Source organism: Bradyrhizobium embrapense (assembly GCF_001189235.2).
Classification (GTDB): domain Bacteria; phylum Pseudomonadota; class Alphaproteobacteria; order Rhizobiales; family Xanthobacteraceae; genus Bradyrhizobium; species Bradyrhizobium embrapense.
The window spans coordinates 343,798-400,412 of record NZ_LFIP02000006.1; the positions used below are offsets into that span (position 1 = coordinate 343,798).

53 protein-coding genes (2 of these 53 only partly in view) are annotated in these 56,615 nt (G+C 65.3%); 18 read left to right on the forward strand and 35 right to left on the reverse strand.

Features of this window, described 5'->3' with window-relative positions; all coding sequences use genetic code 11:
* On the reverse strand, positions 1-488 hold the 5' end (the start) of the coding sequence (locus AKN83_RS27085; protein ID WP_244522117.1) for an ABC transporter ATP-binding protein. 613 nt of this gene lie to the left of the window's left edge; 488 of the gene's 1,101 nt are visible here — the first part of the coding sequence; it begins with the start codon at positions 486-488; its stop codon lies beyond the left edge, outside the window.
* Between the two features lie 296 nt (positions 489-784).
* Between AKN83_RS27085 and AKN83_RS27090 the strand changes: the two genes are divergently transcribed.
* Entirely contained in the window at positions 785-2,014 is a 1,230-nt protein-coding gene (locus AKN83_RS27090) for a tetratricopeptide repeat protein (RefSeq protein ID WP_083992256.1), read from the forward strand.
* Positions 2,015-2,238: 224 nt separating this feature from the next.
* Here the strand turns inward: AKN83_RS27090 and AKN83_RS27095 are convergent, their stop codons facing one another.
* The 3 genes from AKN83_RS27095 to AKN83_RS27105 all read right to left on the reverse strand — a co-directional run bounded on the left by AKN83_RS27095 (position 2,239) and on the right by AKN83_RS27105 (position 8,541).
* Positions 2,239-3,705 (reverse strand): glycerol-3-phosphate dehydrogenase, encoded by a 1,467-nt coding sequence (locus AKN83_RS27095; protein WP_063695535.1) that lies wholly within the window; start codon positions 3,703-3,705, stop codon positions 2,239-2,241.
* 267 nt (positions 3,706-3,972) lie between these two features.
* Positions 3,973-5,496: an ABC-F family ATP-binding cassette domain-containing protein gene (locus AKN83_RS27100; protein WP_050406425.1), complete on the reverse strand. Its 1,524-nt coding sequence runs from the start codon at positions 5,494-5,496 to the stop codon at positions 3,973-3,975.
* 357 nt (positions 5,497-5,853) lie between these two features.
* Complete coding sequence (locus AKN83_RS27105) at positions 5,854-8,541, reverse strand: sensor domain-containing protein (protein WP_063695536.1); 2,688 nt, start codon at positions 8,539-8,541, stop codon at positions 5,854-5,856.
* A gap of 258 nt (positions 8,542-8,799) precedes the next feature.
* On the opposite strand from AKN83_RS27105, the gene AKN83_RS27110 reads away from it, so the two are divergent.
* Complete coding sequence (locus AKN83_RS27110; RefSeq protein ID WP_050401741.1) at positions 8,800-9,903, forward strand: NAD(P)/FAD-dependent oxidoreductase; 1,104 nt, start codon at positions 8,800-8,802, stop codon at positions 9,901-9,903.
* A 93-nt stretch (positions 9,904-9,996) separates the two neighbouring features.
* Here AKN83_RS27110 and AKN83_RS38645 read toward each other — a convergent pair whose 3' ends face one another.
* Positions 9,997-10,182: a YdcH family protein gene (locus tag AKN83_RS38645; RefSeq protein ID WP_050422666.1), complete on the reverse strand. Its 186-nt coding sequence runs from the start codon at positions 10,180-10,182 to the stop codon at positions 9,997-9,999.
* Between the two features lie 240 nt (positions 10,183-10,422).
* Between AKN83_RS38645 and AKN83_RS27120 the strand changes: the two genes are divergently transcribed.
* From AKN83_RS27120 to AKN83_RS27130, 3 genes are all read left to right on the forward strand, one after another.
* On the forward strand, positions 10,423-10,629 hold the full coding sequence (locus tag AKN83_RS27120) for a YdcH family protein (protein ID WP_024583705.1): 207 nt from the start codon (positions 10,423-10,425) through the stop codon (positions 10,627-10,629).
* 187 nt (positions 10,630-10,816) lie between these two features.
* Positions 10,817-11,026, forward strand: coding sequence for a hypothetical protein (locus tag AKN83_RS27125; protein WP_050401735.1), 210 nt, complete (start codon positions 10,817-10,819; stop codon positions 11,024-11,026).
* A 30-nt stretch (positions 11,027-11,056) separates the two neighbouring features.
* On the forward strand, positions 11,057-11,308 hold the full coding sequence (locus AKN83_RS27130; protein WP_050401736.1) for a hypothetical protein: 252 nt from the start codon (positions 11,057-11,059) through the stop codon (positions 11,306-11,308).
* A 6-nt stretch (positions 11,309-11,314) separates the two neighbouring features.
* On the opposite strand, the gene AKN83_RS27135 is transcribed toward AKN83_RS27130, so the two are convergent.
* Positions 11,315-12,037 carry a GGDEF domain-containing protein gene (locus tag AKN83_RS27135; RefSeq protein ID WP_050401737.1) on the reverse strand — a complete coding sequence of 241 codons (723 nt, stop codon included), beginning with the start codon at positions 12,035-12,037 and terminating at the stop codon, positions 11,315-11,317.
* Positions 12,038-12,183: 146 nt separating this feature from the next.
* Here AKN83_RS27135 and purE point away from each other — a divergent pair, with 146 nt between their 5' ends.
* Together purE and AKN83_RS27145 are read left to right on the forward strand one after the other, a co-directional pair.
* Entirely contained in the window at positions 12,184-12,672 is a 489-nt protein-coding gene (gene purE, locus AKN83_RS27140; protein ID WP_050401738.1) for a 5-(carboxyamino)imidazole ribonucleotide mutase, read from the forward strand.
* Positions 12,669-13,772, forward strand: coding sequence for a 5-(carboxyamino)imidazole ribonucleotide synthase (locus AKN83_RS27145; protein WP_050401739.1), 1,104 nt, complete (start codon positions 12,669-12,671; stop codon positions 13,770-13,772). The genes purE and AKN83_RS27145 overlap by 4 nt, the downstream gene beginning before the upstream one ends.
* A gap of 90 nt (positions 13,773-13,862) precedes the next feature.
* Here AKN83_RS27145 and aqpZ read toward each other — a convergent pair whose 3' ends face one another.
* Positions 13,863-14,585, reverse strand: coding sequence for an aquaporin Z (gene aqpZ, locus AKN83_RS27150; RefSeq protein WP_050401740.1), 723 nt, complete (start codon positions 14,583-14,585; stop codon positions 13,863-13,865).
* Between the two features lie 265 nt (positions 14,586-14,850).
* On the opposite strand from aqpZ, the gene rpsU reads away from it, so the two are divergent.
* Both rpsU and AKN83_RS27160 read left to right on the forward strand, forming a co-directional pair.
* Positions 14,851-15,147: a 30S ribosomal protein S21 gene (gene rpsU, locus AKN83_RS27155; RefSeq protein ID WP_021078544.1), complete on the forward strand. Its 297-nt coding sequence runs from the start codon at positions 14,851-14,853 to the stop codon at positions 15,145-15,147.
* 113 nt (positions 15,148-15,260) lie between these two features.
* Positions 15,261-15,920, forward strand: a complete 660-nt coding sequence (locus tag AKN83_RS27160) for a tetratricopeptide repeat protein (protein WP_063695537.1) — start codon at positions 15,261-15,263, stop codon at positions 15,918-15,920.
* A gap of 231 nt (positions 15,921-16,151) precedes the next feature.
* Here the strand turns inward: AKN83_RS27160 and AKN83_RS27165 are convergent, their stop codons facing one another.
* From AKN83_RS27165 to AKN83_RS27205, 9 genes are all read right to left on the reverse strand, one after another.
* Positions 16,152-17,018, reverse strand: coding sequence for a hypothetical protein (locus AKN83_RS27165; RefSeq protein ID WP_050403067.1), 867 nt, complete (start codon positions 17,016-17,018; stop codon positions 16,152-16,154).
* A 275-nt stretch (positions 17,019-17,293) separates the two neighbouring features.
* The gene (locus AKN83_RS27170) at positions 17,294-17,578 is read right to left on the reverse strand and encodes a cupin domain-containing protein (protein WP_050403068.1); all 285 of its coding nucleotides are present in this window, start codon (positions 17,576-17,578) and stop codon (positions 17,294-17,296) included.
* A gap of 40 nt (positions 17,579-17,618) precedes the next feature.
* Positions 17,619-18,716 (reverse strand): calcium:cation antiporter, encoded by a 1,098-nt coding sequence (locus AKN83_RS27175; RefSeq protein WP_050403069.1) that lies wholly within the window; start codon positions 18,714-18,716, stop codon positions 17,619-17,621.
* Between the two features lie 55 nt (positions 18,717-18,771).
* Positions 18,772-19,590, reverse strand: coding sequence for an alpha/beta hydrolase (locus AKN83_RS27180; protein ID WP_050403070.1), 819 nt, complete (start codon positions 19,588-19,590; stop codon positions 18,772-18,774).
* Positions 19,591-19,780: 190 nt separating this feature from the next.
* The gene (locus AKN83_RS27185; RefSeq protein WP_050403071.1) at positions 19,781-21,181 is read right to left on the reverse strand and encodes an NAD(P)(+) transhydrogenase (Re/Si-specific) subunit beta; all 1,401 of its coding nucleotides are present in this window, start codon (positions 21,179-21,181) and stop codon (positions 19,781-19,783) included.
* 45 nt (positions 21,182-21,226) lie between these two features.
* Positions 21,227-21,544, reverse strand: a complete 318-nt coding sequence (locus AKN83_RS27190) for a proton-translocating transhydrogenase family protein (RefSeq protein ID WP_050403072.1) — start codon at positions 21,542-21,544, stop codon at positions 21,227-21,229.
* A gap of 11 nt (positions 21,545-21,555) precedes the next feature.
* A complete protein-coding gene (locus AKN83_RS27195; RefSeq protein WP_050403073.1) occupies positions 21,556-22,680 on the reverse strand; it encodes a Re/Si-specific NAD(P)(+) transhydrogenase subunit alpha in 1,125 nt (374 codons plus the stop codon).
* A 143-nt stretch (positions 22,681-22,823) separates the two neighbouring features.
* Positions 22,824-22,976, reverse strand: coding sequence for an aa3-type cytochrome c oxidase subunit IV (locus AKN83_RS27200; protein ID WP_021078552.1), 153 nt, complete (start codon positions 22,974-22,976; stop codon positions 22,824-22,826).
* A gap of 219 nt (positions 22,977-23,195) precedes the next feature.
* Complete coding sequence (locus tag AKN83_RS27205) at positions 23,196-25,142, reverse strand: M3 family oligoendopeptidase (RefSeq protein ID WP_050403075.1); 1,947 nt, start codon at positions 25,140-25,142, stop codon at positions 23,196-23,198.
* Here AKN83_RS27205 and AKN83_RS42095 point away from each other — a divergent pair.
* The 4 genes from AKN83_RS42095 to AKN83_RS27220 all read left to right on the forward strand — a co-directional run bounded on the left by AKN83_RS42095 (position 25,081) and on the right by AKN83_RS27220 (position 31,167).
* Positions 25,081-25,263: a hypothetical protein gene (locus AKN83_RS42095; protein ID WP_430641578.1), complete on the forward strand. Its 183-nt coding sequence runs from the start codon at positions 25,081-25,083 to the stop codon at positions 25,261-25,263. The genes AKN83_RS27205 and AKN83_RS42095 overlap by 62 nt on opposite strands.
* 21 nt (positions 25,264-25,284) lie before the next feature.
* Complete coding sequence (locus AKN83_RS27210) at positions 25,285-26,775, forward strand: sigma-54-dependent transcriptional regulator (protein WP_050403076.1); 1,491 nt, start codon at positions 25,285-25,287, stop codon at positions 26,773-26,775.
* Between the two features lie 306 nt (positions 26,776-27,081).
* On the forward strand, positions 27,082-29,304 hold the full coding sequence (locus tag AKN83_RS27215) for a L,D-transpeptidase scaffold domain-containing protein (protein ID WP_050403077.1): 2,223 nt from the start codon (positions 27,082-27,084) through the stop codon (positions 29,302-29,304).
* A 264-nt stretch (positions 29,305-29,568) separates the two neighbouring features.
* Complete coding sequence (locus AKN83_RS27220; RefSeq protein ID WP_063695538.1) at positions 29,569-31,167, forward strand: peptidoglycan L,D-endopeptidase MepK; 1,599 nt, start codon at positions 29,569-29,571, stop codon at positions 31,165-31,167.
* A gap of 31 nt (positions 31,168-31,198) precedes the next feature.
* Here the strand turns inward: AKN83_RS27220 and AKN83_RS27225 are convergent, their stop codons facing one another.
* From AKN83_RS27225 to AKN83_RS27235, 3 genes are all read right to left on the reverse strand, one after another.
* Positions 31,199-32,962, reverse strand: coding sequence for an adenylate/guanylate cyclase domain-containing protein (locus AKN83_RS27225; protein WP_050404480.1), 1,764 nt, complete (start codon positions 32,960-32,962; stop codon positions 31,199-31,201).
* 130 nt (positions 32,963-33,092) lie between these two features.
* Complete coding sequence (locus tag AKN83_RS27230) at positions 33,093-33,365, reverse strand: DUF2312 domain-containing protein (protein WP_029085502.1); 273 nt, start codon at positions 33,363-33,365, stop codon at positions 33,093-33,095.
* Between the two features lie 175 nt (positions 33,366-33,540).
* Positions 33,541-33,843, reverse strand: a complete 303-nt coding sequence (locus AKN83_RS27235; protein WP_050404479.1) for a DUF1244 domain-containing protein — start codon at positions 33,841-33,843, stop codon at positions 33,541-33,543.
* Between the two features lie 199 nt (positions 33,844-34,042).
* On the opposite strand from AKN83_RS27235, the gene AKN83_RS27240 reads away from it, so the two are divergent.
* Positions 34,043-34,651, forward strand: coding sequence for a DUF1036 domain-containing protein (locus AKN83_RS27240; protein ID WP_050404478.1), 609 nt, complete (start codon positions 34,043-34,045; stop codon positions 34,649-34,651).
* Complete coding sequence (pyk, locus tag AKN83_RS27245; protein WP_050404477.1) at positions 34,648-36,084, forward strand: pyruvate kinase; 1,437 nt, start codon at positions 34,648-34,650, stop codon at positions 36,082-36,084. Before AKN83_RS27240 ends, pyk begins: the two co-directional genes overlap by 4 nt.
* Positions 36,085-36,118: 34 nt before the next feature.
* Here the strand turns inward: pyk and AKN83_RS27250 are convergent, their stop codons facing one another.
* Positions 36,119-36,547: an OsmC family protein gene (locus AKN83_RS27250; protein ID WP_050404485.1), complete on the reverse strand. Its 429-nt coding sequence runs from the start codon at positions 36,545-36,547 to the stop codon at positions 36,119-36,121.
* A gap of 71 nt (positions 36,548-36,618) precedes the next feature.
* A complete protein-coding gene (locus AKN83_RS27255) occupies positions 36,619-37,293 on the reverse strand; it encodes a TetR/AcrR family transcriptional regulator (RefSeq protein WP_021078615.1) in 675 nt (224 codons plus the stop codon).
* 438 nt (positions 37,294-37,731) lie between these two features.
* Here AKN83_RS27255 and AKN83_RS27260 point away from each other — a divergent pair, with 438 nt between their 5' ends.
* The gene (locus tag AKN83_RS27260) at positions 37,732-39,231 is read left to right on the forward strand and encodes a hypothetical protein (RefSeq protein ID WP_050404476.1); all 1,500 of its coding nucleotides are present in this window, start codon (positions 37,732-37,734) and stop codon (positions 39,229-39,231) included.
* Between the two features lie 165 nt (positions 39,232-39,396).
* Here the strand turns inward: AKN83_RS27260 and AKN83_RS27265 are convergent, their stop codons facing one another.
* The 14 genes from AKN83_RS27265 to AKN83_RS27330 all read right to left on the reverse strand — a co-directional run bounded on the left by AKN83_RS27265 (position 39,397) and on the right by AKN83_RS27330 (position 55,255).
* Positions 39,397-40,596 (reverse strand): ABC transporter substrate-binding protein, encoded by a 1,200-nt coding sequence (locus AKN83_RS27265; RefSeq protein ID WP_050404475.1) that lies wholly within the window; start codon positions 40,594-40,596, stop codon positions 39,397-39,399.
* Positions 40,597-40,715: 119 nt separating this feature from the next.
* Positions 40,716-40,970, reverse strand: coding sequence for a hypothetical protein (locus AKN83_RS42100; RefSeq protein ID WP_430641579.1), 255 nt, complete (start codon positions 40,968-40,970; stop codon positions 40,716-40,718).
* A gap of 163 nt (positions 40,971-41,133) precedes the next feature.
* Positions 41,134-43,056, reverse strand: coding sequence for an ATP-dependent zinc metalloprotease FtsH (gene ftsH / locus AKN83_RS27275; RefSeq protein ID WP_050404474.1), 1,923 nt, complete (start codon positions 43,054-43,056; stop codon positions 41,134-41,136).
* Positions 43,057-43,315: 259 nt separating this feature from the next.
* Positions 43,316-44,350, reverse strand: coding sequence for a tRNA lysidine(34) synthetase TilS (gene tilS, locus AKN83_RS27280; RefSeq protein WP_050404473.1), 1,035 nt, complete (start codon positions 44,348-44,350; stop codon positions 43,316-43,318).
* Positions 44,351-44,401: 51 nt separating this feature from the next.
* Positions 44,402-45,424: a tol-pal system protein YbgF gene (gene ybgF / locus AKN83_RS27285; RefSeq protein ID WP_050404472.1), complete on the reverse strand. Its 1,023-nt coding sequence runs from the start codon at positions 45,422-45,424 to the stop codon at positions 44,402-44,404.
* Positions 45,425-45,672: 248 nt separating this feature from the next.
* Positions 45,673-46,155: a peptidoglycan-associated lipoprotein Pal gene (gene pal, locus AKN83_RS27290; RefSeq protein WP_050404471.1), complete on the reverse strand. Its 483-nt coding sequence runs from the start codon at positions 46,153-46,155 to the stop codon at positions 45,673-45,675.
* A 305-nt stretch (positions 46,156-46,460) separates the two neighbouring features.
* On the reverse strand, positions 46,461-47,192 hold the full coding sequence (locus AKN83_RS27295) for an N-acyl amino acid synthase FeeM domain-containing protein (RefSeq protein WP_050404470.1): 732 nt from the start codon (positions 47,190-47,192) through the stop codon (positions 46,461-46,463).
* 171 nt (positions 47,193-47,363) lie between these two features.
* A complete protein-coding gene (locus AKN83_RS27300; protein WP_050404469.1) occupies positions 47,364-49,694 on the reverse strand; it encodes a putative bifunctional diguanylate cyclase/phosphodiesterase in 2,331 nt (776 codons plus the stop codon).
* A 188-nt stretch (positions 49,695-49,882) separates the two neighbouring features.
* Positions 49,883-51,208 carry a Tol-Pal system beta propeller repeat protein TolB gene (gene tolB, locus AKN83_RS27305; protein ID WP_050404484.1) on the reverse strand — a complete coding sequence of 442 codons (1,326 nt, stop codon included), beginning with the start codon at positions 51,206-51,208 and terminating at the stop codon, positions 49,883-49,885.
* Positions 51,209-51,280: 72 nt separating this feature from the next.
* Positions 51,281-52,213 carry a cell envelope integrity TolA family protein gene (locus AKN83_RS27310; RefSeq protein WP_050404468.1) on the reverse strand — a complete coding sequence of 311 codons (933 nt, stop codon included), beginning with the start codon at positions 52,211-52,213 and terminating at the stop codon, positions 51,281-51,283.
* Positions 52,214-52,243: 30 nt separating this feature from the next.
* Positions 52,244-52,711 (reverse strand): biopolymer transporter ExbD, encoded by a 468-nt coding sequence (locus AKN83_RS27315; RefSeq protein WP_016846953.1) that lies wholly within the window; start codon positions 52,709-52,711, stop codon positions 52,244-52,246.
* 34 nt (positions 52,712-52,745) lie between these two features.
* The gene (gene tolQ, locus AKN83_RS27320; protein ID WP_016846954.1) at positions 52,746-53,459 is read right to left on the reverse strand and encodes a protein TolQ; all 714 of its coding nucleotides are present in this window, start codon (positions 53,457-53,459) and stop codon (positions 52,746-52,748) included.
* A 605-nt stretch (positions 53,460-54,064) separates the two neighbouring features.
* Complete coding sequence (gene crcB / locus AKN83_RS27325) at positions 54,065-54,451, reverse strand: fluoride efflux transporter CrcB (RefSeq protein WP_050404467.1); 387 nt, start codon at positions 54,449-54,451, stop codon at positions 54,065-54,067.
* A 204-nt stretch (positions 54,452-54,655) separates the two neighbouring features.
* Entirely contained in the window at positions 54,656-55,255 is a 600-nt protein-coding gene (locus tag AKN83_RS27330; RefSeq protein WP_050404466.1) for a superoxide dismutase, read from the reverse strand.
* A 139-nt stretch (positions 55,256-55,394) separates the two neighbouring features.
* On the opposite strand from AKN83_RS27330, the gene AKN83_RS27335 reads away from it, so the two are divergent.
* Entirely contained in the window at positions 55,395-55,925 is a 531-nt protein-coding gene (locus AKN83_RS27335; RefSeq protein WP_050404465.1) for a GNAT family N-acetyltransferase, read from the forward strand.
* 316 nt (positions 55,926-56,241) lie between these two features.
* A protein-coding gene (locus tag AKN83_RS27340) for an MATE family efflux transporter (RefSeq protein ID WP_050404464.1) crosses the window boundary here: on the forward strand, positions 56,242-56,615 show its beginning. The gene runs 1,009 nt beyond the window's last position; 374 of the gene's 1,383 nt are visible here — the first part of the coding sequence; the start codon lies at positions 56,242-56,244; its stop codon lies off the right edge, out of view.

Sequence of the window (56,615 nt, forward strand, 5' to 3'; positions counted from 1 at the left end):
GCGGCCAGCGGCTCGTCGAGCAGCAGCACCTGCGGCCGGCGCGCCAGCGAGCGCGCCAGCGCGACGCGCTGCCGCTGGCCGCCGGAGAGCTGGTCCGGCTTGCGCTTCTCCAGCCCCTCGAGCTTGACCAGGGCCAGCATCTCCGCAACCCGGGTCGCGATATCCTTGCGCGCCATGCCGGCGCGCCTGAGGCCGAAGGCGATGTTGTCGCGCACCGACAGATGCGGGAACAGCGCGTAGTTCTGGAACATCATGTTGACGGGCCGCTCATGCGGCAGCACCTGGGCGATGTCGCTGCCGCCGAGCAGGATTCGGCCCTCGTCCGGGGTCTCGAAGCCGGCGAGCATACGCAGCAGCGTGGTCTTGCCGCAGCCGCTCGGGCCGAGCAGCGCGAAGAACTCGCCGGCGCGGATGTCGAGCGAGAGCTGGTCGACCGCGCGGAAATTGCCGAACGACTTGGCGACGCCCTCGATCCGCAGCAGCGGCATGTCCGAGACGGCCGGTTCAGGCAACGGCTTTGCCGCCTCCGCACTCGCTTCGCCCGATGTCACGTCAAGAAGCCCCGATTCCCCGCAAGGTCCGATGATGGCGGCAAACTAGCCGCGGATCGCCACCGGCTCAACCGCCTCACGAACATCTCCCGCAATATTGTCGGCCTCCGCGCCTCTGCTAGACTTCGCAGCCGAATTCGGGAGGACAACCGATGATTCAGGACCGCTATGGACTGCCGCTGACAACCGATTCGGACCGCGCCGCCGCGTATTATGTCGACGGCGTCGATCGGATGCTGGCGGCGTTGCACGGTGCGGATGCGGCGTTCGAGGCGGCGAGCGCCGCGGACCCCGATTTCGCGTTGGCTCATCTCGGCCGCGCCCGCGTGCACCAGCTCAACATGGAAGGCGCCGCAGCTCGCGCCAAGGCGGTCGATGCCCGGCGGCTGGCCGCGACGGCAAGCCCGCGCGAGCGCCAGCACATCGAGATCATCGCATCCGTGATCGAGGGCCAGGGCAAGAAGGCGATGACAGCAGCCGAACAGCATCTTGCCGAATATCCGCGCGATGCGCAGATCCTCTCGCTGCTGCTCGGCGCCTTCGGCCTCTATGCGTTCTCCGGACGCTCCGACCACGATGCGGCACGGCTTGCGATCTGCGAACGCCACATCAACGACTATGGCAACGACTGGTGGTTCCTCACCTATCTCGGCTGGTCCAAGACCGAGGCCGGCGAAGTCGTCGCGGGCCGCGCCGTCACCGAGCGCGGCTATGCGCTGAAGCCGGAGAACGCCGGCGCCGCGCACGCCGTGGCGCATGCGCTGTTCGAGCAGGGCGATGGGGCCGAAGGCCGCAGCTTCCTTTCAGCGTGGCTGCCCGCGAATGACCGGACGAGCTTCCTGCAGGGCCATCTCGCCTGGCACCTCGCCCTGATCGCGATCGAGGAAGGCGACGCCGACGCCGCGCTCGACATCTATGAGCAGCACATCAAGCCGGCGGGCCGGCCCTATCCGCCGCTCAACATCTATACCGACACGGCCTCGCTGCTGTGGCGGCTCACGGTTGCCGGCAAGACCGGTTTGGAGTCGCATTGGAAGGACGTTGCCGCCTATGGCGACGGCTTTTTCCCGAGGGCCGGTGCGCATTTCGCCGACGTGCACCACGCACTGGTCGCGGCCACGACGAACAACGATGCGCTGGAGACGCGGCTCGCCGAAATGACGGCGCGCGATGCCGACGGCAAACTGGCGCCCGGCCCTGCCGCGATCGGGCTCGGCCGGGGAATCGCGGCCTTCGCGGCCGGCGACCATGAGGGCGCCGTGCGCATCCTGGCGCCGCTGATGCCCGAGCTGGTACGGATCGGCGGCAGCCACGCGCAACGCGAATTGTGGGAGGACACTTTCATCGTCGCGTGCCTGCGCGCCGGCCAGGGCCGGCAGGCAACGAGCCTGATCTCGGAGCGGCTGCATCGCCGGCCGTCGAAGCGCGACCTCGCCTGGTCGCAGGAGGCGGCGCGGCAATAAAAGCTGTTGCGGCTGCTGACTGTCTCCCGGATTTCGCTGCGCTGCATCCGGGCTACGTTGTTGTGCCGCCCCGAGGGCTCTTCTCCTTCCCCCTGAAAGGGGGAAGGTCGGGATGGGGGTCTGCCGCAGACGACGGTGTTTGCGGAGAGATCAGATCCCCACCCGCTTTGCCCTTGTGAGCAAAGCGACCTCCCCTTTTCAAGGGGAGGTTTGAAAGCCGAAGCTCAATCCGGCTTCGCCATGAATGCGGCGAGCGCATCGCGATCGGCTTGCGGCATGGTCAGCCCGAGCTTGGAGCGGCGCCACAGCACGTCGTCGGGAAAGCGCGCCCATTCCTTGCGCATGAGGTAGCGCACCTCGGCGCCGGTCAGTTCCGGGCCGAAGGCCGGCCCGAGATCGGCCTTCGCCTTTGCCTCGCCCAGGATGTCCTTCACGTTCAACCCATAGGCGGCGACCAGCCGCCGCGCCGCGGCCTCGCCGAGGAAGCGCCAGCGGTCGCGGGCGATGTCGACCTCGGTCTCGAAGCGCTGCCAGGCGAATGCGCCGCCCGGCAGCGGCACGGTCGCGGTCCAGCGCGGCGTCATCGGATAGAACCGCGTGAATTCCGACACCGCCCGCTCGGCGCGGTGGCGGGACGTGGTGACATCGCCGCCGAAGATCGTGAGCAGCGGCGCCTTGCCGCGCCGATAATCGAGCAGTGCTGCGCCATCGCGCATGTGCCGGCGTGCGGGCGCAATGACGGAATTGGCGCCGGAGATCGTTCGCAGCACATCGGCGGGCGTGATCTGCTCGCGAAAATAGCGATTGGCTGCGTCGCAGAGATAGGCCACCTCGCGCACACTCATCGCGACAATCGCGGGATCGCCCTTGAAAGCATGACCGACGCTGCCGATCAGGGTGCAGTCTTGCGCGTAGGGACTGGCAAAGATCAGTTGTCCGTCGGCGTGCTGGAACGCATAGACATAGTCGCAGTCGAACAGGCGGCGCACCACGATCTGGCTGATCTGAACGGTCGCAAGCCGCGGCGCCGGCACGCGCAGCACGGTCTCGGCGACAGAGCCGGTCCATGCACCCGTCGCGTTGACCAGCGACCGCGCCGTGATCACCCGGCGATAGCCGCGGTCGATCGCAACCAGCCGCCAGGTCTCGCCGCGCTCGGCCCGGGTCACGCGCGCGCCGGTGCGGATGTCGGCGCCGCGCGCCGCGGCATCGACGGCGTTGAGCACGACGAGCCGGGAATCGTCGACGACGCAGTCGGCATATTCGAACGCGGTTCCGAACGGCCGCTTCAGCGCGTTGCCGACCGGATGGTGGGTGACATCCAGCGTCGCCGAGCGCGGCAGGCCGCTGCGCGAGGCGAGATGCTCGTAGAGCAGCAGCAACGACCGCAATTGCCAGGGCGGCCGCTCCTCGGCATGAACAGGTATCGCAAACCGCGCCGGCCGCACCAGATGCGGCGCGATGCGCAGCAACACATCGCGTTCCCTGAGCGCCCTGCGGACGCGGAAGAACTCGCGCCGTTCCAGCCCGGCCAGATCGCCGTGGACCAGCCGCGGCGAGGCCTGTGACGCGCCGCAGCCGAGATCGGCCTGTTCCAGCAGGATCACGCGCAGGCCGCGGCCGGCCGCATCACGCGCAATGCTCGTGCCGTTCAGGCCGCCGCCGATGATCGCGAGATCGTAATCCGCCATGCGCAACGCCTATCGCACTTCAATGCGAACGAAATACGTGTTCGCACGAAAAATGCGTCAAGGCGTGTCGCTTGACGACACGATGCCCGGGTGAAGCGGTCTCACGGCATCCCCCGCCTCTCTCGCTTGCGGCGACGAGCGTACGCTTGCACGATTTCGGAATATTAGAATAATGCGCCTGAGTTGCCCGACGTGTCAAGTCGCTTGCTGCAACGCCGACCGCCACCGGCTACTGTGCATGGGGTTGTTTTCGATATTTTGCCGGCGCTAGCCCGCACCGGCCGCGGCGAAGAAGCCTTCGGGGCCATCGACCTCGATCAGCTTCTTGCCCTCGATCACCCAGAACCGGTTGGCGACCGCGCGCACGAACTGGCGGTCGTGCGATACCAGGAGGCAGCTGGCCTGCTGCTCCATCAGTTCCTCCTCCAGCGTTTCCTGGCCCTCGATGTCGAGATGGTTGGTCGGCTCGTCGAGCAGATAGAAGTTCGGCTGGGTGAGCCGCAGCACCAGCATGCCGAGGCGGGCCCTCTGCCCGCCCGACAGCCGCCTGATCGGACGGCCCTGCATCTCGATCGAGAGGCCCGTGCCGGCGAGCAGGCCGCGCGCACGCTGGTCGCCGACCGCAAAGCGCCGCGTCAGCATCCGCATCGGCGTGTCGCTGTCGGCGAGATCGACCAGCGCCTGGTCGCAATAGCCAAGCACCAATGACTCGGTGGCCCGGATCTCGGCTGCTGCGGCTTCGGTGCTTTCGATCGCCAGCCGCAGCGCCGTGACGAACCGGGTCTTGCCGGCGCCGTTCGGCCCGAGCAGCGCGATCCGGTCGCCCTTGCAGACGAACTGCTGGCCGGTCCTGAACAACGGCCTGCCGTCCGGCGTGGCGATCGCGGCGTTGTTCAGCCTGATCAGGACCTTCGCATGGGTGTCGCGGTTGGCGAGCCGGATCGTGCCGGCCGAGCGCTCGACATGCGCCGGCTTCGCGGTCGCCTCGAGCTTCTCGGCGCGCTGCTTGAGCTGCCTGGTCTTCGACAGCAGAAGGTCGCTGCCGGAATTGATGCCGAGATTGTTGAGCTTGGCGGCCTGCTGCCGCAGCTGGCGAACCGCCTTCATGTCGCGCTGATAGCGCCGCTCGTCCGAGGCATCGAACTCGTCGAGCGCCGCGCGCGCCGCGGTGTAGGGCAACGCGAACAGCTGCGCGCGTTCCGGGCGCAGGAACAGCGTCCGGTTGGTGGTCGCATCGAGGAAGGCGCGGTCGTGGCTTGCGATCACCACCGGCATCTCGCGCGGCAGCGCGTTCAGCCAGCCCTCGAGCCGGCCGATCTTGGCGAGGTCGAGATGGTTGGTCGGCTCGTCCAGCAGCAGCACGTCGGGCTCGGTCACCAGCACACGGGCGAGCAGCGCAAGCCGCAGCCAGCCGCCGCTCAATTGCTTGAGCGGTCGCGCCCACAGCTCGTCGGGCACGTCGAGCGATTGCAGGGCGACGTCGACCCGCCAGCTCTCGCCGGCGCGTTGCTCGGCCGGAAGCGCGGCGAGCACGGCGGCATGGAACGGCGTATCCATGAGGCCCTGCGGCGCATCCTGCTCGACATGGCCGACGGTCAGGCCGCGCGCGCGGGTGATGTCGCCTTCGTTGGGCTCCATGCTGCCTGCGATACAGCGCAGCAGCGTGGACTTGCCGCGGCCGTTAGCGGCGACGAGGCCGATCCGGTCGCCGGCATTGACGACAAAGTTCAGGTCGGAAAACAGCGGCGCGTTCAGCGTCACGCCGAGATTGCGGACATTGATGAGGGTCACGATCGATTCTCTGGTCTTGCCGGCGATCACGACGACATCGAGAGGCGTCCAGCCATCATCGGATGTGCGTGTCGAAGCGCGGCGAGGGATTTGAGTGCAGGCGCGAACGTTCAAGCGCTCGGCGCGGCACGGCCACGAAGGGCAGACCAGGAAGAGATTTTATCCGAGTTTCCGGTCAGCCCTGCAAACGCATCTGCAGGGCGTTGACGGGGCCACGCTTGAGGTGGGGATCGTTGAATCTCGCCACGACGCAGCCCTCCTTTCTCGGCACGAAATGATGTGGTGGCTCGACGGTAACCGGACATACCGCGGATGGCAAGCAGCGCCGGCCGGACCAGTCCGGCGGTTCAGGCCGATTTAACCGGCCCTGCGCACGGTTTCGGCAAGCAGGTCGCCGTCGACCAGCGCGGCAAATTGACCGATCGGGGCTGGGCGGCCGATCAGATAGCCCTGCACCGCGTCGCAGCCCTCTTCCGAGAGGAAACCGAGCTGCGCCTCGGTCTCGACGCCTTCGGCGACGATCGACATCTCGAGGCCGTGGCCGAGATCGATAACCGCGCGGACGATCGCGGCCGATTGCGGATTGCGGCCGAGATTGATGACGAAGGCGCGGTCGATCTTGATCTTGTCGAACGGAAACGCCTGCAGGTAGCTCAGCGAGGAATAGCCGCTGCCGAAATCGTCCATCGAGATGCGGACCCCGAGCGCCTTCAGCCGCCGCAGCAGCGACAGGCCGCGGTCGAAATCCTCGATCAGCACGCCTTCGGTGATTTCGAGCTCGAGCCGGTCGGGCGTCAGCCCGGTCTCGAGCAGGATCGAATGCACGAGCCCGACGAGGTCACCATGGGTGAACTGCGCCGGCGACAGGTTCACCGCGACCTGCATCGGCACCGCCCAGGAGGCCGCCTCCCGGCAGGCTTCGCGCAAGATCCATTCGCCCATCTCGACGATCAGGCCGCTTTCTTCCGCGAGCGGAATGAAGTCACTGGGCGGCACGAAGCCGCGCACCGGATGGTGCCAGCGCGCCAGCGCCTCGAAACCGATGATCCGGCTGGCCGCAACGCTCGCGCCGGTGGCCGCCTGCGGCTGATAGTAGAGCGACAATTCGCCGTTCTTGATCGCGACCGACAGCTCCTGATGCAGCACGCGGCGATCGCGGATCTGCTGGTCCATCTCCGGCTCGAAGATCGAGATGGTGCCGCGCGACTTCGCCTTGGCGCGGAACAGCGCCGCGCCGGAGTTGGCCAGCAGCGAGGCCGCGTCGGATCCGTTGTGCGGGAACACCGCGATCCCGGCGGTCAGGCCGGTGCGTACCGATTTGCCGTCGATCAGGAAGTCCTGCCCGAGCGCCTCGGCGGCCTGCTCGGCCAGCGCAATGCCGGCAGCCGGCTGCTGGCCGTCGATGATGAGGCCGAATTCGTCGCCGGACAGCCGCGCGACCACGCCGCCGCGCGCCACGGTCTGTAAGCGCTGCGCGACTTCGATCAGCACCTTGTCGCCCATCGCATGGCCGTAGACGTCATTGATCTCCTTCAACCCGTCGAGGTCGACGCAGAGCACCGCGAACTCCTCGTCGGTGCCGTCGCAGGCCTCGATCATCTGGGTCAGCGCCTGCAGGAACGCGGCGCGGTTCGGCAGGTCGGTCAGGCCGTCATGATAGGCCATGTGCGCCATGCGCGACTCGGTCTGGCGCCGGTCGGTGACGTCCTCATGGGTCTTGATCAGATATTGCGGCTCGCCATGATCGTCGGGCACGGTCATGCGGCGGGTCAGGAACAGCCGCAGGCCGTCCTTGGTCGAGATCGGGTGCTCCTCGGCGATCATGCTGCGCTTGCGGATCGCAGCCTCGTCGCGAGCGACGATCAGCTTGGCTTCCCGCTCGTTGAAGATGTCGGACGCGGTGAGACCGGCGGCGTCCTCGCGGCGGCGGTTGAGGATCGTCTCGGCGCTGCGGTTGGCCAGCAGATAGCGGCCGTCGCTGACGCGCTGCACGATCAGCGAGACCGGGATGTTGTCGACCACGAGCTCGAGGAATTTCTTGTTGTTCTCGAGCTCGCGCGACAGCGAACGGCGGTCGGTGACGTCCTCGAACAGCGCGATCAGGAATTCCGGATCGCCGGCCTCGTTGCGGGCGATCACGCGGTTCGATGCCAGGATGCGCCTCTCCAAACCCCGTTCGACGAAGAATTCGCTGCGGTGATAGCCTTCGGGCGCGTCCAGCGCCGCGCGGTCGGCGGTGTCGATGCTGACCGCGGTCTCGGGACGGAAGATCTCGTCGGCGCGCTTGCCCACGATGTGATCGCGCGAGAAGCGCGAGAAGCGCTCGAACGCGCGGTTGGCGAAGATGTAGCGGCCGTCCTCGATGTTCTTGGCGGCGACGCAGACCGGGACATTGTCGAGCACGGATTCGAGGAATTGCGTGGTCGAGGCGAGCTTGCGCGACAGCTTGCGCTGGTCGGTGCAATCGAGATGGGTCGCGACCGAGCCGCCGTTCGGCAATGGAAAATATTTCACCAGCACCGACCGGCCGCCGGGCAGTTCGGTGACCAGCCCATCGGGCGCGGCGGCCCTGGCGAAGAAATCCTCGGCGCTGATGTCGAGCACGCCGCGGTCGCGGCGCAGCTCCAGCAGCTCGGTGCCGGTCATGTTGCGCCTGATGTCGGCGCGCGACAGGCCGTAGATGTCGAGATAGCGGTCGTTGCAGAACACAATGCGCTCGCGCGCGTCGGTCATCACCACGCCCTGGTTCAGATGGTTGAGGGCGGACGACACGAAGGCGTTGCGGCGCAGTTGCGCGCGCTTGGCCTTGCGCAGCGCCGAGAGGATCCACAGCCCGACCGCGCCGAAAAAGGACGCGACCACCACGCTGCCGATCAGGAGCTCCCAGACCACGCCGGGATCGAGGCTGCCGAGATAGGTCGACGGCGCGAACGCGCCGGTGCCGGCCTGGGCTGCGCCGTAGGGCGCGACGGCAGCGATCAGGCAAAGCGCGGCGCTTGCCGGAATCGAATTCTTCCTGCCCGCCTGCCACTTCCTGCCAGCCATTGATCACCCGCGGATTTCTCGGGCGAGTGTCCGGCTCGGGCGGTTTGGATCGGGTAAACGCGTACGGATGCAACCGGGAAACGTGACTTAATTTATGGCAATTGCCCTGACATGATTAATGCTGCACTAACAGAGCATGGCTCCCCAACTATTCGAGATGGCCGAAACACTTGCCCAATAAGCACTTGCCCAAGGCGATCGGATCGGCTGAACGATGTTGGCGTGGCCGCGCGGAAATTTTCGGACCTGAAGGACGAGATGGACAGGGTTGATTGCGTGATCGTCGGCGCGGGGGTGATCGGCCTCGCCGTGGCGCGCCGGCTGGCACAGGCCGGCCGCGAAGTGATTGTGCTCGAGGAGGCCGAAGGAATCGGCACCGTGACCTCGTCGCGCAACAGCGAGGTGATCCATGCCGGGATCTACTACCGGGCCGGCAGCCTGATGGCGCGGATGTGCGTCAGCGGCAAGCGGGCGCTCTACAGTTACTGCGCCGAGCACGGCATCCCGCACAAGAATTGCGGCAAGCTGATCGTCGCCACCACGCCCGCCGAGACGGAAAAACTGCAGTCGATCCGGGCTCATGCCGAGGCCAACGGCGTCGACGACATGCAGCTCCTGTCGGCCGAGGCGGCGCGCGCGCTGGAGCCGGCCCTGAACTGCGACGCGGCGCTGCTGTCGCCCTCCACCGGGATCATCGACAGCCATGCCTACATGCTGGCGCTGCGCGGCGACGCCGAGGAAGCCGGAGCGGCATTCGCCTTCCATACGCCGCTGCTCCACGCCAGGGTCACCGCCAACGGCTTCGAGGTCGAGGCCGGCGGCGCGGCGCCGATGACGCTGGCCTGCGATCTGCTGGTCAATGCCGCGGGCCTTGGCGCCACGGCGGTCGCGCGCAGCGTCGAGGGCATGCCGATCGCGTTGATTCCAACGGCCTATCTGGCCAAGGGCAATTACTTCAGCTGCAGCGCCAAGGCGCCGTTCTCGCACCTGATCTATCCGGTGCCGGAGCCCGGCGGCCTTGGCGTGCACCTGACGCTCGACATGGCCGGACAGGCGAGGTTCGGCCCCGACGTCGAATGGATCGATCACATCGATTACGCCGTCGACCCGGCGAGGGCCGAGCGGTTCTATCCGGCGATCCGCAAATACTGGCCGACCCTGCCGGACGGAGCGCTGATGCCGAGCTATTCGGGAATCCGGCCCAAGATCGTGCCGCCGGCGGTCGCCACCCAGGATTTCCTGATCCAGGGGCCGGCCGATCACGGCGTCGCCGGCCTGATCAACCTGTTTGGGATCGAGTCGCCCGGACTGACGTCGTCGCTCGCGGTCGCTGACTGCGTCGGCGAGCTGGCGAAGCTCTGAGCAAATGCAGCATGACCGCCCGAGGGATGCGCGCGGCGGCGTTCATCCCTCGGTGAAAGGCCAGGTTATTCGCGAATTTACAGGGGGACCAGTTTAGTGGACCGTGTCGTCGGCGGAAAGTCTCAACCGCTCGATTTGATCCTTGACCATCAGCTTGCGGCGCTTCAGCTCGCAAATGTGGAGATCGTCTACAGAAGGGTGAACGAGCGCTTCATGCAGTTCGTTCTCGAGTATTTTGTGTTTGCGCTCCAGCTCAACGAGATGGGCCTGTATTGCCATTGCGAACTCTCCTCGGTGCGTTAAACCTCAGGTTCGATCCGGACCAACAAGTGTACACGAGTGGACGGTGCTGTCGATAGGGGACGCGAAATGCCGCACGCACGCGTTTCCGTTTATCTGTAACCAATCGTGACTATGGAACCGGTTCGGCTTGCGCCGCGCGCGCGCAGGGAGGATATTCCGGCGAGCGGCCGCTTCGGTCGCAACAATCTCATCGTGCTTACCAGTCAATACACAACCATGAACGATCAGGATGAGCGCGAACTCCTCGCCGAGCTTGCGCGTCTGCAACAAGAGCACCGCGACCTCGATGCCGCGATCGACGCGCTGCATCAGTCGCCGGCGCCGGATCTCCTGATGCTGCAACGCTTGAAGAAGCGGAAGCTGCAATTGCGCGACCGCATCGCCTTCATCGAAGATCAGATCACGCCCGACATCATCGCCTGAGGCGCTGTCGCTGCGGTTCGGCGGTCGGCGGGTTCGGAGCGCCGACGGCGGTTTTCCCCGTCATCCACAGCGCCTCACGGCTTCACGTTCGCGGCAACGGCGCGGGCGCGCTTTTCGGCGCTTGACTCAACGAGAACAAAATAAGAACATGCCAATCCAGCCGCCAGCCATCAGAGGGAGTTTCGCCATGTCCGCACCGCCTTCCTTGCCCGACAACAGCCGTTACGAGAAGGCTTGCGACCAGGCGATCGCGATGTGCGACGGCAACCTGCGCAGCACCATCAAGGCGCTGATCATGGCCAACGAGTATCTGGAAGCCGAGCTCGAAGAATTGCAGGCCGCGATCGCGGCAGGCTGCGTGCCGGCGCGAACCCATGCGGCCAGTGACGCCGCCTGATCCTTGACCTGATCTTTGCGGAGCACAGCAATGGCTGACGTGACCTACTACGTGGCGCTGCCCTTCATGCAGGACGACGACGGTACGCCTGTCGCCGGCAGTGCCGAAGAATGCCAGAGCTCGTCGATCGCGCTGCGCCGGGCGGAAACGATGTCGCGGATGCCCGGCAGCATCGGCGCCGTCGCGTTCAGCCGCACCGGCGATCCCGCAATCGGCGAATTCGGCGATGCCAAGCTGCTGCGCGCCTACGGCAACGTGCCGGAGGATCTGAGCGCGCTATAGGCCTTGCTAGCGGCTGGATTCATGCCGCCGCTGCGCCTTGCGCACATACATCGCACGGTCGGCCTCATCGAGAACGCGATCGGCATCCGAATGCGCGGTGAGGATCGCAACGCCCGCGGAGGCGCCCGCGGTGACCCGGCTACCACGGAACACGAAGGTCAGACGATCGATCACCTCTTCCAGCGCAGCCGCCTTGGCGCGGGCATCGGTCTCGCTGAGATTCCACAGCAGCACCGCGAACTCGTCGCCACCGAGACGGCCGATCACGTCGGACGCGCGCACCTCGTCCGATATCGCGGCGACGATGGTCTTCAGCACCTCGTCACCTGCCGCGTGCCCGAAGGCATCGTTGATCGGCTTGAGGCGATCGACGTCGAGCACGATCAGCGCGCCGGAGGCCTGATAGCGCTTGATGAAGGAGAGCGAACGGACGAGCTCGCGCTCGAAGCCGCGCCGGTTCAGGATGTCGAGCAGGAAGTCGGTCTCGGCGGAGGCCTGCAGCTCCTCGATCCGGGCCTGGGCCCGCGCCAGTTGCGCCCGCAACCTGCGGATCGTGGATTTGTCGCCGGAAGCGACCGCGCCTCGCGTGGAGGCTTTGGTTCCAGCCCCTTTGGTTCCAGTCCCCTTTGTTGCCGTCCTGCCGGATGCGGATTTGCGCGCGGCAGGCGCGCCTTTTCGTCGTTTTGCCGCCCCGGAGGCAGCCGCCGTCGTCTTCTTCTTCATGCGCATCCTTGTTGAGGCCTGCTTATGAAGGCTTGCCGGGATTCACCAAGACAGGATAGTCCATTCTAACTCCCTTGCCACCGCCTTGGATGAGAACCGGGCCGCCCCTATAATCGGCCTATGCATTTGGATTCCTGCATAGAATTGAAGAGATGACCGCTCCGATCGCCATCATCATGGGAAGCCAGTCCGACTGGGAGACCATGCGCCATGCCGCCGAGACCCTGGCCGCGCTGGGCGTTGCCTGCGAAACGCGCATCGTTTCGGCGCACCGCACCCCCGATCGGCTCTATGCCTTTGCCAAGGGCGCCAGGGCGGCCGGCCACAAGGTGATCATTGCCGGCGCCGGCGGCGCCGCGCATCTGCCGGGCATGACGGCCGCGCTGACCGAGCTTCCGGTGTTCGGGGTTCCCGTCGAGTCGAAGGCGCTGTCCGGCGTCGATTCGCTGTACTCGATCGTGCAGATGCCGGCCGGCATCCCGGTCGGGACGCTGGCGATCGGCAAGGCCGGCGCGATCAATGCCGCGTTGCTCGCGGCGAGCGTGCTCGCGCTCAACGATCCTGCCTTGTCGGCCCGCCTTGCGGCCTGGCGCAAGCAGCAGACCGATGCGGTCAAGGACCATCCGGAGGGCGCGGCGTGACGGCTTCGAACCTCGTGAAGCTGAAGCCGGGCGACACCATCGGAATCCTCGGCGGCGGACAATTGGGCCGGATGCTGGCGATGTCCGCGGCGCGCCTCGGGCTGCGCTGCCAGGTGTTTTCACCGGATCCGGACTCGCCGGCATTCGATGTGGTGCAGAACGCGACCTGCGCGGAATATGCCGACGTCGAGGCGCTCGAACTGTTCGCCAACGACGTCGACGTCGTCACCTATGAATTCGAGAATGTCCCGGCCGCGACCGCAATGGTGCTCGCCGCGCGCCGCCCGGTGCTGCCCGCCTACAAGATCCTCGAGACCACGCAGGACCGGCTGATCGAGAAGGATTTCGTTAGCAAGCTCGGAATCGGCACCGCCGATTATGCCGACGTCTCCTCGGTCGCCACGCTGCGCACGGCAATCGAGCGGATCGGGCTGCCTGCCGTGATCAAGACCCGCCGCTTCGGCTATGACGGCAAGGGACAGGCCATCATCCGCGCCGGCGACGACCTCGAGCAGGTCTGGCAGGACCTCGGCACCAAGTCGGCCATCCTCGAGGCCTTCGTGCCGTTCGAGCGCGAGATCTCGGTGATCGCGGCGCGCTCCGCGTCCGGCGAGGTCGAGTGCTTCGACGTCACCGAGAACGAGCACCGCGACCATATTCTGAAAACTTCGCGCGCGCCGGCAGCGATCCCCGACGAGCTTGCGGCGCAGGCGCGGGCGATCGCCGAAAAAATTGCTGCGGCGCTCGACTATGTCGGCGTGCTCGCGGTGGAGATGTTCGTGGTGCCCGGTAACGGCGCAGCGACGGTGCTGGTCAACGAGATCGCGCCGCGCGTTCATAACTCCGGCCACTGGACGCTCGACGGCGCCTCGATCTCGCAATTCGAGCAGCACATCCGTGCGATCGCCGGCTGGCCGCTCGGCAAGCCGGTGCGCCACGGCGAGGTCACCATGACCAACCTGATCGGCGACGACATCCTGAGCTACGAGCAGTGGCTCACCGTTCCCGGCGCCACCGTGCACCTGTACGGCAAGGGCACGCCGCGCCCCGGCCGCAAGATGGGGCACGTCACCGAAGTGACGCCGGCCCGCAAGCCGTAATTCCAGATCGGCGGCCGCGGCCGCCATCGCGTCATCGAGGGAAATGGGATCGTGGCAACCACGATCCCATTAACGCTCTAAACTAGCCGATCACGCAGTCTTGACGCCGGCGACGATGCCGGCCGGCTCGTCGCTGAGCCAGCGATAGATCACGCCGCCGAGCGCACCGCCGATCAGAGGCGCGACCCAGAACATCCAGAGCTGCCCCAGCGCCCAGCCGCCGACGAACAGCGCCGGTCCGGTGCTGCGCGCCGGATTCACCGAGGTGTTGGTGACGGGAATGCTGACGAGATGGATCATGACAAGCGCAAGGCCGATCGCGAGCGGCGCGAAGCCGGCGGGCGCCTTGCCATGGGTGGATCCCATGATGATGAACAGGAACATCATGGTCATCACCACCTCGGTGATGAAGCATACCACCGTGCTGTAGTGACCCGGTGAGTGCGCGTCGTAGCCGTTGGAGGCGAAGCCCTTGGTGACATCGAAGCCGGGCGCGCCGCTGGCGATCACATAGAGCAGCCAGGCCGCGATGATCGCACCGGCGACCTGCGCGATGATGTAGGGCAGCACCTGGCCGCCGGGGAAACGCCCGCCGGCGGCGAGGCCGACTGTCACGGCCGGGTTGAGATGGCAACCCGAGATATGGCCGATCGCATAGGCCATGGTCACGACGCTGAGCCCAAACGCCAATGACACCCCGACGAGGCCGATCCCGACCTGCGGAAAGCCGGCCGCGATGACCGCGCTGCCGCAGCCCGCGAATGTGAGCCAGAACGTACCGATCAGTTCGGCCGCGTATTTCTTCATGTCCATGTGGCATCTCCCCTATTTCCAATGTCCGGGTTATCGAAAACTCCGGGAGCGGCCCCGATACCGGCGCCAAATCACCCAAATCAGGGCCGCACAAAGGCATTTTTGCCCCATTTCGTGGCTTTACTAGGCCCGAAAGTCACTCGACCGGTGGACATCTGCGCGTTTGTCTGATACATGCGCGCGCCTAGGGTTAAGAGGCAGGCCTTTTGCCGCCCCTTTAACCCCGCCAGAATTCCGAACCAATCAATTCAAAAGAGGATGCCGCGTGCAGGTTCTCGTCCGCGATAACAATGTCGACCAAGCCCTGAAGGCGCTGAAGAAGAAGATGCAGCGCGAGGGCATTTTCCGCGAGATGAAGCTCCGCGGTCACTACGAAAAGCCCTCTGAGAAGAAGGCCCGCGAAAAGGCCGAGGCCGTGCGCCGTGCGCGCAAGCTGGCGCGCAAGAAGCTGCAGCGTGAAGGCCTGCTGCCGATGAAGCCGAAGCCGGTGTTCGGCGCTGGTCCCGGTGGCGACCGCGGCGGCCGTCCGGGTGGTGCCGGCGCGGGTCGCGGACCGCGCTGAGCCGTTTTGCCGATCTGGAAGTCTAACAGCGCGGGCCATGGGCCCGCGTTGTTGTTTTGAAGCCAGCCGTGTTCCGGGGTACCCATGCAAAACGACCGGCAAGAGCATTTTGCATGATGGCCGTTCCGGCGCCCCACTCCCCGTTCCCAGAAGCTGCGCACCGCCGCCGTGCGGCGCACCTCGTCACCATGGCCATGATCCTCAGCCTGCCGCTCGGGGGGTGCTCCTTCGACTTGGGATCATGGGGCTCGAACGACAAGCCGAAACAGGCTGCCGCTGCCGACAAGCCCGCTACCGACACCATCACCCCACAGGACATCAACAGCGCCAAGGATCACGCCACCCGCGGCCAGGTGCTGGCGCATTCCGGCAAGCTCGACGAGGCGCAGGCGGAGTTCGAGCAAGCGCTGACCACCGACCCCTACAACATCCAGGCGCTGTACGGCCGTGGCCTGATCTATCAGGGCCGCGGACAGCATCAGCAGGCGATCGACGATTTCACCGCGGCGAGTGGGCTGTCGCCGCAGAAGGCCGAGCCGCTGATCGGCCGCGCCACCAGCTACCTCGCGCTCGACAAGGCCAAGCAGGCCGCGACCGACCTCGACGAGGCCGTGCAGGCCGATCCCGGTAATGTTGCGGCGTGGAGTGCGCGCGGCCAGGCCTATGAGCGGCTTGGCGACAAAGCCAAGGCGGCGGCGTCCTACAATCGCGCGCTCGCGCTGCGGCCGAATGACGGAAGCGCGCGCAGCGGGCTGGCGCGCACCGGCGGCTAAAGCGGGATGAAGTCAGGTTGAATCGGTTTGGCCTCGGGTCCAGTTCACCTCTCCCCATCGGGGAGAGGTCAATTTGCGTAGCAAATCGGGTGAGGGGCCGCAGCTCCAACGAGGGACCGTAACCCCTCACCCGGCGCTACGCGCCGACCTCTCCCAAGGGAGAGGTGGACTTCCGACGTCGTGCCAATTCAACCTAACCTCACCATGCTTTGAGCGCGGCGATGCCTCGGGTTACTTCGGCAGGACGGCGTGGAACATCGACTTCATGCCGGAGAACATGTCGTCGGTCACCGAGGTGTGCTCGTTTTTCGGCGCCGGCATGGCGGCATCGGCGCGCAGGTCGAGCGGGGCCTGCAACACCGGGACCGGGATGTCGGCCGGCGGCGTCAGCCGATTCGCATCCTGGGCAGTGGCAGCGTAGGGCGCACGCGGCTGCGAGGCTTGATCGGCACTGTCGGTGGACGGATTCGACACCATGATCGGCGGCGGCAACGGCCGGATCGCCGGGGCTGCCGCCGGACGCTGCTGGTCAGGCAGGCGGGCGAGATCGGTGCTGCGAGCGTCCTGCGGCCGTTCCTTGCGCAACCGTTCGATCGCGGCGCGCGCAAGATCGTTGGCGTCGTGGGCTTCCTCCGGCGTGACGGCGGACTCGACCGGCGCGGCGGCGGGCGCAGCCTTGGCGACCGCCTTCGCCGGATGATGGCGCGCGTCAGTCGGGATGCTGGCCGTATCGGCCGGCGCATCAGCCTTGCTGTCGGAAGATTTGGTGTCAGCAGACTTGGTGTCAGAGGATTTGGGATCGGCGGGCTTCTCGGTGACGGTGGCCTTCTCCGATGCCGACCGCTCGATCAGCGTGCGCTCGGACATGCCCTTGGCCTTCACGCCGGCTTCCGGGAGGCTGCTGACCACGGTGGACTTTTCGGCGGGCTTGGCGGGGGCTTTCGCATCTGGCTTGGGATCGACCGCAGCGGTCACGGCTGCCGTGACCGGCGCTTGCGGCTTGGCCACGATGTAGTGATTGACGATGTACGCCCCGATGATGGTCGCTGCCACCGAGGGTAAGATGTCCATCACGAATTTCTTCAGGTAACTCAGCATGACCTGCCACTCCCCACCCCGTTATCTCATGCTGGAACTTTGAGGCACATTCAGGGATCAACTGCGACGGATCGGTGGCAAACCCCCGTCCCGACGTCACCTTTGGTGTCACTTTGGTTTCAGCGGAGGCGCCCCCTGCGTAGGCCGCATCCGCCTTCTAGATCATCGTGCAGCCGTTAACGGGTTATGAATTTCCACAGCCGCGCGCACTCGGACCTGCCATTCGGCGCGCGCAGGGTTACTTGTGGGGGTCCTTGCGGGATTGTTGCGCCTCGTCAGGGCTTGAGTTCGACCTCGAGGAACACGATCTCGCTGGCCGTCTCGTTGAGCACGTCGTGTTGGACCCCGGCCTTGCGGAAATAGGACTTTCCGGCGCCGAGCTGGGCCCTGGAGCGCTCGCCGTTCGGCGCCACGATGGTCATCTCGCCGGCCGTGATCGGAACGATGACGTAGTCCATCTCATGGGTGTGCTGGCCGGTGGCGCTGCCCGGCGCGAGCCGCCATTCGGTCACGCGGACCTCCGCCGTATCCACCTGTACATCCGATTTGGCGCTGAGCATCGTCACTTTCTCCAAGCTTCTTGTTTGAGCGGATCATGCCCTACGGCACGAAAACCATGAACACGAACACTGCGAACACCACCATGTGAACGAGCCCGAACAGGATGTTGGTGCGGCCGGTTCCGAAGGTGAGCATGCTGACCATGAAGGTGAGCAGCAGGATCAGCATATGCTGGTTGCTGAGCCCGAGCACCAGCTGCTTGTCGAGCACCGAGGCGGCAACGGCGACCGCGGGAACCGTGAGCCCGATGGTCGCGATCGACGAGCCGAGCGCGAGGTTGATGCTCTTCTGCAGGTCGTTCTTGCGCGCCGCCGACACGGCGGCAACGCTCTCCGGCAGCAGGATCAGCGCCGCCACCACCAGGCCGGCAAAGGCCGGCGGTGCGCCGATCTTGACGGTGACGACATCGACCACCAGCGAGAACTTCTTGGCCAACAGCACCACCGCCAGCAGTGACACCAGCAGCAGGGCGACGCTGATCGCGGTCTCGCGGTCCGACATCACCTCGCCATGCGCCGCCGCATCGTTGGCGCCGCTGACGAAATAATCGCGGTGGCGGATGGTCTGGGTGTAGAGGAACACCGCGTAAAGCAGCAGGGTCACGACGCTGATCACGGCGAGCTGAGCCGTGGAATAGATCGGGCCCGGCGCGGTCAGCGTGAAATTCGGCATGTCCAGCGTGATGGTCGCGAGCACGAACAGCACGCTGAGGTAGAGGTTGGCGCCGGTGATCTGGAAATCCTGCTCGCGGTAGCGGATGCCGCCGATGAAGATGCAGAGCCCGACCAGGCCGTTGCAGACGATCATCACCACCGCAAACACGGTGTCGCGCGCCAGCGTCGGCGCCGGGGTGTCGCCCAGCATGATGGTCGAGATCAGCGCCACCTCGATGATCGTCACGGCCAGCGTCAGCAGCAGCGTACCGAACGGCTCGCCGATGCGCTCGGCAATCATCTCGGCATGGTGGACGGCCGCGAACACGGTACCGAACAGAATCACGAGCAGCACGGCCGCGAACACCCAGCCCCCGGCCGATGGTGCGAAGCTGTAGCCGCTGACCGAGACTGCGGCAAACAACAGCACCGCCAGAACGGGATACAGCCAGGCCGACCGTGGCATCGGTCCGTGTGCGCTCATTGTGGGGGTCCCCTCACGTCATTGGCCCCAATTATGCGACAGACAATCGCCGCCGTCAGCCTCTTGCGGCGTCGATAAACCGCCTTGCGGTATCCATCGCACCGAAATCGTCGAGATCGTCGTGCCCGCCACCGGGCAGGCGCACGAACTGCTTGGGCGCGCGGGCGAGGTCGAACAGCCGCTCGCCGAATCCGATCGGAATCATCGGATCGTTGCTGCCGTGGATGATCAGGAGCGGCGCCGTAACGCCGGCGATTCGCCGGTCGGAGTGGAATTGATCCCGCATCAGCAGGCTGACCGGCACATACCAGAAGTGCGCACCGGCAACATCGGCCGTCGAGGTATAGGGCGCCTCCAGGATCAGCCTGCCGACCGGATGTTCGGCGGCGAGCGCGACCGCAACGCCGGTGCCGAGGGAAAATCCCCAGGCCACGATCTGCTCGGCGCGGTAGCGCGCGGTGGTGAATGCGTAAGCGGCCTCGGCGTCCTGCAGCAGCCCCCGCTCGCTCGGAGACCCGCTCGAGCCGGCGTAGCCCCGGTAGGACAATGCGACCAGCCCGGTACCGTCGGCCGTGATGGCCTTGAAGCGCGCCACGCGGCCGGCCAGGAAATCGCCATTGCCGGGAAAGAACAACACCAACGGCCGGCCCGGCTTCGCCGGCACATGCCAGACGATGACCTTCTCGCCATCCGCCGTGGTCAGGACATGCTCCTCCGCTTCGGGAAGACCGGCCGCTGCAGGCGCCGTCCGCCCGACCTGCGGGATCGGAAACAGCAATTCGCGCTGCTTGACGTAGAGCACCGCGAGGCCGCCGAGATAGATGACGACCGCGGCGATCGCGAGCCATTTCGGGATTGCGAGTGCCAGCGCCATCCGCGATGCCGCAGTTATGTCTTGCCGCGGAGCTTCCGCCGCTTCTCGACCTCAGCCTTGATGCTGTCGGGGACCGGCCGGCAGGCGCACGCCGCCGCATGCGCGACGTGCCACCCGATGCGCTGCTCGCGCGTGGCTCGGGGCGGCATGCGATGGTGTCGATGCCACTCCCGGTTCAGGACCATCCGCGTCAGGCCATCGCCTTGACGATGTTCTCGGTGACCTTCTTGGCGTCGCCGAGCAACATCATGGTGTTGTCGCGGTAGAACAGCGGGTTGTCGATGCCGGCATAGCCCGAGGCCAGCGAGCGCTTGATGAACATCACGGTGCCGGCCTTCCAGACCTGCAGCACCGGCATGCCGTAGATCGGCGAGGTCTTGTCCTCTTCCGCCGCCGGGTTGGTGACGTCGTTGGCGCCGATCACGAAGGCGATGTCGGCCTGGGCGAACTCCGAGTTGATGTCCTCGAGCTCGAACACCTCGTCATAGGGCACGTTGGCTTCGGCCAGCAGCACGTTCATGTGGCCGGGCATGCGGCCCGCCACCGGGTGAATGGCGTACTTCACCTCGACGCCTTCCTTCTTCAAGAGATCAGCCATCTCGCGCAGCGCGTGCTGGGCCTGCGCCACCGCCATGCCGTAGCCGGGCACGATGATGACCTTGGAGGCGTTCTTCATGATGAAGGCGGCATCATCCGCCGAGCCGAGCTTGGCGGGCTTCTGCTCGCCCGAGCCGCCGCCGGCCGCCGCGGTCTCGCCGCCGAAACCGCCCAATATCACCGAGATGAACGAGCGGTTCATCGCGTGGCACATGATGTAGGACAGGATCGCGCCCGAGGAGCCGACCAGCGCGCCGGTGATGATCAGCGCCGAGTTGCCGAGCGTGAAGCCGATGCCGGCTGCGGCCCAGCCCGAGTAGGAGTTCAGCATCGAGATCACGACCGGCATGTCGGCGCCGCCGATCGGGATGATCATCAGGACGCCGAGCGCCAGCGCCAGGATCGTGATCATCCAAAAGTCGAACGCGCTGCCCGACAGCACGAGGCCGACGATGAAGAACACCAGCGCCAGCGCCAGCACGATGTTGATGACATGGCGGAACGGCAGGATGATCGGCGCCCCGCTCATCCGCGCCGACAGTTTCAGGAACGCGATCACCGAGCCGGTGAAGGTCAAGGCGCCGATCGCAACGCCGAGCGACATCTCGACCAGGCTCTGCGGATGGATGTTGCCGGGCGTGCCGATGTCGAAGGCTTCCGGCGCGTAGAACGCGCCGGCGGCGACCAGCACCGCGGCCATGCCGACCAACGAGTGGAACGCGGCGACGAGCTCGGGCATCGAGGTCATCGGCACCCGGCGCGCTATGACGGCGCCGATCGAGCCGCCGATCGCGATGCCGAGGATCACCAGCAGCCAGGCGACGCCGTCGGCCGGCGGATGGCTCGCCAGCGTGGTGCCGACCGCGATCGCCATGCCGATCATGCCGAACATGTTGCCCTGGCGCGACGACGCCGGGCTCGACAGGCCGCGCAGCGACAGGATGAACAGCACCCCCGCCACGAGGTACAACAGTGCAGAGAGATTGGCGCTCATCTCAGGTCCCCCCAAATTCTTGACTCACCCCGAGGTGGTTGCCGTTCACTTGGCTTTCTTCTTGTACATCGCCAGCATGCGCTGGGTGACCAGGAAGCCGCCGAAGATGTTCACGCAGGCGAAGATCAGCGCGATGAAGCCGAAGCCGCGGGCCCAGCCCGAGCCGCTCGAGACCATGCCGACGCCGACTGCGAGCAGCGCGCCGACCACGATCACCGACGAGATCGCGTTGGTCACGCTCATCAGCGGCGTGTGCAGCGCCGGGGTCACCGACCACACCACGAAATAGCCGACGAACACGGCGAGGACGAAAATCGACAGCCGGAACACGAAGGGATCAACGGCCTGCGCGAGATGCTCCATGGCTTCTCTCCTTACTTCGGCTGGAAGTTGGGATGGATGACGGCGCCGTCCTTGGTCAGCGCGGTGGCCTTCACCAGCTCGTCGTCCCAATTGACCGCGAGCGCCTTATTGGCCTTGTCGACCATCGTCTCGATGAACGAGAACAGATTGCGCGCATACAGGCTCGAGGCCGAGGCGGCGACACGGCCAGCGACATTGGTGTAGCCGACGATCTTGACGCCGTCGGTCTCGACCACCTCGCCCGCCTTTGCGCCCTCGACATTGCCGCCGCGCTCGACCGCGAGATCGACCAGTACCGAGCCGGGCTTCATCGACTTCACCATCTCGCCCGAGACGAGTTTTGGCGCCGGACGGCCCGGGATCAGCGCGGTGGTGATCACGATGTCCTGCTTCTTGATGTGCTCGGCGGTGAGCGCGGCCTGCTTGGCCTGGTACTCCTTGGACATTTCCTTGGCGTAGCCGCCGGCGGTCTGCGCGTTCTTGAACTCCTCGTCCTCGACGGCGAGGAATTTCGCACCGAGCGATTCCACCTGCTCCTTGGTGGCGGGCCGCACGTCGGTCGCGGTGACGATGGCACCCAGCCGCCGCGCCGTCGCGATCGCCTGCAGGCCGGCGACGCCGACGCCCATCACGAACACCTTCGCAGCCGGAACGGTGCCGGCGGCGGTCATCATCATCGGAAAGGCGCGGCCGAAGGCCTCGGCGCCCTCGATCACCGCACGGTAGCCGGCGAGGTTGGCCTGCGAGGACAGCACGTCCATCACCTGGGCGCGGGTGATGCGCGGCATCAATTCCATCGCGAAGGCGGAGACGCCGGCATCGGCCATCGCCTTCAGCGCGGCCTCGTTGCCGTAGGGGTCCATGATCGCGACGACCAGCGCGCCGCGCTTGTATTTGGAGAGCTCTGAAGCCTCGGGCCGCTTCACCTTGATGATGATGTCGGCGTCCTTGAGCGCATCGGCCGAGACGGTGGCGCCGGCTGCGGTGAGCTCCGAATCGGGCAGGCCCGATTTGACGCCCGCGCCGGGCTCGACGGCCACCTCGGCGCCGATCGCCTTGAACTTCTTGATCGTATCGGGCGAAACCGCAACCCGCGGCTCGGACGGATCGATTTCCTTGGCAACGGCAATCTTCATGGGCCCTCCGGCGGCGCAAGCGGCGCACGCGTCTTCAAACTAGCGTTATTTTCGCCAGATTTGATACCCGGTTTTTACATCCGGGTTCGACAGGAATTCCGGCATCGCCGCGGGACGGCGACGCCGCTAGCTGATCTCGAGGATCAGACCAGGAAATAGGCCATCAAGGCGAGGAGGATGGCGACGCTGATGGTGCCCCATTTGACCAGCATGAGAAACCCTTCATAGGTCTGCTCGTGCGCCACGTAATCGTTGCCGTCGGCGGTCGTATAGGCCACTTCGCTATGGTCTGCCATTGCTGTCCCCAGTCAGAAATTCGCGTTCTGCGAGCCATTACCGCAAACGGGTTGGCAGAGCAACGGCGTGGTCCCGATCGGGCGATTTGAAGCACAAATCGTCCTCGATCCAGACCCGAGCGGCGGCCACGGACGGAATAGTGCTCCCAAACGCGGGCTTCACAGAACGATCATACCGCCAGGCGCAAAAACGCCCCTGGCGCGGAAATCCGATGGGCCTCAGCCCATCGTCTCTAGCTCATCGATCATGCCGGCGATGACGGACAGGCCGCCGTCCCAGAATTTCGGGTCCTTGGCGTCGAGCCCGAACGGCCGCAGCAGCTCGGAATAATGCTTGGTACCGCCGGCAGCGAGCATGTCGAGATAGCGCTCGGCGAAACCCTCGGATGCGTGCTCGTAGACCGCGTAGAGCGAATTCACCAGGCAGTCACCGAATGCATAGGCGTAGACGTAGAACGGCGAATGGATGAAGTGCGGGATGTACATCCAGAACGTCTCGTAGCCCGGCTTGATCTCGATCGCTGGCCCGAGGCTCTCGCCCTGCACGCTGAGCCAGAGCTGGCCGATCCGCTCGGCGGTCAACTCGCCATTCTTGCGCTCGGTATGAACCGCCCGCTCGAATGAATAGAACGCGATCTGCCGCACCACGGTGTTGATCATGTCCTCGACCTTGCCCGCGAGCAGCGCCTGGCGCTGCTTGGCGTTCTTGGTCTGGGACAATAGCCGCTTGAAGGTCAGCATCTCGCCGAACACGCTCGCGGTTTCCGCCAGCGTCAGCGGCGTCGGCGCCATCAGCGCGCCGTTCTTCGCTGCCAGCACCTGATGCACGCCATGGCCGAGCTCGTGCGCCAGCGTCATCACGTCGCGCGGCTTGCCCTGATAGTTCATCAGCACATAGGGATGCGCCGACGGCGTGGTCGGATGCGAGAACGCGCCGGGCGCCTTGCCGGGACGGACCGGCGCGTCGATCCAGCGATCATCGAAGAAGCGCTCCGCGATCTCGGCCATCTTCGGCGAGAAGCCGTTATAGGCCGACAGCACCATGTTGCGCGCCTCCGGCCAGGCGATGGTACCGGTCGCCGCGAACGGCAGCGGCGCGTTGCGGTCCCAGTGCGGCAGCTTCTTCTTTTTGAACCAGCCGGCCTTCAGCGCATAGTAGCGGTGCGACAGCTTCGGATAGGCCGCGCGCACCGAGGCGACCAGCGCATCGACCACCTCGCGCTCGACACGGTTGTTGAGATGGCGGGAATCCGCGATATCCTGGAAGCCGCGCCAGCGGTCGGAGATTTCCTTGTCCTTGGCGAGCGTATTGGTGATCAGCGCGAAGGTGCGTTCATTGTCCTTGAAGGTCTTGGCGAGCGCCTGCGCCGCCGACTTGCGCTTGTCGCCGGCCTTGTCCTGCAACAGGTTCAGCGTCGGCTCGATCGCAAGCTCCTTGCCCATGACCTTGAAGCGCAGGCTGGAGATGGTCTGGTCGAACAGCCGGTTCCAGGCGGCGTAGCCGCTCTGCGCCTTTTCATGGAACAGCTGCTCGACGCGATCCTCGAGCTGGTACGGCTTGTCCTTGCGCAGATCCTCGATCCACGGCCGGTAATGGCCGAGCGCGGGTTCGGCCATCGCGCGCTCGATCACGTCATCGTCAACCCGGTTGAGCTCGAGCGAGAAGAACAGCAGATGCACCGAGGCGGCCGTCAGCCGTTCGGAGATGTCGCCGTAGAATTTCGAGATCGCCGGATCGACGCTGTCGCCGGCATGGACCAGGCCGGCAAAGGAGCCGAGACGGCCGGCCAGATCGTCGATCGCCTCATAGCGCCTGATCGCCTCGGCCAGCCACTTTCCGCCGCCTTCCTTGCCGGTATTTTCGGCAAGCTTGCCCTTGTAGTCGGTCTCAAACGCGACGCAATCTGCATCCATTTTCTGCAAATCGCGCGCAACTTCCGGCGCGTCGATACCGGAGTAGAGATCTGCCAGATTCCATTCCGGAAGCTTGCCGGTCTTGCCGGCTGCCGGTTTCACCGCCGGGCTGGCTGCGGCCGGCTTGCGTTGCGCGGCCGTCTTGCGCAGCGCGGCTTCCTTGCGGAGAGCGGACTTGCCGAGAGCGGACTTGCCGGGAGCGGACTTGCTGAGAGCGGACTTGGGGGACGCAGTTTTGGAGCGCGAGGTCATCTTGTTCGTAACCTTACTTCAGTCGGAAAGATGTCGGCGGCGGCGGAATGAAAGCGGGTTTGCAAGGTTTAAGAGTGCGTTAATCGGCATCGGCGACATTGCCCCGATTCGAGACAGATAAACGTAGCGTGCGGGGAAAACCATGGCTGCCACCATTTTGATCGCCGATGATGACGCCGTACAGCGTCGTTTGGTTGAAAACATGGTGCAGAAGTGCGGCTACGAGCCCCTCGTCGTGGACAGCGGCGACGCGGCGATAGCGGCCCTGACCGCATCCGAGACGCAGGCGATCGATGCCGTCGTGCTCGACCTCGTGATGCCGGGCCTCGACGGTCTCGGAGTCCTCGCAAAAATTCGTGAAGCTGGTTTGAACGTCCCGGTCATCGTGCAGACCGCGCATGGCGGCATCGACAATGTGGTGTCGGCGATGCGCGCCGGCGCCCAGGATTTCGTCGTCAAGCCGGTCGGCTTCGAGCGGCTGCAGGTGTCGCTGCGCAACGCCCTCAACGCGTCGGCGCTGAAGGGCGAATTGCAGCGCATCCGCCACAGCCGCGAGGGCCGGCTGACCTTCTCCGACATCATCACCCGCAGCGAGGCGATGGCCGGCGTGCTGCGCACGGCGCAGAAAGCCGCATCCTCGACCATCCCGGTGCTGATCGAGGGCGAATCCGGCGTCGGCAAGGAACTGTTCGCGCGCGCCATCCACGGCAGCAGCGAGCGCAAGGCCAAGCCGTTCGTCGCGGTGAACTGCGGCGCGATCCCGGACAATCTGGTCGAATCGATCCTGTTCGGCCATGAGAAGGGCGCCTTCACCGGCGCCACCGAGCGTCACCAGGGCAAGTTCGTCGAGGCCCATGGCGGCACGCTGTTCCTCGACGAGGTCGGCGAATTGCCGCTGGCTACGCAAGTGAAACTGCTGCGGGCGCTGCAGGAAGGCACCGTCGAGGCCGTCGGCGGCCGCAAGCCGGTCAAGGTCGATGTCCGGATCATCTCGGCGACCAACCGCAAGCTGCTCGACCTCGTGAAGGCCGGCCAGTTTCGCGAGGACCTGTTCTATCGCCTGCACGTGCTGCCGCTTACCATTCCGGCGCTGCGGCAACGGCGCGAAGATATCCCGCATCTGCTGCGGCATTTCCTGGCGCGATTCTGCGCCGAGGAGAACCGCAACATTACCGGCATCAGCGGCGATGCGATGGCGCATCTGGCGCAGCTCGATTGGCCGGGCAACATCCGCCAGCTCGAGAATACGGTCTATCGCGCCGTTGTCATGAGCGACGGCGACCAGCTCGGGCTCGCCGACTTCCCGCAAGGAACGACGCAGCCGGCGTCGGAGGGCAAATCGTTGCAGGGCGAGCCGCTGGTGGTGTCGCCGTCCACAGCCCCCGCCATGATCTCAGGTAATGAAATACCTTCAGCCTCTGCCTTGCCGACTGCGGGTGGCCTCTCGATGCTCACGGCAGCAGGCGAGGTGCGCCCGCTAGAAGATCTCGAGAACGAGATCATCCGGTTCGCGATTTCGCATTACCGCGGCCAGATGTCGGAGGTCGCGCGTCGTCTCAAGATCGGCCGCTCGACGCTCTACCGCAAGCTCGACGAAGCTGCGGCGGGCACCCGGACAAGCGAGGCTACCTAGCCCTGAGGCCGACAGGGCCATACCAGGGAACCTTTTGAACCGTGTCGTGGCGGTGACAGACAAAGGCTGTGCCGCGTGGCAAAAACGCACGGCCCGAGCGAAATCAGCCGCTTCGAGGTCAGTTTGTCGTGAGTTGCCCCGCATGGCGCTGGCTGCATAAGAGGGGCAAATGTATCGTCTGCGTCAATTGCGTGCAGGCGTACGAGTCGCTTGAGAGGCCGGCGCTTCCGCGCAAGCTATGAAACCGAATACCGATTTGAACTGTTCCAGAATCTTAAGGGGCAGTTCCACCCAGGGGGTGCGAAAATGCGTGACTGTTCGAACAACCGTCGAGGATTTGACCGCGTCCTGATGGCCGTCGCGGCGACCTTCCTCACGGTGTCCGCGAGCTCGGCCTTCGCGCAGGACACGCCCCGCTCCAATGCCTCGGAACTCGCGATCGATGCCGCGATCCCGCGCCCCGAACCGGCCAACGTGCCGCCGCCGACCGCAAGCGATTTCAAGGCCGACACCACCGCCGCGGTCCCCGATGCAGCCAAGCCGGCGGACGTGAAGCCCGCCGAGGTGCAGGCCACCGAAGCCAAGCCTGTGGATGCGAAGCCTGTCGATGCAAAGCCGGCCGATGTCGTCACCGCGCCGGCGACCAAGCCCGCAGATGCGCCGAAGACCGATACCGCGGTCGCGCCGGCCGCGGCCACACCCGCCCCTGCAACCGCAACGGCGCCCGCCGCAACTCTGGCTCCCGCAACGGCGGCGGCTCCGGCTGCTGAGCCCGCGAAGGCTGCCAGCAACGTTGCCGCCGAGGATCAGCCGGTCGCCGACAAGCTGCGCGAGCAGCTCGCCAGCAAGTCTCTTCGCACCTTCGATCGCAAGAATGAGCGCGCTGCGGCCGAGAAGTTCTACTCGGCCCGCGACTACGCACCGGTCTTCACCAAGGCCGGCAAGCTGAACGACACCGGCAAGGGCGTCATCGCCCGCCTGAAGGATGCGGCCGCCGACGGCCTCGATGCGTCAGACTATCCGGTGCCGGATTTCACTGCTGCGACGACGCCCGATGCGCTGGCCGACGCCGAGCTGAAGCTCGCCGCCAGCATGCTGGACTATGCTCGCCAGGCGCAGAGCGGCCGCATGCACTGGTCGCAGGTGTCGGCGGACATCCTCTATCCGGAGCACCCGATCGATCCGGCGGAAGTGTTCGCCAACGTGACCTCGGCCAAGGACGCCTCGGCCGCGCTCGACGGCTACAACCCGCCGCAGAAGCTTTACAAGGAGCTGAAGAAAAAGCTCGCCGAACTGCGCGGCCAGGGCGAGGGTCCGGTGATCACGATCGCCGACGGTCCCACGCTGAGATACGTCCCTGCACGGAAGAAGCAGGCCGCGGTCGAGATGGACGATCCGCGCGTGCCGGACCTGCGCAACAAGCTCGGCATCACCGAGGATACCGACAGCACCAAGTATGACGCGACGGTCGCGCGCGCAGTTGAGAAATTCCAGAGCAGCGTCGATCTAAAGCCGACCGGCGTGCTCGACGAACGCACGGTGAAGGCGCTGAACAACCCGAAGCGCGACCGCCAGATCGACACCGTGATCGTCAACATGGAGCGCTGGCGCTGGCTGCCGCGCCAGCTCGGCGCCGCCAGTGTCGGCAATGCCTATGTGATCCTCAACATTCCCGACTACACGCTGAAGGTGATGCAGAACGGCGCGCAGGTCTGGACCACGCGCGTCGTCACTGGCAAGCCCGGCCAGCACGCCACACCGCTTCTGACCGAGACGATGAAGTACATCACCGTCAATCCGACCTGGAACGTGCCGCCGTCGATCATCTACAACGAGTATCTGCCGGCCCTGCAGCAGGATCCGACGGTGCTGCAGCGCATGGGCCTGAAGCTCGAGCGCAACCGCGACGGCTCGATCCACATCTCGCAGCCGCCCGGCGAAGCCAACGCGCTCGGCCGCATCCGCTTCAATTTCCCGAACAAGTTCCTGGTCTATCAGCACGACACGCCGGACAAGTACCTGTTCGCCAAGGATGAGCGCGCCTTCAGCCACGGCTGCATGCGCGTGCAGAATCCGGATCAGTACGCGTCCGTGCTGCTCAACATCACCGAGCCGAACCAGCACTACACGCCGGAGCGGATCCGCAGCATGTACGGCTCGAGCGAAGTCGATCTGAAATTCCCGACGCCGATCCCGGTCAACATCACCTACCAGACCGCGTTCGTGGACGATGCCGGCAAATTGCAAATCCGCAGGGACATCTACGGCCGCGACGCCACCATGCTGTCGCTGCTCAGAAACGGCCGCGGCAAGGATCTTGAAGCCGTGGTGGCGCACGCCCAGCCGAGCTACGCGCGGCCGCCGAGCAGCAGCCTGCCCCCGGGCGTCAACGTTGCCGGTGACAACAGCGGCTTTGGCTCCTCCGGACCGAACTTCTTCGAGCGCCTGTTCGGTGGATTCGGCCAGCCGGAGCCGCAACCGGTCCGCCGCGGCCAGGCCCAGCAGCAGCGCCGGGTCATCACTCGCTAGACTGCCTCTCCGCCCGATTGCGATAAATATTGAAGTAAAATCAACGATCTCGCTCAAAAAGCGAGATCGTTTACGTTAACCATTTGCCATGGCGTCGGGGGAACAGGGCTATCTTTTGCCACACTCCCCCAGTTAGTTAAGCCCAACTTGGGGGCGGGTCGGTAAACCTCGGTTAACCCTCCCGCTTTAAGAAAGCGTTCACCGTCTTCCGCAGGGGGTCTGCGAGGATGCCGACCGAACGCTCGTCGACTGGGTGGGCTCATAGTGCTGGCTGTTTTCGCACGCCGCTACAAACCGCTGTCGCTGCCTAAGGCCGGATATCAAGTCGGCCTGACCGCGCTATTGCTGTTGGCGGGCGCCGGCTCGGTGCACGACGCGACTGCGCTGAACCAGACCCGCACCCTCTCCTTCCACCACACCCACTCCGGCGAAGACCTCACCGTCACCTTCAAGCGCGATGGCCGCTACGATGAAGCCGCGCTGAAGCAGCTCAATCACTTCCTGCGCGACTGGCGTTCCCAGGACGAGACGGTGATGGACCGTCATTTGTTCGACATCCTCTGGGAAGTCTACAGCGACGTCGGCGGCAAGCAGCCGATCCAGATCATCTCCGCCTATCGCGCCCCTGCCACCAACGCCATGCTCCGCCGCCGCTCCTCAGGCGTTGCGCGCCACAGCCAGCACATGCTGGGACATGCGATGGACTTCTTCATTCCGGGCGTGCCGCTCGAGCAGATCCGCTTCGCCGGTCTGCGGCTACAGCGCGGCGGCGTCGGCTTCTATCCGACCTCGGGCTCGCCGTTCGTGCATCTCGACACCGGCAGCATCCGGCACTGGCCGCGGATGACCCGCGAGCAGCTGGTCCGGGTGTTCCCGGATGGCCGCACCGTCCATGTCCCGACCGACGGCACGCCGCTGAAGGGCTATGAACTCGCCAAGGCCGACATCGAACGCCGCGGCAATGGCGACGATGCTGCGACCATCAGCAAGCCGACCCTCTTCGCCAAGCTGTTCGGGGCCGGCAAGTCGGGTGACGATGAGGACGAAGGCGCGGCCGCCGTGAACGACAGGCCCGCCGCCCCGACCGTGGTTGCGGCAGCAGCGCCCGCCAAATCCGCCGAGCCCGTTCCGCTGCCGCGCGCCAAGCCGCAGCAGTTCGCCGCCGCGATCCAGCTCGCGGCCGCCGACGCGCAGCTCGTCCCGATGCCGAAGGCGAAACCGGCCGTGCAGGTGGTGCAGACCGCCGAGAACACCGAGCCGCAATCGCCCGCCGACATCATCAATGCCCGCGGCTTCTGGGGTGACGAGTCGGCAGCGCCGAAGCAGGCGTCGGCCGCGCAGATCGCCGCGCTGAAGGCGCGTGAGGCGGTCGGCGGCGCCGATCCGCAGACCACTGCCAGCACGACTGACAACTTCAACAAGGCGCTCGCCTATGCGCCGGCTGCGTCCTCACCGGTCGATCGCGCCAATATCGTCGCTGCCACCGCACCGATCCCGCGCAATGTGCGCCCGACGCGCAATGCGGCAGCGCCGGCCACCGAAATCAACACCGTGATCGCGAAGGGCACGCCTGGCCAGGGCGTGATCACGACGTCGGCGCGGATCTCTGCCGCCAAGGGCAACGACATCTGGATGCGCGTCGTGATGCTGGCGCCGAGCGCGAGCAGCGGCATGCTGACCACGGTGCTTGGCGACACCGACATGAATATGATGCGGCAGCATTTCGTGAAGCCGCAGGCCGCCGTCGCCATGACCTTCTCGGAAGATCCGATGATGGGCATGACCTGCGATCGCTTCTCGGGCTCGGCGACCGCGCTGCTGACCACCCAGTCCTTCGTGCTGCGCACCGCCTCGCTGCGCTGAACCTCCTCGACAACATCACTTCAGCAGCCATTTAAGCCGGCAGCCCTGCCTTGAGCAGGCCGGCCTCGTAGCGCGCCCGGTCGGGCTCGCGCCTGTAGTGCTGGGTTGCCAGATGCGCTGCGACCGAGAAGCTCGGCTCGCGCTTCAGCACCTCGGTCGCATGGGCTGAGGCCGCCACCGAATTGCCCATCTGCGCCAGGGTCGCGGCGAGGAAGGCGTGATGCGTGTGGTCGGGCCGCGTGATCCGCGAGAACGCCTCGGCCGCATCGGCATATTTCTCGGCGCAATAGCAGGCGCGGCCGAGATGGCTCCAGAACCGCTCCGGATGGAACGGATTGAGGCGCATCGCCCGCTTGATCCAGTCGATGCCCTCCTCCGGCCGCCCGAGCCAGGTCAGGAGCTCGCCCTGCTGCACCACGACCAGGTCGTAGTTCGGATTGAGCGCAAGCGCGCGCTCCTGATGGAAGGCCGCCTTGTCGTGGTCGTCGCGGTTGAGGTTCAGCGCAGCGAGGATCCGGTGCACGTCGCTGTCGTTGTCGTCGAGCCTGAGCGCGATCTCAAGCTCGGCGGCGACCTGCGCGAAGGTCGCGTCGCGGTCGTCGCACCAATTGTAGACCCAGGTCTGGCCGAGCACGCAGGCCCGCCAGGCGTGCGCATGGGCGTAGTTGGGATCGAGCACGATGGCCCGCTCGAGCAGGCGCTGCGCTTCCATATTGTCGTCGCGCGCCGAGCGGTGATGCAGCACCTTGGCGGCGAGCACGCACTCGTAGGCCGCCATGTTGTCGGTCGGCTTGCGCTTGACGCGGTCATGGGCGGCGGCCTCGACACGGCCCGGCAAGGTCGCCACGATCGCGCGCGTCATCTCGTCCTGGATGGCGAAGATGTCGGCAAGCTCGCGGTCGTAGCGCTCGGCCCAGACGTGCCGGTCCGCCTCGGCATCGATCAGTTGCACCGTGACGCGGATCCGGCCGCCCGCCTTGCGCACGCTGCCCTCCAGCACATAGTCGACGGCGAATTCCTTCGCGACGTCCTGCACCTTCACCGCCTTGCCCTTGTACACGAAGGTCGAGTTGCGCGAGATCACCAGCAGATCGTGGAAGCGCGACAGTTCGGTGATGATGTCCTCGGTGAGACCGTCGGCGAAGAATTCCTGCTCGGGATCGCCGCTCATATTGACCAGCGGCAACACGGCGATCGAGGGCTTCTTGGCGACGACAGGGGCGGCGGCCACGCTCGGATGGTCGGTTGCGGAACTGGCGCACGATTCGAGATGGATGCGGAAAACCCGGATCGGGCGCGCGATGTTCTTGACGATCTGGTCGCCGAGATCCTCGAAGCTCAGATCCTCGAGGCGATCGCCGACTTGATCACGGACCGCACCGGAAATGCAGATGCCGCCGGGTTCGGCCAGCGTCTCCAGACGCGACGCGACATTGACGCCGTCGCCGAAGATATCGGCACCGTCCACAATCACGTCGCCGAGATTGATGCCGATACGAAACTGCATCCAGCGCGCCGGCGCGACGTCGGCGTTGCGCCTGGCCATCCTGCTCTGGACCTCGGCCGCGCACAGCACAGCCTCGACCACGCTGTGGAATTCGACCAGCAGGCCGTCGCCGGTGGTCTTGATGATGCGGCCGCGATTTTTGCTGATGGCCGGATCGATCAGCTCGATCCGATGGGTCTTGAGGCGCGCAAGGGTGCCCGTCTCGTCAGCCTCCATCAGGCGGCTAAAGCCGACCATGTCGGCGGCGAGGACCGCAGCGAGCCGACGCTCTGGTCCTGGCACGTCCATCTGAACGATCTGCCCGGTTACCTCACCGGCAGACTAGCAAATCCCGGGATGTCACCCAAGCCTCGCCAAGAGGCTTGGCGAGTTGCCCCGGGCGGGCGCCTCGGCCACGCCGGACCGGCCGCCTGCGGCCTCAGAGCATCCCGAGCGCCTGCATATAGGTCTCCAGGATGGTTTCCTGCTCCTGGCGCTCGTTGGCATCCTGCTTGCGCAGGCGCACGATGGTGCGCAGCGCCTTGACGTCGAAGCCGTTGCCCTTGGCTTCGGCATAGACGTCGCGGATATCGTCCGAGATGGTCTTCTTTTCCTCTTCCAGCCGCTCGATGCGCTCGATGATGGACTTGAGCTGGTCCTTGGCAAATCGCGTTGCGGGTTCATCCTGAACGGCGGCAGACGTGGTGGCCATCGCGTACTCCTGAAATGGCAATGAAATGTCGCGCGAATACGCGCCACGCGCACCGCTTGTTGCGGGCGACCCTCGATTTTGGAGCACGTCCCGTCAAGGAAACATCGCGCTCATCCACAGCGCGCCCACAGGAGATGCGGACGACCACGGAACTGGCGTCACATTAGATCGGGAATTAATGCCCGGTTTGGGCCTTCTTCATCGCCGCAAGTTGATCCGGCGTCGCGCTGCCCTGATACTTCGCCTTCCACTCCTCATAGGGCATGCCGTAGACGGCCTCGCGGCTCTCGTCCTTGCTCACCGCAAGGCCCTTGGCGTCGGCCTCTTCCTTCAACCAGTTGGACAGGCAATTGCGGCAGAAGCCGGCAAGATTCATCAGGTCGATGTTCTGCACATCGGTCCGGTTGCGGAGATGATCGACGAGGCGCCGGAACACCGCGGCCTCAAGTTCTGTTCTGGTTTTGGCGTCAATGCTCATGATCGTGATCCCGGTGTGATGCGCTCACCATATTGATATCAGATGGGAATTGTCACAGATTTTGCCATATCGACGCGCAATACGGACCAGTCCGGCCACACTGGCCACGGTCCCGCAGCGTGTGGGGACGGGCGCCCCGCCCGTTGACAGTGCCGGCCGGGCACGCGAAATCGACAATGATTTGATATAGCTTCGCCGCATGAGCCCAACAGATTCTCTCGCCCCTGCTCCCCGCACCATCCGCCTGATCCTGGCCGGCATCCTGCCGGTGCTGGCGCTGGTCGCGGTGTGCCTGTGGACGAGCCCGGCGGCCGCCGATTTCCGGCTCTGCAACAACACCTCGAGCAGGGTCGGGATCGCGCTCGGCTACAAGGATGCCGAGGGCTGGACCACGGAGGGCTGGTGGAATGTGTCCTCGCGGACCTGCGAGACCCTGCTGCGCGGCAATCTTGTGGCGCGCTACTACTACATCTACGCTCTCGACTACGATCGCGGCGGCGAATGGTCCGGCCAGGCCTTCATGTGCTCGCGCGACAAGGAATTCACCATCAAGGGCACCGAGAATTGCCTGGCGCGGGGCTTTGACCGCACCGGCTTCTTCGAAGTCGACACCGGCGAGCAGCGTGCATGGACCGTCCAGCTGACCGAAGCCAACGAACAACAGCCGCAGAAAGTCCCGGGAATGCCGGGCGGCGTGGCCCCGGGAAGCCCCGGGGCGATGCCGGGCCTGCCCAACCCGCCGCCGGGCGCAGCGCCTCCGGGCGCGTCTGGTCTGCCGCCAGCCGCACCACCCGGAAACAAACAATGAGACGCCTGCGCCGAATCAAGATCCTCGCAACACTCGGCCCGGCCTCCTCAGACAGCGCCATGATCCGCAAGCTGTTCGAGGCGGGCGCCGACGTATTCCGCATCAACATGAGCCATACCCCGCATGACAAGATGCGGGAGCTGGTCAAGACCATCCGCAATGTCGAATCGAGCTACGGCCGGCCGATCGGCATCCTGGTCGACCTGCAAGGGCCGAAGCTGCGGCTGGGTTCATTCGCGGAAGGCTCGACCCAGCTCAAGAACGGCCAGAGCTTCACGCTGGATTCCGACAAGACGCCGGGCGACAACAGCCGCGTCCAGCTTCCGCATCCGGAAATCCTCGCTGCGCTGCGGCCCGGCCATGCGCTGTTGCTCGACGACGGCAAGGTGCGGCTGATTGCCGAGGAAACCTCGCCCGACCGCGCAGTCACGCGCGTCGTGATCGGCGGCAAGATGTCGGACCGCAAGGGCGTCAGCCTGCCCGACACCGACCTGCCGGTCTCCGCGATGACCCCGAAAGACCGCGCCGATCTCGAAGCCGCGCTGCCGGAGGGTATAGACTGGGTGGCGCTGTCCTTCGTGCAGCGCGCCGAGGACGTGATCGAGGCCAAGAAGATGATCCGCGGCCGCGCCGCCGTGATGGCCAAGATCGAGAAGCCGCAGGCGATCGATCGCCTCGCCGACATCATCGAGGCGGCGGACGCGCTGATGGTGGCGCGCGGCGATCTCGGCGTCGAGTTGCCGCTGGAGCGGGTGCCGAGCCTGCAGAAGCAGATGATCCGGATGGCGCGCCGCGCCGGCAGGCCGGTGGTGGTCGCAACCCAGATGCTGGAATCAATGATCCAGGCGCCGGTGCCGACGCGCGCCGAAGTCTCCGACGTCGCCACAGCCGTCTACGAGGGCGCCGACGCGATCATGCTGTCGGCGGAATCCGCCGCCGGCAAATTCCCGGTGGAAGCGGTCTCGACCATGAACCGGATCGGCGAGGAAGTGGAGCGCGACCCGACCTATCGCAGTGTGATCAACGCCCAGCGTGTCGATCCCGAGGCGACGGTGGGCGACGCCATCGCCGACGCAGCGCGGCAAATCGCCGAGACGCTCGATCTGTCGGCGATCATCTGCTGGACCTCGTCGGGCTCGACCGCGATCCGCGTGGCGCGCGAGCGGCCGAAGGTGCCGGTGGTCGCGATCACGCCGAACCTCGTCACCGGGCGCAAGCTGTCGGTGGTGTGGGGCGTTCATTGCGTGGTCGCCGAGGACGCCCACGATCTCGACGACATGGTCGACCGCGCCGGATCGATTGGATTCCGCGACGGCTTTGCCAAGGCCGGCCAGCGCGTCATCATCGTTGCCGGCGTGCCGCTCCGCGCGCCCGGCACCACCAATATGCTGCGCATCGCGTCGGTCGGACCGAACGGCGACGCGCAGCTGTAATTCGCCACGCCGGGCCACGCTGTGCTGCAGACCGTCAGCCCTGCAGCGACGCGTCGAGCGTAATCCTGGTGTTGAGCAGCTTCGACACCGGGCATCCGGCCTTGGCCTTGCCCGCCAATTCCTGGAATGTCGCGTTATCCGCGCCCGGAATCTTCGCCGACAGCGTCAGATGCACGGCGGTGATGGCGAAGCCGTCGGCGACCTTCTCCAGGGTCACGTCGGCCTTGGTCTCCATGTGCTCGGCCGTGAGCTTGGCTTCGCCCAGGATCAACGACAGCGCCATCGTGAAGCAGGCGGCATGCGCTGCGCCGATCAGTTCTTCCGGGTTCGAGCCGGGCTTGCCCTCGAAGCGGCTGGCGAAGCCATAAGGGTAATCCGAGAGCGCGCCGCTCTTGGTCGAGATCGCGCCCTTGCCGTCCTTGATGCCGCCCTGCCATTTGGCCGAGCCATGGGTCGTCGTCATGCGTTGCTCCATGAGGTTGGTTGAACCCAGCCCGCAAAGCTACAACGCCAATGCGACAGAAGTGTTCGACCTCAGGCGCCGACCAGTGCCTTCGCCGGGGTCGTCGCCTGCACCACGAGACCACGGGCACGCGCATCCATCACGCCGACCGCGCGCAGCGCGAGCAATGTCACGGTCTGCACCGCGTCGCGCAGCTTGATCGGATCGTCGAGATTGGACGGCGCCAGCGGGCCGACCAGCGCTTCATGCAGCGCGCCCAGCAAGGCGGTGGCGGCCAGCGCCGTATCCTGCGCCGGCAGATGTCCGGCGCGCACGGCGGCGTCGATGCGCATGGCAAGCTCGCCGGAAATATCGCGGCGGCTGGCGAGGCGCGAGGCGGTGACGTCGACATCGACCGGCTCGGCCAGGATGCCCCAGGCGAGCTTGCGCTGCGACAACACATGGACCGCGATCGTCGTCACCGCGGCGGCGAGCGCGGATGACGGGCCGGGCGCGGCATCTGCCGCACGCCGGATCGCCGACAGTTCGTCGCGCGAGACCTCGGTGATCAATTCCGAGATCAGCTCGGCCTTCGACGGGAAATAGCGATACACAGTGCCTGCCGCGACATTGGCCCGCACCGCGACAGGTGCTATCTGGACCGCGGCCATGCCGCCCGCCGCCGCCGCGTCCCGCGCAGCCGACAGGATGGCGCTGCGCCGGGCAGCGAGCCGTTTCACGACCTGATGAGTTCGCCGGTAGACCATGGCATTCCGTCCCCCACCGTGTGCCCTGGCCGGCGCCCACCGGCAGAACACACGCGTCTTCAATGTTTTGAACGATTGATCCCGCAATCGTCTGAAGAAGTGAACAACTATTCAGACTGAATGACAAGCTGGAATTGTAAGGATTTTGCGACATCCGCATGCCGCCTCCGATTGGACTGGCCGCCGGTCCGCCCCGCGGGTGCTCTGGGCCGCCCGGATTCAGCGACAGATCGGCAGCTGCTAACGGCGCTCGGGTTCGGGTGAGGTTTGCGATGGTAAATCGCAAGCTAAGATGATCGCTCGAAATCGAGACATCCCGTCTCGCGTTGACCCGCGACATCGCGGTCGCATTTACCCGAATTTATCGGAAGCCGTGGTCGAGTGCCCGACGTCACGCGTGGCGTTGCCTAGATGTCACCGGCCGAACCAAGAAAGCTCATGTCACTCTCCATCACCAGCAGCGTGAGTAGCCGTAGCGCGGTGCGAGGGCTGCTGCCGCTGTGCGCCGCCGTGGGCGCCTATCTGTTCTATCTCTCCGCCGGTGAGATCCTGCTGCGCGATTCCGACACCGAGTGGCAGATCAAGGTCGGACAGTGGATCCTCGAACACGGCGCGATGCCGACATCAGACCTGCTCTCGTTCACCCGTTTCGGCGAGCCCTGGATTTCGAGCTCGTGGCTGTCGCAGGTGGCGTACGCCCTGGTGTACGGCGGCGATTGGGCCGGGCCGGTGATCCTGACCTCGATCGCGATCGGCGCGACGGTCGCGATCTTCCTGCATCTGTTGAGCCCGTATTTCGATCCGGCGCGTACACTCCTGATCGCGGCGCTGGCGCTACTGCTGTCGACGATCCACTTCCTCGCGCGGCCGCATGTGCTGGCCCTGCCGGTGCTGCTGGCGTTCATCGGCGGCCTGATGGCGGCTGCAGATCGCCGCGCCTCACCGTCTTGGTGGCTGCTGCCGCTGATGGTGCTGTGGGCCAACCTGCATGGCGGCTTCGTGCTCGGCCTGGCGCTGATCGGACCGATTGGCCTTGAGGCGGTGTGGAGCGCAGAACCCGGCCGCCGCCGGGGGCTCATCGTGCGATGGGGACTATTCGGCGTTGCTGCGCTGGCCGCGAGCTGCGTGACGCCCTATGGCTGGAACAGCCTGCTGGGTGCGACCAAGATCCTCAGCCTCGGCAAGCTGCTGACGCTGATCGGCGAATGGCTGCCCGCGGATTTCAGCAAGCCCAGCTTCTTCGAGGCCACGCTGCTCGGCCTGATCGGCATCATTTGTTACCGCGGGCTGACCCTGTCGGTGCCGCGGATCCTGCTGCTGCTCGGGCTGATCTGGATGGCGCTGAGCCATGTCCGCAACATCGAGGTGTTCGCGTTCATCGCACCGCTGGTGCTCGCCAAGCCGATCGCCGAACAATGGGGAATGGCAGGCGCCCCCGCCGCCCGCTTCGAGGAAGGACGCTCAGTACCCGTCGTCACGACCGTTGCTGCTATCGCAATGGTGATCGGAGCCTGGGTGACGACGACGACGTTCGTCGCGCAGCACGAGTTCAAATTCCTGCCGGCGGTCTCGCCCGTTGCCGCGGTCGACGTCCTCCAGCAACACAGGGCGCAGCGTGTGTTCAGCACCGCACCGTTCGGCGGCTACATGGTGCTGCGCGACATGAAGGTGTTCATCGACGGTCGTGCCGAGCTCTATGGCGAGCAATTCGTGCTCGACTATTACGCCGCGCTCGATGCCCGCGACGTCGGCCAGCTGCTGAACCTGCTCGACAAATACCGGATCGACGCCACGCTGCTGAGCTCGGACTCGCCCGCCGGCAACGCGCTGGACCACCTCAAGGGCTGGAAGCGGCTCTACAAGGACGACATCGCCGTCATCCATGTGCGATCGGACGAGACGGCCAACGCGGTGCCGGCGGCAGAGAGCACGCAGTAGCCCGCGCTACTGCACGCCCCGAATCGCAGCGCCGCCTATCCCCGTCATCATGAGGCGCGAGCGCAACGGCCACCGACCGGGCCGCGCATCCTTCGAGACGCGTTACGCGCTCCCTCGGGATGACGGGGATAACGCAAGGTACTGGCTCAGGTGCGCTCACCCAGCCTAGTTTCCCGTCTGGAGCTCGCCGAAGCGATCCCAGCTCTTGCCGTTGAAGCGCATCAGCTGCATCTGGTCGACCGGCACATGGTCGGCCGGCGAGGTGTTGACCTTGATGCCCGGCAGCAGCATCGGCAATTCCAGCTCCTTGATCGCGAACGCCTGCCGCAGGATGTTCTCGGTCGAGAGATCGTCGCCGCACGCCCTCAGCACGGCTTCCAGCGCCATCGCGCTGTTGTAGGCGTTGACGTAGTTGGTGTCGTGTTGATCGCCTTCGGGCAGGTATCGGGTCATGAAGTCGCGCCAGCCCTTCATGCCCGGATCGTCCTTCCACGCCGGATCGTCCGGATCCTTCACATACGCCGTCGAGATGATGCCGGTGCCGGCCTCGACGCCGGCCGGCTGCATCACGGTCGAAATCCACACCGCGGTGTTGGAGAGGAACGTCATCGGCCGCCAGCCGATCTCATAGGCCTTGCGGATCGACTGCGCCGCAAATTTCGGCGTCGCCGCGATCACGAAGACGTCGGCATTGGTCGCTTTCAGCTTGACGATCTGCGAGTCGATGGTCGGGTCCGTGATCTCGTAGGTCGCAACGGTGACGACCGAATCATATTTCTCGCCGAGCACGTCCTTCAGGCCCGCGAGATAGTCGCGGCCGTAGTCGTCGTTCTGCGAGATGACCGCGAACCGCGCGTTCGGATTCTTCGCCAGCGCATAGCGCGCGTAGAGCCGCGCCTCGTAGCGGAACGGCGCCTGCACGCCCATCGTCGCCTGCGGGAATTGCGCGATGTCGCCGAACTTCGAGGCGCCGGAGGCGAGGAACAGCTGCGGAATGTTCTTGCTCTGGAGGTACTTTGCGATCGCCGTGTTGTGCGCGGTGCCGATCGAGGAGAAGATCAGCGCAACCTCGTCGCTCTCGACGAGGCGGCGCGTCTGCTCCACCGTCTTCGGCGGCGCATAGGAATCGTCCAGCGAGATGAAGTTGATCCTGCGGCCGTTGATGCCGCCGCGCTCGTTCAGCATCCTGAAATAGCCGGCCTCGCCCTTGCCGAGCGCGCCGAACGCCGACACCGGCCCGCTGTAGGGCATGGTCTGGCCGATCCTGATTTCGGTTGACGTGACGCCGCGCATCTCGGCGGTGATTGAAGCGTTGGGCAGCAGCAGGAATGAAATGGCGCCAAGCGCGCCGAATGCCTTGCGCATCGGCCTTCCCTCCCCTCGTTCTTGCCGCGTCTCGGACAGCGCGACCGTGTCGTTTGTCGGCTTGCCTCCAGGATGCCACGGTGCCCGAACGGAGGCCAAGCCTATTCGCCGCGGCGATCTCAGCGCTTGCCGCGCTGCTTGACCGTGATCACGAACTTTAGTCCCGACCACACCGCATCGACGGCGCAGACCTTGACGTCGACCAGGCCGGCCGCGAGCCCGGCCGCGCGCACGACCCTGTCGTCAAGATCGGTCGCGACGCCCGAGCTCTTCTTCGGCCACGACACCCAGATCATGCCGTCGGGCGCGATCGCCTCCCGGTAACGCTCAAGCTTGCCGGCGAGCCCCCTGGCCTCGGCGGCGAACAGATGCACGGCATCGAGCGGGCTGTCTTTTCGATCCGCAGGTCGGCCGGCAGTTCGCCGACGATGTCGTGATAGGGGGCGGACAACCCATCGACAAAAATACAAAAGCCCGGCTTGAGGCCGAGCTTTTGCACAACTGACTTGCCGGGGCTGCCGGCCACCGCGGCGAGGCTTACGCCTGCGGCTGCGGCTCGAGGCCAGTGTCCGGATCGGGACGCGGGCGCGACTTGCCGGCCGGCGGCACCGCGGAGGCGCGCGGCGTCGACGGTTCCAGCACCGACTCGCGGTTGGGCTTCTTGCCCTTGAGCAGGTCGATGATCTCGTCGCCGGTCAGCGTCTCGAACTCGAGCAGGCCCTTGGCCAGGGCTTCGAGGTCGGCGTGCTTCTCGGTCAGGATGCGTGTCGCTTCCTTGTAGCCTTCCTCGACCAGACGCTTGATCTCGGAGTCGATCTTCTGGACCGTCGCCTCGGACGCATTCTGGGTGCGCGAGACCGACATGCCCAGGAACACCTCGTCCTGGTTTTCGCCATAGGACACGGTACCGAGCTCTTCCGACAGGCCCCAACGCGTCACCATCATGCGGGCCAGGCGGGTCGCCTGCTCGATGTCGGAGGCGGCGCCTGAGGTCACCTTCTCGCGGCCGAAGATCAGCTCCTCCGCGACACGTCCACCCATCATGATGGCGAGGCGCGAGGTCATCTGCTCGAGCGACATCGACAGCTTGTCGCGTTCCGGCAACTGCATCACCATGCCCAGCGCCCGGCCGCGCGGAATGATGGTCGCCTTGTGGATCGGATCGGTCGCGACGACGTTGAGGCCGACGATGGCGTGGCCGCCCTCGTGATAGGCCGTCAGCAACTTCTCTTCCTCGGTCATGACGAGCGACTTGCGCTCGGCGCCCATCATCACCTTGTCCTTGGCCTCTTCGAACTCGGCCTGTGTCACCATCCGCTTGTTACGGCGGGCGGCGGTCAGCGCGGCCTCGTTGACGAGGTTCATCAGGTCGGCGCCGGAGAAGCCCGGGGTGCCGCGCGCGATGGTCTTGAGGTTGATATCCGGCGCCAGCGGCACCTTGCGGACGTGAACCTTGAGGATCTGCTCGCGGCCGACGACGTCCGGATTGGGCACCACGACCTGGCGGTCGAAGCGGCCCGGACGCAGCAGCGCGGGATCGAGCACGTCGGGACGGTTGGTCGCCGCGATCAGGATCACGCCCTCATTGGCTTCGAAGCCGTCCATCTCGACCAGCAGTTGGTTCAGCGTCTGCTCGCGCTCGTCATTGCCGCCGCCGAGGCCGGCGCCGCGATGACGGCCGACCGCGTCGATTTCGTCGATGAAGATGATGCAGGGCGCGTTTTTCTTGGCCTGCTCGAACATGTCGCGGACGCGGCTCGCGCCGACGCCGACGAACATTTCGACGAAGTCAGAACCGGAGATGGTGAAGAACGGCACGTTGGCTTCGCCCGCCACCGCGCGCGCGATCAGCGTCTTGCCGGTACCAGGAGGGCCGACCAGCAGCACGCCGCGCGGAATGCGTCCGCCGAGCCGCTGGAACTTGCCGGGGTCGCGGAGGAATTCGACGATCTCCTGCAGATCCTGCTTGGCCTCGTCGACACCCGCGACGTCCTCGAAGGTGACGCGGCCGTGCGCCTCGGTCAGCATCTTGGCGCGCGACTTGCCAAAGCCCATCGCCTTGCCGGCGCCGCCCTGCATCTGCCGCGACAGGAATATCCAAACGCCGATCAGCGCGATGAACGGCAGCCACGAGACGAGCAGCGAGACGAACCACGGCACGTTGTCGCCCGGCGCCTTCGCGGTGATCTGCACCTTGGCGTCATAGAGGCGCTTCACGAGCGTCGGATCGCTCGGCGCGTAGGTCTGGAAGCTGGTGCCGTTGTTGAAGGTGCCGTGAATCTCGGGCCCCTGAATAACGACGTCGCGGACATGGCCCTGATCGACCTCGGTGAGAAGCTGCGAGAACGAGATGTCCGAGGACGACGAGCGTTGACCAGGATTCTGGAAAAGCGTGAACAACGCCAGCAACAGCAGGACAATGATGACCCAGAGGGCGAAATTCCGCAGATTGGCGTTCATGGTCTTCCTTCGTGGTCGCGCGGATCGCGGCCTCTCTCTAATCCTTGGGCAGGCTCTGTGGGAATCCCCAGGGAATCCATCCCGTCGATGCCCTACAATCTAGGTGCCGCTGGGGTCGATGCCAAGGGAACCACGCACGACTATTTACCGCATCCTAGCCCGATTCCCGGTCAAAAAATGACGCAGAATCCGGTGTTTTTCCGGGGTGGTTAAGCCTCCTTGCCGGATTATGACAACGCTTGAAACAATCGAACCGGGCTCACCGGGAACGAGCCCGGCGAGGCGGCGCCGGACTGATCCTGATGCGGCCGGAAGCGACGCTGATGACCGCTCCGGCAAGCGTCTGTTTCAGCTTGGATTCGCGCTTTCCCAAGGACTGATTGACGGCCTCATCGACCGCGGCGAGCAGGGTTTCGACCTTGCCGAGTTCGGCCGGCCCCTCATGTCCGGTGCGATCGATGGCGCGCTTGAGCAGACGGAGGCGGATCTCGTCCGGCATCACCGCGAACTGCGCCGCGTCGAAGCCCGCATCGAGATTATCCTCGCTTTTCAACGCAAGGTAGCGCTCGGCGCCGTCGACCAGCACCTCCAGTGCGGCGTTTGCGCGCGCGATCCGCGCGGCAAGCCGTGCCAGGTTCCGCGCGTCGCCGCCCTCCTCCGCCAGCATCGGCATCAGCGCGCGCAGCCGCGGCCGCGTGAAGGAGGGATCGCGGTTGGTCGGATCATCGGCAAAGCCGATGCGCGCCTTCTTCAGCGTCGCGATCAACTGCGCCTTCGAGATATCGAGCAACGGTCGCGTCAGCATGACGCCGTCGCGCTCGGTCTCGCGCGCCATCGCCGAGAGGCCCGCGATGCCGCTGCCCCGCAGCATCCGCATCAACAGCGTCTCGGCCTGGTCGTCACGGGTATGCGCGGTCAGGATATGCGTCGCGCCGTACTTGCGCGCGGCTTGCGCGAGCAGGCGATAGCGCGCCTCACGCGCGGCTGCCGGCACGCCAGTACTCGGCTTGGGCCCGCTCCAGCGCAACGTGTGATGCGGCAGGTCGAGGCTTCGCGCCAGCCGCTTGACGTCGCGCGCCTCGCGCGCTGCTTCAGCACGCAGGCCGTGATCAACGGTGACCGCCACCAGCCGCGGTCCGCGCGCGAGCGCGCGGCGCCAGCGCGCGGCCAGCCACATCAGCGCGACTGAATCGGGACCGCCCGACACCGCGAGCACGATCGCCGGCGCACGCGCCAGGCCTGCGAACAGGCGCTGGGCGTGGCTTGCCGGGATGGCGGATTGGTCGTCGGGCATCACAGAACCAGCAGGTCGCGGAAGGGCCGGAAGCGGCCTCCCCTTGCTGGTTTAGCACTTCACGCGCTTCTGCTCGCGGTCAACCGCAGCTTTGACCCCGCCGGACGCGCGCGGGTACTTCCGCGTGACCTCGCCGAAGGCGGCGCAAGCGGCTTCCTTTTCCTTCAGCGCCGCCAGCGACTGGCCGAGCCGCAGCAGCGCGTCGGGCGCTTTCGCGGACTTGTCGAATTTGGTGGTCACACCGAGGAAGGTTTCCGCAGCGTCGCGGTATTGCTGGCGCTGGAAATAGCTTTCGCCGAGCCAGTATTGCGAATCCGCCACCAAAGGATCGCTCGGATATTTGGTGGCAAAGTTCTTCATCGTCTCTTCGGCGAGCGCATAGTCCTTGCGCTGCATGTAGCCGATGCCGAGGTCGAACTCGTCCTTCGGCGTCGCCGACGGCGGCAATGTGGTCAGGGCCGCGCTCGCGCCGGGCGGCCGCTGCGGACTGGTGTTGCCGAGTTCGAGCGGCTCGCCCGCCCCGCGACCGCCCGGAGCGCCGACCTGCGCATCACTTGGCATCGGCATCTGACCGCCGCCGAGTGCGCGCGGCACGCCCGGAGCGTTCGGGTTCTGGTTCGGATCGAAGGCATCGCCGCGACCGCGGCGGCCGGGCGCTGCAGCCGGCGCCGGCTCCTGCACGATCGGAGCGGGCGTCGCGATCTGCTGCTGGTCATAGCCGCCTTGCGGCTGCCGGCCGTAACCTTGCTGCGGCTGGCCGTAGCCTGGCTGTGCCTGTGGGTAGGCCTGCGGCTGCTGCGCCGGTGGCACCGCCGCGACATTGGGCTGACCGGCCGGAGCCTGTCCGGGAGCGCCGGGCGGCTGGCCGCCGAGCTGGCGCAGCCGCTCCTCGAGCTGGCGGTTGCGGTACTGCAGTTCCTCGTTTTGGCCGGTCAGTTGCCGCAGCTGGTTCTCCAGCCGCTCGATCCGCATCTCGGCATCGGAATCGTCGGATTGGGCAAACGCTGGTGCGGAAACGGCGAACAGCGCCGCGATCGCCGCGGCGGAGGAAAGAAAATGAAGCCTGGATGACATTTTGCCCTGACGACGAGATCGACGTGAAAAGCGAGCGACATTGAAGGACGGAGTACGCCGGAATTGTGACTTGCCGTTCAAATCCGGGACAGCGTCGCGGATACCGGTTTAGTACGGACCGTGGAACAAGCAAGCGGCCAATTGTATGCGGCTTCGTTCATCCTCATGAAGCCGGGTCGGGCATTCATGCGGCCAAAACAAAACCGGCGCCCGAAGGCGCCGGCTTGGAAAACCCGTCCAGGATCGCGTCAGGAGCTGGCGTTCAGCACGGTGACGGCGCGGCGGTTCTGCGACCAGCAGGAAATGTCGTTACAGACCGCGACCGGACGCTCCTTGCCGTAGGAGATGGTGCGCATGCGGCTTGGGTCGATGCCGCGCGAAGCGAGATACGAGCGGACCGACTGGGCACGGCGTGCACCGAGCGCGATGTTGTATTCGCGCGTGCCGCGCTCGTCGGCATGACCTTCGATCGTGAAGGAATAGCGGTTGTAGGTCTGCAGCCACTGCGCCTGCTTGTCGAGGGTCGCGGTTGCCTGCGGGCTGAGATCGGTCTGATCGCTCTCAAAGAACACGCGGTCGCCGACATTGACCACGAAATCCTGCTGACTGCCCGGGGTCGCGGCGCCCCCGATCGCGCCGTTGGCGTCCAACGGGTTCTTGTTGGCGCAGGCGCCCATCGACAGCGCCACGGCCAGAACCGCAACCAGCTTCATACCCTGGAGATAATTCATTCCCGGAGCCTCCACGCTCACGCTCTTCGTACTACCCAATCGGTCTACAGGGCGATGGTTAAGCGAACGTTCCGTCAACCTTGACGAGACCTTGCTGGAGCCCATCAAATGCCAGGCAATGCCGGAAAGCGCCCCCGATGGTTAATGGGTGGCAAATGTGGCGCGATGGTGAAGGGAAGCCAAGGTTCGCTGGAACCAAATCGCAATAGGCAATTTTGTCACCGTCCGCGACCGGCGACAGAAAGTTGCACGCTTGGAACGCGGTACCCGGTGGCCCTAGTGAACGGCAGCCGGCGGATTCCCGGTCAGGAATGCGGCACGATCGAATGGCGCTCGAATCGATCGATCGTCGGCTGCTGGTGCACGTGGTTTTCGCGCTCGAACAGCATGCGGCGCTCGAACGCCGATGAGCGCATCATCGGGTAGCGATTGAACACCTTGTCGCGCATGGTCGGGAAATCCGCCGCCATCAGGCCGACCGGCTTGAGCAGGCCTGGGAACAGGCGCGGCTCGGCGATGGTCTCGTGGAAGAAGACGCGGCGGTAGAATGCCTGGTGCTCGGGGCGGACGATCGCCAGCCCCAGATCGGCGCCGAAATACTCGCAAGCCATGTAGGCGAGGCGGACAGTAACATAGGGCAGCTCAGGCGCGCGCCGGGCCCGATCGGGATCCGCAACGAATCGCGCGGGATCAATGATGATCTCGTTACGATCGAGCTTGGGATGCAGGATTTCGCCGAACGCCTCCGCAGAACAGGACTCGCGCCACTCGTTCGTCAGCACGCTGATGCGAACCGAACTGCTGAGCTCGCCGTCGATATAGACGCCGAAGGTCCAGGAGTTCTCCAGATCATCATATTGATCCGTGACCCGCTGCTCGGCCGATTCCTTCACGGCGCCTTCGCGCAGATAGGCGCGATAACGCAGATTGTAGATCTCTTCCTTTTCGGCGGGCGTTTTGGCGAGGCGGTAATCAACCTGGTCGAGCAGCTCGGGGCCCCGCGAAAAAGCGCGGGGCGCAACGACGGGGGACCTCATGAACTACTCCGGACTTTCACGACAACTTTTGCGAGCTGGCTAAAACCTTAACAGCTTCTTAATTTTCGTCAAAACAATCGAGACAATACAGTTAACCTTTGACCGCGAGCGGAACTCAGGATAGTGCCGCCACAGGCTTTCACAACCATCGATTGAAGTAATTGAGCTAGATCAAGCAATCGAGCGCGAGGGAACCACGTGCAGCTGCTCGTCGGCGCGCCTGCCGTGCGAGGCGTTGAGCAGCTGGCGGATGCGCACCGCGGGAACCGGCCGGCTGAACAGGTATCCCTGTGCTTCGGTCACCGCGCCGTCGGCGCTGATCAGTTCGAGCTGCTCGTTGGTCTCGATCCCCTCGACCACCACAGACATGCCCAGGTCCGCCGACAGCCGCGCCACGCCGCGCAACAGGGTCAGCGGGCGATCGCTGTCGATGCCTTCGAGGAAGGAGCGGTCGATCTTGACCTTCTGCAGCGGGAAATTGTGCAGATAGCTGAGCGACGAATAGCCGGTGCCGAAATCATCCAGCGAGATCCGCACGCCCAGCGAGCGCAATTGCGACAGCACGTCGTGGGTCAGCTCGGTGTTGTGCAGCAGGGAGGATTCGGTGATCTCGATCTCGAGGCGGTGCGCCGGCAGACCGGAGACCTCGAGCGCATAGCGGACCTCGCTCAGCACGTCGCGTTGATGGAACTGCTGCGGCGAGAAATTGACCGCGACGCTGACCGCCTCCGGCCACTTCATGCATTCCATGCAGGCCTTGCGCAGGATCCAGCGGCCGAGATCGACGATCAGGCCCATATCCTCGGCCACCGGAATGATGTCGACGGGTGAGACCGTGCCGCGCGCCGGATGGTTCCAGCGCAACAGCGCCTCGCACGTCGAGACCTTGCCGGACTTCAGGTTGATCAGCGGCTGGTAGAACAGCTCGAATTCCTCGTTGGCGAGCGCCTTGCGCAGATCGAGCTCGAGGATCCGCCGGGCCTCGACAGTCTGGGCCATCTCGTCGCGGAAGAAGCAGAAGGTGCCGCGGCCGTCGGCCTTGGCACGGTAGAGGGCCATATCGGCGTTCTTCAGCAGCGTGTCGGCGCCGACGCCGGGCGCGGTCATCGCGATGCCGACGCTGGCGCCGATCTCGACAAGGTGGTTGTCGATCTTGTAGCGCTCGCTGAGGCGGTCGACGATGCGCCGCGCCAGGGCGGCGGCGTCCTCATGCGAGTGGATGTTCTGCTGGAACACGACGAACTCGTCGCCGCCGAAGCGGGCCACGAAATCCTCCGGACGCAGCATCTCTCGCAGCCGTTCGGCGACCGCGCAAAGCAGCTGGTCGCCGCAGGGATGGCCGAGCGTATCGTTGACCTGCTTGAACTGGTCGAGGTCGACGAACAGCAATGCGGAGCGATGGTCGCGGTGCTGCATGGCGAGCAACCGGCCGATCTCGTCGCGGAAATTGACGCGGTTGGGCAGCGCGGTCAGTTCGTCGTAGCGCGCGAGATGGCTGATCCTGGCCTCGGCGTCCTTGCGCTCGGTTATATCCTCGACCAGCATGACCGTGCCGCCGCCTGGCATCGGCTGGAACGTCCAGTCCAGCGAACGGTTCTGGGCCGGATCGGGGTCGCTGGTGACGATGTCGCCGCGCTGGGAGCTCTCGATCTCGCAGAGAATTTGTTGCGCCGCCGCGGTCGAGATCGCGCCGGACAGAACGCAGGCATTGCAGATGTCGGTGGCGCTGGCGCCGCGCTGCACGAAATCGTCCGATAGCTGCATCATCTCGATGAAGCGGTGGTTCATCACCGCGAGGCGTCCGTCGTCGCGGAACATGCACAAGCCGTGCGGCATGTTGTTGAGCGCGGTATCGAACTGATGCGCCAGCGCCGCCTCGCGGAAGCTGGCGGTCAGCGCCTTGACGAAGATCGCATGCAGGCTGAGGTTGATGCCCTTCAGGCCGAGGAAGAACAGCACCAGCAGGATCGAAAGGCCGATGTAGTAGAAGTCGCCATGCAGCGCCAGGGCGAGCGACATCGGCCCGCAGGCGACCAGCACGTGGAGCTGCAGGAGCCGCGGCCGTCCGTAGTTGCGGGCCGCGCCGCCCGCCGTGTAGCCGACCGTCACCGCGACGCAGAGCATGTGCGCGATCGCATCGTCGCTGCCGAGTATGGTGACAAAGCACCAGGCGCCCAGCACCATGGCGTACACGATCGCACCGATCGAATAGCGCGGCGCCCAGACCCTGGCTTCCTCGTAGGTCAGCCCGCCACCCTGCCCCTCATCGTATTTGCGCATCCAGACCGCACGGGCGGTTCCGATGGCAATGATCAGGAAGGCGAACGGCCACAGCAGCACATTGCCGGTCTTGAGCGCGGTCATCACGGCGGCGGCGGCCGTGGCGACGCTGCCGAGGAACATCGCCCAGAAATTCTGGCGCATCGAATCCACGAGTGCAGCGTAGAGCACTGGCTCCAGCTCGTCCTGGCTGCCTCGTCGTTTCTGATCCACCAACTGCATCTGCAGACGTACGCGTCCCTTTCCGGCTGCGTAGTTCTAACCGTCGCAGGTGAAGTCTTTCTGAGGGAACATCGTTAGCGAGTCGTTGCCGCGGCTAATTGATAGCCGAAATTCGGCATAAGTTTCAGTGCGCTAGGTAAGAAGTGCCGACCCCCTACGGGGTTCCCCGGAGGAGCTCTGCGCGAGCCTCACGACAACAGCGGCGACCAAGCGGGATCCGAGGCAAAACCCGGGGTCGGCACCCGCAGCTCGTTGCGCCCGGAGACGTCGATGGTGAACAGCGACGGGCCGCTGTTGCCGCCGGGATCGCGGAAGAACATCACGACACGCCCGTTCGGCGCAAAGGTCGGGCCTTCATTGTGGAAGCCCGAGGTCAATATGCGCTCGCCGGAGCCGTCCGGCTTCATGATGCCGATCGCAAACTGCCCGCCGCCCTGCTTGGTGAAGGCGATGTAGTCGCCGCGCGGCGACCAGACCGGCGTCGAATAGGTGCCGTCGCCGAACGAGATGCGCTGGGCCGCGCCGCCGGTTGCCGGCATCACGTAGATCTGCGGCTTGCCGCCGCGGTCGGATTCGAAGCACAGCCGCGTGCCGTCGGGCGCATAGGACGGCGAGGTATCGATCGCCGGCGTGTCGGTCAGCCGGGTCATCGACTTCGAGCGCAGGTCCATCACGAACAGGTTGGAGTTGCCGCCCTGCTGCAGGCTCATGATGACGCGCTGGCCGTCGGGCGAGAAACGCGGCGAGAACGACATGCCCGGGAAATTGCCGACGATCTCGCGCTGGCCGGTCTCGATGTTGAGCAGATAGACGCGCGGGTCGCCCTGCCCGAATTCCATATAGGTGATTTCCTGGGTCGACGGCGAGAAGCGCGGCGTCAGCACGAGATCCGAGCCGCGGGTCAGATAGCGCACATTGGCGCCGTCCTGGTCCATCAGCGCGAGGCGCTTGACGCGGCGATCCGCCGAGCCGCTCTCGTCGACGAACACGACGCGGGTGTCGAAATAGCCCTTCTCGCCGGTCAGCCGCTCGTAGATCTGGTCGGAGATGATGTGCGCGATGCGCCGCCAGTATTCGGCGGAGGTGTCGTACTGCTGGCCGGCGAGCTGCTGGCCGGTGTTGACGTCCCAGAGCCGGAACTCCGCCTTCACGCGGCCGTTGCCCTGGCGCGTCATCCGGCCGGTCACCAGCGCCTGCGCATTGATGCTCTTCCAGTTGTTGAAGTTCGGCGCCGCGTCGATGTTGATCTGCTTCTCGAGATAGGCGGCCTGATCGATCGGCGCGAACAATCCGCTGCGCTTGAGATTGTTGGTGATCACCTGCGTGACGCCGACGCCGACCTCGGTGTCGCCGGGCGTGCCGGCGGCAAAATTCGGGATCGCGATCGGCAGCGGCGCGAAGTCGCCTTCGGGAACGATGATGCGTTTCTGGGCGAAGGCGCTGCGGCTTCCGGCGAGCGCGCCAAGCGCGGCCATGCCGGAGATCATCTGTCGGCGATTGAGGCGAAAGGTCATTGCACGCAAATCATTCTGGTCGGTCATTGTCGGTAAACTTTGTTTGCTATTGGCCAAGCGATGCGGCCGTCCTCAGGTCTTTCGCTCTGTGAACACCGGTGCAAAATACTTCCATTCGTCGAAGAAAGCCGCCGGCAAATTGTACGGCTGGCATTCGATGATCGCGCGCAGCGCGCTCTCTTGATACACCCGCAAATACGGCGTCGACGGCGTGCCTTCCGGCACCGGCATGCCCTCGAGCGAGCCGTCGCGCTTCAGCTTGATCGAGAACACGGCCTCGGTCTGCTGCGCCTCGATGCCGCCATAGGGTTTCTTCCAGCAGCGCTCGACCTGCTGCTTGAACATCGCCCCCCAGGTCGCGGAGTTGTCGGCGGCCTTGCCCTTGGCCGTGCCGAGCGCGGCGTTGGCGTTGAGCGCATCGCCGGTCGCCGCAGCGCGAGTCGGATCACGCTTGTCGAGCAGCGCTGCGATCTTGCTCTGGTCGAACACGCGATCCTTCGGCTTCTGCTCGGGCGGCGGCTTGGCGGCCTGTGCGACAGGCTTCGGGGGCGGCTTCTTCTCTTCCTTCTTGATCGCTTCGGCGATCGGATCGGGCTTCACCGGATCGGGCTTCTTCTCGACCGGCTTCGGCTCTTCCTTCGGCTTGTTCTCGACCTTCTTCGGCGGATCCGGCTTCTTGTCCTCTGGCTTCTCCACCTTCGGCGCCGGCTGCGGCGCGGTGTCGGTCACGACAGGCGGCTTCTTCTCCTCGACCTTGCCGACGGTGTCGTCGACCGGCTTGGCTTCGGCGACCTTGTCGACCAGCGGCTTGGGATTTTCCTTCTTGCCGTCCTTCTGACCGGCCATGAGATGGGAGAGCTGGTCGGGCGAGATCACATCGACGGCGACCGACTCCTCTTCGGGCATCACGTAAGCCCTGGTCGAAAACGAGACGAGGCCCCACCCGATCACGAGGACGTGCAGGACAATCGATGCCGCCAGAGTCTTGTCGACCTTGACCTTCAAATCAGGCTTCCCCGTGCCTTGGCATGGTGGCTATCCGCCTTCCGGGATGATGACGATATTCGCCTTGAATCCCGCGGCCCGGACCTCCCCGAGCAATTTCATCATATCCGTGTAACAAACGTCCTTGTCGCCACGCAGATAGACCACCTTTTCGGCATCCGACCGGGCATCTCCGATCGCCTTGATCTTGGCCGGAAAATCGGCGGCCGTGACCGGCGCGTCGCCGAGATAGAGCTCGACATTCGAGTTGCAGCCGCCGCCGGTGCGCTTGACCGACAGCGTCAGCGGCGGCTGGTTCGACGAGATCGACTTGCCGCCGCTCGCAACCGGCAGGTCGATGTCGATGTTCGACGTCATCAACGGCGCCGCAACCATGAAGATGATCAGGAGCACCAGCATCACGTCGACCATCGGCGTGACGTTGATCTCGGCCATGACCGGCTTGCGCCCGCCGCGGCGGCGTCTGCCACCACCGGACCCTGCCATGCTCATCGCCATGATCGTGCGCTCACAAGGGTGACCACCATAAATCTCAGCCCCGCTCGTCGATCTGACGCGACAGGATGGCGGAGAACTCGTCGGCGAACCCCTCCAGGCGCGCGGCCTGCCGGTTCACCTCCGAGGTGAACTTATTGTAGAAAATAGTCGCCGGAATTGCGGCAATCAGGCCGATTGCGGTCGCAAACAGCGCTTCCGCGATACCGGGCGCCACCACCGCCAAAGAGGTGTTTTTCGAGGCAGCGATCGACTGGAAGCTCGACATGATGCCCCAGACGGTGCCGAACAGGCCGACAAAGGGGCCGGCCGAGCCGACGGTCGCCAGCACCAGCAGCCGGCGTTCCAGCCGCTCCACCTCCCGGGCGATCGAGACGTTCATGACCTTCTCGATTCGAGCCTGCAGGCCGGCAAACGACCGCGACTGGCTCTCGAAGGAGCGCTTCCACTCCCGCATCGCGGCCACGAAACAGGCCGCCATCGACTGGGTCGGCTTGGCCGAAAGCGCCCGGTAGAGTTCCTCGATCGACTGGCCGGACCAGAACGCCTGCTCGAATTTGTCCATCGCCCGTTTGGTGCGAGCGTAGAGCAGGATCTTGTCGATCGCGATCGCCCAGACCCACACCGAGCAGGACAGAAGTCCCAGCATCACGCATTTGACGACCCAATGGGCCTGCCAAAACAACGCGATGAGCGACACGTCGCTCGATGCCAGTGGCAGAGTTGACTGCGCCACGTCGGCGGGATTCATCGGCAATATCCTCTCAACGCAAGTGTCCCAATCAGGCGGGCCGCCAATCGGCGCCGGTTCGACGGCCGCGCGCCCGGCGCGGCAAAAACTGCGCGAGAGCCTCTTACATCTGTCGCATGGGGGGGCCCGTCCGAAGCCGGGCCCTGCTTCCCCTGCCAACATGTCAAAACGAGGGCTTTTCACGCGGCATTCCGACCCTAACCAAACGCTAATCATGGTTAAGGCGAGGTTACCAAAGGGAAATTTGGGGGCGGGAATTGCCGCCGGCTGAGCCGGTTGGCGGGTTCCCGAGATGAACGGATTACAGCGTTGCGGGCTCTGCGTCGTCGAGCAACTCGCGCGTGAGGGACACATCGGCGGCAGGGCTCCCCCCCCCTTGCGGGGGAGGGCTGGGGAGAGGGGTGCCACACGATGCGTGCCGCTCTGCATAGGTTACGACGACAAGCAAACAAAGTTGCGAGAGCGGTGCACTCTTCGATCAACCCGCCCGGGGCCCCTCTCCCCGCCCTCTCCCGCAAGGGGAGAGGGAGCCTGAGAGGCGTGTTCACCTCACGGTCACTCCTGGCGCATTACCCTGCTCGACCGGAATGACGACGAAGAGCACGTCAGGTCAGATGCCTGACGATCGCAAGCCCGGCGAACAGACCCGCGATCGACAGTGCCACCGAGCCCGCGACATACAGCGCGGCAAGCCCAAGCTCGCCGCGCTCATAGAGCAGCGCGGTGTCGAGCGAGAAGGCGGAGAAAGTGGTGTAGCCGCCGAGGATGCCGGTCATCAGGAACAGCCGCCAGGGCTGCGAGGCCTCGCCCTTGAAGGCGAGATAGCCGGCGATCAGGCCCATCACGGTCGAGCCCGTGATGTTGATGATGAAGGTGCCGTAAGGAAACGCGGTGCCGATGCAGCGCGCGCAGGTGACGTTGATCAGATGGCGCAGCGTCGCTCCGAGACCGCCGCCGAAGAAGACGATGAGATAGCTTGCGAGTTGCCCCATTCGGAACGTTGTGCCGCAACGTTACGGTCGTCGCAAGGAAACAAAAAGGGCAGCAGCCGTGGCTGCCGCCCTCGAAAACTCTCTCAACGTCATTCCGGGGCAGCCCGCAGGGCTGAGCCCGGAATCCATTTATCCACCGCACGTGCGGCTCGATAGATTCCGGGCTCGACGCTGCGCGTCGCCCCGGAATGACAGCGCTTACGCCTAGCCGGCCTTGCCGAACAGCTCGTCGACGTAATCCCAGTTGACGAGGCTGTCGACGAACGCCTTCAGATAGTCCGGACGGCGGTTGCGGTAGTCGATGTAGTAGGAGTGCTCCCAGACGTCGACGCCGAGGATCGGCACCGCGCCGTGGACCAGCGGGTTCTCGCCGTTCGGGGTCTTGGCGATCTCGAGCTTGCCGCCCTTGACCTGCAGCCAAGCCCAGCCGGAGCCGAACTGGCCGACGCCGGCGGCGGCGAAGTCGGTCTTGAACTTCTCGAAGCCGCCGAGATCCTCGTTGATCTTCTTCTCCAGCCGGCCGGGCAGCTTGCTGCCACCGCCATTCGGCTTCATCCACTTCCAGAAGTGGATGTGGTTGTAGTGCTGACCGGCATTGTTGAAGACGGCCGCGTTCTTGCCGAACGAGGTCTTCACGATCTCCTCGAGGGACTTGCCTTCGAATTCGGTCCCCTTGATCGCGTTGTTGCCGTTCGTGACGTAGGCCTGGTGATGCTTGTCGTGGTGAAACTCCAGCGTTTCCTTGGACATGTAGGGCGCAAGGGCGTCGTGGGCATAGGGCAGATCGGGTAGCGTGAAGGTCATGGGGTAATGTCCAACAGAGGGTGGGAGACTACACTTAACGGGTCCCCCTTATAGAAGGTTCCACGGCGGAGAAACACCGCATTTTCGGATCGTGTATGACAGATCGGCGCAGCCGAAGACCAGACCAGGACCCAGCGCGATGACCATCGAAATCGACATTCTCAACGGAGATGCGTCGTGGCGACGCGCCGAGCCGCTGCTCAGAGCGGTCTGGAGCCCGGATGTCATGGAAAAGAAGGCATGGTCGGACATCAAATGGGCTCACGCCGATTTGCGCGTGCTCCTCGACGCGCCCGACGACAGCGGGCTCGCCTGCCACGTCGGTATCTATTTCCGGACGATCATCTGGAATGGCCACAAGGTGCACGTCGGCGGCATCGGCGGGGTCTCGACGCGCGCGGACTGCCGGCGGCGCGGCTATGCGTCGCTCGCGTTAGATGCCGCCGTGCACACCATTCGTGCCAATGACGCGGTGAAATTTGCAATCTTATTCTGCGAACCGCACAATTTCGCATTTTACCAGACGCGCGGCTGGCATCCCTTCACCGGCGAAGTGCATTGCGAACAGCCTTCCGGACAGATCCGCTTCGAGGCGATGGCGCCGTTCGTCAACGACATCGTCCGCGCGCCGCGCCAGGGCAAGATCGACCTATGCGGCCTGCCGTGGTGACCCCTGCGCGGGCGCGGGTGGCGAGGACCAGCTGGGACTCGTAACATGTCAATCATCATTTATTGATTTGCCGAGCAACGAGATTGGCCACCGCCCGATCCGCATCGAAAGTTCACCTCTCCCTCGGGAGAGGCGTGGGCCGCGTTTGGCGGCCGTTCTTAGAGAGAACGCCGAAGCAAAGCTTCGGCTACGTGGCATCGAAAGATGCGATCCGGGTGGGTTACGATCTCTCGTTGGAACTGCGGCCCCTCACCCGATTTGCTGCGCAAATCGACCTCTCCCCGTCGGGGAGAGGTGATGCGAGAGCCGCCTGCGTATGACCATCGATGCCTCAATCGACCACGTCAGACCCGCAGCCGCGCCTGCAGTACCGGTCGATCATTTGCTAACGGCCCCGATCCTGCCGACGCTGCTCAAGCTCGCGGTCCCCAATACCATCGCGATGTTCGGCTCGACCTTGGTCGCAGTCGCCGAGACCTCCTACATCGGCCGGCTCGGCACCGAGCCGCTGGCCGGCATCGCGCTGGTGTTTCCGTTCGCGATGCTGACGCAGATGATGTCGGCCGGTGCGATGGGCGGCGGCGTCTCGTCGGCGATCAGCCGCGCACTCGGCGCAGGCGATCGCGACCGGGCTGCCGACCTCGCGCTGCATGCGGCGATCATCGGAGGGTGCGCCGGGTTGTTCTTCAC

Excerpts from the sequence above, each read along its gene's own strand:
- AKN83_RS27090 (WP_083992256.1), top strand. The coding sequence starts at position 785 with ATGCTGGCGGCGTTGCACGGTGCGGATGCGGCGTTCGAGGCGGCGAGC.
- AKN83_RS27095 (WP_063695535.1), bottom strand. The coding sequence starts at position 3,705 with ATGGCGGATTACGATCTCGCGATCATCGGCGGCGGCCTGAACGGCACG.
- AKN83_RS27105 (WP_063695536.1), bottom strand. The coding sequence starts at position 8,541 with ATGGCTGGCAGGAAGTGGCAGGCGGGCAGGAAGAATTCGATTCCGGCA.
- AKN83_RS27110 (WP_050401741.1), top strand. The coding sequence starts at position 8,800 with ATGGACAGGGTTGATTGCGTGATCGTCGGCGCGGGGGTGATCGGCCTC.
- AKN83_RS38645 (WP_050422666.1), bottom strand. The coding sequence starts at position 10,182 with ATGGCAATACAGGCCCATCTCGTTGAGCTGGAGCGCAAACACAAAATA.
- AKN83_RS27120 (WP_024583705.1), top strand. The coding sequence starts at position 10,423 with ATGAACGATCAGGATGAGCGCGAACTCCTCGCCGAGCTTGCGCGTCTG.
- AKN83_RS27125 (WP_050401735.1), top strand. The coding sequence starts at position 10,817 with ATGTCCGCACCGCCTTCCTTGCCCGACAACAGCCGTTACGAGAAGGCT.
- AKN83_RS27130 (WP_050401736.1), top strand. The coding sequence starts at position 11,057 with ATGGCTGACGTGACCTACTACGTGGCGCTGCCCTTCATGCAGGACGAC.
- AKN83_RS27135 (WP_050401737.1), bottom strand. The coding sequence starts at position 12,037 with ATGCGCATGAAGAAGAAGACGACGGCGGCTGCCTCCGGGGCGGCAAAA.
- purE (WP_050401738.1), top strand. The coding sequence starts at position 12,184 with ATGACCGCTCCGATCGCCATCATCATGGGAAGCCAGTCCGACTGGGAG.
- aqpZ (WP_050401740.1), bottom strand. The coding sequence starts at position 14,585 with ATGGACATGAAGAAATACGCGGCCGAACTGATCGGTACGTTCTGGCTC.
- AKN83_RS27160 (WP_063695537.1), top strand. The coding sequence starts at position 15,261 with ATGATGGCCGTTCCGGCGCCCCACTCCCCGTTCCCAGAAGCTGCGCAC.
- AKN83_RS27165 (WP_050403067.1), bottom strand. The coding sequence starts at position 17,018 with ATGCTGAGTTACCTGAAGAAATTCGTGATGGACATCTTACCCTCGGTG.
- AKN83_RS27170 (WP_050403068.1), bottom strand. The coding sequence starts at position 17,578 with ATGCTCAGCGCCAAATCGGATGTACAGGTGGATACGGCGGAGGTCCGC.
- AKN83_RS27175 (WP_050403069.1), bottom strand. The coding sequence starts at position 18,716 with ATGAGCGCACACGGACCGATGCCACGGTCGGCCTGGCTGTATCCCGTT.
- AKN83_RS27180 (WP_050403070.1), bottom strand. The coding sequence starts at position 19,590 with ATGGCGCTGGCACTCGCAATCCCGAAATGGCTCGCGATCGCCGCGGTC.
- AKN83_RS27185 (WP_050403071.1), bottom strand. The coding sequence starts at position 21,181 with ATGAGCGCCAATCTCTCTGCACTGTTGTACCTCGTGGCGGGGGTGCTG.
- AKN83_RS27190 (WP_050403072.1), bottom strand. The coding sequence starts at position 21,544 with ATGGAGCATCTCGCGCAGGCCGTTGATCCCTTCGTGTTCCGGCTGTCG.
- AKN83_RS27195 (WP_050403073.1), bottom strand. The coding sequence starts at position 22,680 with ATGAAGATTGCCGTTGCCAAGGAAATCGATCCGTCCGAGCCGCGGGTT.
- AKN83_RS27200 (WP_021078552.1), bottom strand. The coding sequence starts at position 22,976 with ATGGCAGACCATAGCGAAGTGGCCTATACGACCGCCGACGGCAACGAT.
- AKN83_RS27205 (WP_050403075.1), bottom strand. The coding sequence starts at position 25,142 with ATGACCTCGCGCTCCAAAACTGCGTCCCCCAAGTCCGCTCTCAGCAAG.
- AKN83_RS27210 (WP_050403076.1), top strand. The coding sequence starts at position 25,285 with ATGGCTGCCACCATTTTGATCGCCGATGATGACGCCGTACAGCGTCGT.
- AKN83_RS27215 (WP_050403077.1), top strand. The coding sequence starts at position 27,082 with ATGCGTGACTGTTCGAACAACCGTCGAGGATTTGACCGCGTCCTGATG.
- AKN83_RS27225 (WP_050404480.1), bottom strand. The coding sequence starts at position 32,962 with ATGGACGTGCCAGGACCAGAGCGTCGGCTCGCTGCGGTCCTCGCCGCC.
- AKN83_RS27230 (WP_029085502.1), bottom strand. The coding sequence starts at position 33,365 with ATGGCCACCACGTCTGCCGCCGTTCAGGATGAACCCGCAACGCGATTT.
- AKN83_RS27235 (WP_050404479.1), bottom strand. The coding sequence starts at position 33,843 with ATGAGCATTGACGCCAAAACCAGAACAGAACTTGAGGCCGCGGTGTTC.
- AKN83_RS27240 (WP_050404478.1), top strand. The coding sequence starts at position 34,043 with ATGAGCCCAACAGATTCTCTCGCCCCTGCTCCCCGCACCATCCGCCTG.
- pyk (WP_050404477.1), top strand. The coding sequence starts at position 34,648 with ATGAGACGCCTGCGCCGAATCAAGATCCTCGCAACACTCGGCCCGGCC.
- AKN83_RS27250 (WP_050404485.1), bottom strand. The coding sequence starts at position 36,547 with ATGACGACGACCCATGGCTCGGCCAAATGGCAGGGCGGCATCAAGGAC.
- AKN83_RS27255 (WP_021078615.1), bottom strand. The coding sequence starts at position 37,293 with ATGGTCTACCGGCGAACTCATCAGGTCGTGAAACGGCTCGCTGCCCGG.
- AKN83_RS27260 (WP_050404476.1), top strand. The coding sequence starts at position 37,732 with ATGTCACTCTCCATCACCAGCAGCGTGAGTAGCCGTAGCGCGGTGCGA.
- AKN83_RS27265 (WP_050404475.1), bottom strand. The coding sequence starts at position 40,596 with ATGCGCAAGGCATTCGGCGCGCTTGGCGCCATTTCATTCCTGCTGCTG.
- ftsH (WP_050404474.1), bottom strand. The coding sequence starts at position 43,056 with ATGAACGCCAATCTGCGGAATTTCGCCCTCTGGGTCATCATTGTCCTG.
- tilS (WP_050404473.1), bottom strand. The coding sequence starts at position 44,350 with ATGCCCGACGACCAATCCGCCATCCCGGCAAGCCACGCCCAGCGCCTG.
- ybgF (WP_050404472.1), bottom strand. The coding sequence starts at position 45,424 with ATGTCATCCAGGCTTCATTTTCTTTCCTCCGCCGCGGCGATCGCGGCG.
- pal (WP_050404471.1), bottom strand. The coding sequence starts at position 46,155 with ATGAATTATCTCCAGGGTATGAAGCTGGTTGCGGTTCTGGCCGTGGCG.
- AKN83_RS27295 (WP_050404470.1), bottom strand. The coding sequence starts at position 47,192 with ATGAGGTCCCCCGTCGTTGCGCCCCGCGCTTTTTCGCGGGGCCCCGAG.
- AKN83_RS27300 (WP_050404469.1), bottom strand. The coding sequence starts at position 49,694 with ATGCAGTTGGTGGATCAGAAACGACGAGGCAGCCAGGACGAGCTGGAG.
- tolB (WP_050404484.1), bottom strand. The coding sequence starts at position 51,208 with ATGACCTTTCGCCTCAATCGCCGACAGATGATCTCCGGCATGGCCGCG.
- AKN83_RS27315 (WP_016846953.1), bottom strand. The coding sequence starts at position 52,711 with ATGGCGATGAGCATGGCAGGGTCCGGTGGTGGCAGACGCCGCCGCGGC.
- tolQ (WP_016846954.1), bottom strand. The coding sequence starts at position 53,459 with ATGAATCCCGCCGACGTGGCGCAGTCAACTCTGCCACTGGCATCGAGC.
- crcB (WP_050404467.1), bottom strand. The coding sequence starts at position 54,451 with ATGGGGCAACTCGCAAGCTATCTCATCGTCTTCTTCGGCGGCGGTCTC.
- AKN83_RS27330 (WP_050404466.1), bottom strand. The coding sequence starts at position 55,255 with ATGACCTTCACGCTACCCGATCTGCCCTATGCCCACGACGCCCTTGCG.
- AKN83_RS27335 (WP_050404465.1), top strand. The coding sequence starts at position 55,395 with ATGACCATCGAAATCGACATTCTCAACGGAGATGCGTCGTGGCGACGC.